Here is a 42,490-nt window from a genome sequence, read left to right as displayed (position 1 = left end):
GTCCAGAGAGGCACCCAGCACAGATGAGCGACAACGGACCGGTGCAGGTCAGGTGCCCCGTGCTGAACGTACGCAGAGTGGACGCCTACTACGCCATCACCGTCGTCGCCCCGGGTATAGCCGAACGGTTCCGCTCCGGGCAGTTCGTCTCGGTGGCGGTCGGAGGCGACCACTCCAGCACCCTGTTGCGCCGACCCTTCGCCATTCACGACGTCAAACCCGACTACGGCGGCACCGTCGAGTTCCTGTTCGCGGTGCGCGGCAGCGGGACCGCGTGGCTGGCCGAACGAAGATCACGCGACCTGCTGGACGTGGTGGGTCCGCTGGGCCGACCGTTCCCCCTGCCCCGGGATCCGGTCAACTGCGTGCTCGTGGGCGGGGGGTCGGGGAGCGCCCCGCTGTTCCCCCTGGCCCAGTCGCTGCGGCGGCGCGGCTGCCGGGTGGACTTCGTCCTGGGCGCCGCCTCGGCGGACCGCGTGTTCAGCGCGATCACGGCCCGACGCATCGCCGAGACCGCCGAGTTCACCACCGACGACGGTTCCTTCGGGACCCGTGGGCGCGTCACCGACGTGCTGGGCCGGGTGATCGAGAGCGCGCGGTCCGACGCGGTGTACGCCTGCGGACCCATGCCGATGCTGCGCGCCGTGACCCAGGTGGGCAGCGCCCACGGCGTCCCCGTGCAGGTGGCGGTCGAGGAGACCATGGCCTGCGGCATCGGGATCTGCATGACCTGTGTCATCCCGGTGGTGGGGGAGGACGGCATCACCAGGATGGTGCGCTCCTGCGTGGACGGGCCCGTCTTCCGGGGCGAGCAGGTGCGCTTCGACGACGCCGGCAGCATCCCGTTCGACGCGTTGGGCGCACCCGGTTGGAAGGGGTCGGGTGCCTCCCGTGTGGTGGAGCCGACCCGCGACATCGCCTGACCGCACCACCACACCGATGAGTCACCCCAGGCCCCGGGCGCTCGGCGCCCGGGCGACCACGAGCGAGCGAAAACACGTGAACGCAGACCTCAGGACCAGGCTGGGCTCCCTGAAACTCCCCAACCCGGTGGTCACCGCCGCCGGGTGCGCGGGGTCGGGACGCGAACTGGCGCAGTTCTTCGACGTGGCGGAGATCGGCGCCGTCACCACCAAGTCGGTCATGTTGGAGCCCCGTGCCGGACGCCCGGCACCGCGCATGGCGGAGACCCCGAGCGGGATGCTCAGCACCACGGGCCTCCAGGGGCCGGGGGTGGACGTGTTCCTCCAACGGGACCTGCCGTGGCTGTTGTCCCGGGGCGGTCGGGCGATCGTGTCGATCGCCGGATCCGGGGTGGGCGAGTTCGGCGAGCTGGCCCGCCGGGTCTCGGAGGCCGAGGGCGTGGACGCCATCGAGGTCAACCTGTCCTGTCCCGACCCCGCCGACCCGACCGGACGGCACTTCGCGGACGACCCGGTCCAGGCCGCCGCCGTCGTGCAGACGGTGCGTTCGCACGCGCGCTCGGACCTGCCGGTGCTGGCCAAGCTCGCCGCCGACGTACCGGACGTGGTGAAGCTGGCCGAGGCGTGCGTCGGCGCCAGAGCCGACGGGCTCACCATGATCAACACCCTGCGGGGGATGAGCGTGGACACCCGCACGCTGCGCCCCGCCGTGGCCGGGGGGATGGGCGGGCTCTCCGGTCCGGCGATCCGCCCGTTGGCGGTCGGATGCGTCTACCGGGTCCACGAGGCGCTGCCCCACGTGCCGATCGTGGGCGTGGGCGGCGTGCGCACCGGCACCGACGTCCTGGAGTTCATGGCGGCCGGGGCGAGCGCCGTGGCGGTGGGGACGGTGAACTTCTCCGACCCCTCCGCGTGCACCCGGATCCTCCGTGAGTTCACCGAGGCTCTGTACGCACGGGGCGTGTCCAAGGCCGCGAAGGTCGTCGGAGCGGCGCACCGCTCTGGGCTGTGACGGACGGGTCACCGGACCACAAGGCTCTGACCGGCCTGAATCGCGTTGAGATGGCTCTGTGTGGCCGAACGGGTGCTCCGGGCATATCGGGCACGGCCGCGGGGTCGGCGTCCGCCTGTGGCCGTTTGGGCGGCCGTTACGGGGAAGTGACGTGGATCGGGCGCATGAAGCGCTCGATCCTGGGAATCGCACACCTAGCGGTGTGCACATGACAGTGGATGTGCATTCGTAAGCACGTTCGTGAGAACGGCGGCGAGTGCCGGACCCCGCGCTCCGGCCGGGTCACACGATTGGAGAGACCGACATGACCGCGCCTTCCGCGCCCATCGCCGTCGCCATCGATGCGGGCGACATCGAGACGGCGGCCACCTGGGCCTCCGCCGTGGCCCCGCACGTGAGCACGGTGAAGGTAGGTCTGGAGCTGTACCTGCGCTACGGGCCCGACGTGATCAGCGCGGTGCGCGGCGCCAACCGCGTGGGGGTCTTCCTCGACCTCAAGCTGCACGACATCCCGGCCACCGTCGCGGGCGCCGCCCGCAGCGTGGCCGGTCTGCGCCCCTCGATCCTGACCGTGCACGCCGGTGGGGGAGCGGACATGGTCCGGGCCGCGGTCGAGGCGGCCCCGGAGACCCGGATCGCGGCGGTGACGGTGCTCACCTCGATGAACGAGGCGGACCTGGAGCAGGTGGGGCTGCTCGGTCCGGCGCGGGACGCGGTGCGGCGTCTGTCGGTGCTCGCGGTGGGCGCGGGGGCGCGGGCGCTGGTGTGCTCCCCGCACGAGGTCGCGTCGATCCGCGCGGAGGTCGGGCCGGACGTCACCCTCATCACCCCGGGGGTACGGCCGATCGGCGCGGACAAGGGCGACCAGTCCCGGGTCGCGACCCCGGAGGAGGCGATCGAGGCGGGGGCGGACCTGCTCGTCATCGGTCGGCCGATCACCCGTGCGCCGGACCCCGGTGCCGCGGCGGCCTCCATCGCTGCGGCGGTGCGACGGGCCGGGGCCCGTGTCTGAAATCCGGCCGTCGGGTCCGGGGCCCGTGTGCTGCGCCGATTCGGGGTGGTTCGTGTCATTGGTCCCGGAACCTTCGCGTACGTCCCATCACTCACAGTTGTGGATCACGGACGGTCACCAAATAGGCGTGTCCAAAACCCGTCAGTCATGGCAAAGGGTGACCCGGGTCACCCCTCCGTGACCTGCGCTGGTCGCGCGCTTCACCTGCTCGGCAACCGGGACCAAAGTCCTGATTTTCGTCTCTGACCGCAATGGGATGATTACGCTGAGTAGTTCCTTCAACGAAATAGCCCTTGAAAGGGCACTTTACGTTGCCTAACAGGGGTCAGACCTACTAACTTGCGCAGGCGTCCGCCCTCTACAAACGAGTAGAAATCCGAGGTGACCCGGCGTGGCCCTTCCTCCCCTCACACCCGAGCAGCGCAGCGCGGCTCTCGAGAAGGCCGCCAAGGCCAGAAAAGAGCGCGCGGAGGTCAAGAACAAGCTCAAGAACGGCGGCATCTCGCTGTCCGAGGTGCTGTCCAACGGCCTCAAGGACGACGTCATCGGCAAGATGAAGGTTTCGGCTCTGCTCGAATCCCTTCCCGGTGTCGGCAAGGTCCGTGCGAAGCAGATCATGGAGCGGCTCAACATCGCCGAGTCGCGCCGTGTTCGGGGTCTGGGCACCAACCAGCGTGCCGCCCTGGAGAGCGAGTTCGGCGACCTCACCAAGTAGCGCTCGGTAACCCGGCGCAGCAGCCGAACACCGGGCGTCGCGTCCCCCCACAGACGCGCGACGAGCCCCCGCACCCGGTGGGGTCTCATCGGTGAGAAGCACGATCCGCGGCCGTGGTCGGCGGACGGAGCGTTGGCCCCAGGTCACGCCCCGTCCGCCGCACCGCGGCCCGGTGGTATAAAGGGAGCTTCCCGCGGCCGTACGCGGCGCGCCCGTCGGCGGCCGTGCGAGCCGCCCGCGCGGTGCCGCGCCGGACCGCGCCCGGCGGACTGCCGGACCCACCGCGCGGCGAACACGCCGAATGGAAGCCTGATCTCACATGCCTGCGCAGAACGCGGACCCCGCCCGCCCCGTCGCGAAACGGTTGACCGTCCTGTCCGGCCCCTCGGGTGTGGGCAAGAGCACGGTCGTCGCGCACCTGCGAGAGGCCGACCCCCAGGTGTGGTTGTCGGTGTCGGTGACCACGCGCCGACCCCGCCCCGGTGAGTGCGACGGCGTTCAGTACCACTTCGTCTCCGACGAGGAGTTCGACCGCCTCATCGCCGAGAACGAACTGCTGGAGTGGGCCCAGTTCGCCGGCAATCGCTACGGCACCCCGCGCGGCCCCGTCGTGGAACGCCTCGACGCCGGCACCCCCGTCCTGTTGGAGATCGAACTCCAGGGCGCGCGCCAGGTCCGCGATTCCATGTCCGACGCCCTGCACGTCTTCCTCGCCCCGCCCTCGTGGGAGGAACTGGTGCGCCGGCTCACCGGCCGCGGCACCGAGAGCGAGGAGGTCATCCAGCGCAGGCTGGAGGTGGCCAAGGTCGAGCTGGCGGCCGAGAAGGAATTCGACACGACCCTGGTCAACACGTCCGTACAGGGCGTGTGCGATGAGCTGCTAGCGTTGATGACCGCGCCCAAGGTGTGATAGCGGCCGCGCCGACGACCGGCGGCGGCGCCCCACCCGGGCCCCGAGAATCGTCCCATCCAACCAACGTCACGGCTTGTCGACGAGCCGGAGACCGTCCCTGGGGGTAACAAAGTGGCTGGTACCGAGCCCGTCGCCGAAGGCATCACCAACCCGCCGATCGATGACCTGCTGGAGCTGGTCGACAGCAAGTACAGCCTGGTCACCATGGCCTCGAAGCGGGCCCGTCAGATCAACGCCTACTACGCCCAGCTGGGCGAGGGCCTGCTGGAGTACGTGGGCCCGCTGGTGGAGACCCAGGTCCAGGAGAAGTCCCTGTCCATCGCCCTGCGCGAGGTCAAGTCCGGCCTGCTCACCGCCGAGCCGTACGAGGGCAGCTGAGCCCACGCCCCACCGAGGGCACCGAGCGCGCCCGTCGCACCCCCGTCCGGGGCGTGCGGCGGGCGCGTCCTGGTAGAACACTGGTGTGAGTGACACACAATCCCTTCCCCAGGTGGTCCTCGGCGTCGGTGGCGGCATCGCCGCCTACAAGGCGTGTGAGCTGCTGCGCCGTCTGACCGAGTCCGGCCACCGCGTCCGTGTCGTGCCCACCGCCGAGGCCCTGCGCTTCGTCGGCGAACCGACCTGGGCCGCCCTGTCCGGGCAGCCCGTCGACACCGGGGTGTGGGACCGGGTCCATGAGGTCCCCCACGTGCGGATCGGCCAGTCGGCGGACCTGGTGTTCGTCGCCCCGGCCACCGCGAACATCCTGGCCAAGGCCGCGGCCGGACTCGCCGACGACCTGCTGACCAACACCCTGCTCACCGCCCGTTGTCCGGTCGTGTTCGCCCCGGCCATGCACACCGAGATGTGGGAGCACCCCGCCACCCAGGCCAACGTGGCCACGCTGCGTGCGCGCGGCGCGATCGTCCTGGACCCGGCGGTGGGGCGCCTGACCGGTGCCGACACCGGCCGCGGTCGGCTCCCCGAACCGACGGAGCTGTTCGAGGCGGCCCGCCTGGTGCTGCGACGCGGCGTCGGCGGGACCGACCTGGCCGGACGGCGCGTGGTCATCTCAGCAGGGGGCACCCGCGAGGCCATCGACCCGGTCCGATTCATCGGCAACCACTCCTCTGGACGGCAGGGGTACGCCCTGGCTCGCACCGCCGCCGCACGCGGCGCCGACGTGACACTGGTCGCCGCCAACGTGTCCCTGCCCGATCCGGCCGGGGTGGACCTGGTACGGGTCTCCTCCGCGGTGGAACTGGCCGAGGCGATGGAGGCCGAACGTCGGGGCGCCGACGCCGTCGTGATGACCGCGGCCGTCGCCGACTTCCGACCGGTCACCAGCGCCGCCTCCAAGATCAAGAAGTCCGGGTCCGCCCCGGCCCCCATCGAACTGGTCGAGAACCCCGACATCCTCGCCGGACTCGTCACCACCCGAGAGCGGGAGGGCGAGGCCCAGACCATCGTGGGGTTCGCGGCCGAGACCGACGACGTGATCCCCAACGGTCGCGCCAAGCTGGCCCGCAAGGGGTGCGATCTGCTCGTGGTGAACCAGGTCGGCGGCGGGCGCGCGTTCGGTACCGACGACAACCAGGCGACCGTGCTCGCCGCCGACGGCGCCGTCGTGGACATTCCCACAGGTCCGAAGGAGGATCTGGCCGATCGGGTCTGGGATCTGGTGGCGGAACGCCTGCCCGCACGCGTCCGTTGAAGGCACTGTCACCGCCCACGCGGAGACCGCGGCGTGTTCACCGGGGCCGTCGCGGACAAATCCCTTCGTCTCCAGGCTGGCGTCCTACCGCCTGGTACGGCACACTGCGAACGGGCCCGTACGCGATCAACCAGGTCGTCCGTCCGGTGCCCGTTCCCACCAGTCCCGATACAGTGGACCGATAACCAACCGCGTCGGTCGGTATTGACCGCCCTCGGCAGGAAGCCGGGGACGGGCGAGACCGCGCCGACCATGTCAGCCAGCAGCCGCTGCAAGGAGTCACGACACGTGTCCCGCCGCCTTTTCACCTCCGAGTCGGTCACCGAAGGCCATCCCGACAAGATGGCCGACCAGATCAGTGACGCGATCCTCGACGCCATGCTCACCACCGACCCCCGCAGCCGGGTCGCGGTCGAGACGCTGATCACCACCGGTCAGGTCCACATCGCGGGCGAGGTCACCACCCAGACCTACGTCGACATCCCCGCCATCGTGCGCGAGAAGATCCTGGAGATCGGATACGACTCCTCCGCCAAGGGGTTCGACGGTGACTCCTGTGGGGTCAACGTCTCCATCGACGCGCAGTCCCCCGACATCGCCCAGGGCGTCGACACCGCCTACGAGGCCCGTGTCGACCGCGAGGAGGACGTCCTCAACCGCCAGGGCGCGGGCGACCAGGGCCTGATGTTCGGTTACGCCAACCGCGAGACCCCCGAGCTCATGCCGCTGCCGATCAAGCTGGCGCACGCGCTCGCCGAGCGGCTCGCGCAGGTGCGTCGGGACGGCACCGTGCCCTACCTGCGTCCCGACGGCAAGACCCAGGTCACCGTGGAGTACGAGGGCCAGACCCCGGTCCGACTGGACACGGTCGTCGTCTCCAGTCAGCACTCCGCCGACATCAACCTCGACGAGATGCTCACCCCGGACATCCGTGAGCACGTCATCGAGCCGGTCGTGGCCGCCTACGGCCTGGAGTCCGACGACTACCGTCTCCTGGTCAACCCGACCGGTCGCTTCGAGATCGGCGGCCCGATGGGCGACGCCGGTCTGACCGGCCGCAAGATCATCGTGGACACCTACGGTGGCTACGCCCGCCACGGTGGCGGTGCCTTCTCCGGCAAGGACCCGTCGAAGGTGGACCGCTCGGCCGCCTACGCCACCCGCTGGGTCGCCAAGAACATCATCGCCGCCGAGCTGGCCGAGCGCGCCGAGGTCCAGGTGGCCTACGCGATCGGCAAGGCCCACCCGGTCGGTGTGTTCATCGAGACCTTCGGGACCGAGAAGGTCGCCCCGGAGCTCATCGAGAAGGCCGTCAAGGAGGTCTTCGACCTGCGTCCCGCCGCCATCGTGCGCGACCTGGACCTGCTGCGTCCGATCTACTCCACGACCGCCGCCTACGGGCACTTCGGTCGTGAGCTGGAGCAGTTCACCTGGGAGCGCACCGACCGCGCCGCCGCGCTGCGGTCGTTCGTCGGCGCCTAGGAGAACATCCCCGAGGGGGCGCGCGGCCGGGCCCCGGCCGCGCGCCCCCTCCGTGTGTTCATCGGACATTTCTCCCGCATGGCTCCCACGCTGAATGACTACTCAGTGTTATGAAATATGTACTTTGAGTCATAGTCGTGTCGCGTCGCGAGGGAGAACACCATGGCCCTGCCATCGGCGGTGTCGGCGGTCGGTCTGGCCGCGCTGATCGCCCTGCCCGGGCAGCCGGCCCCGGAGGACGAGGGCCCGGTGCCCGGTGCCGGCAGTCTGCACGTCACCGTCGAGGAGCGGTCCGAGGAACGTCTCGGGGTCGGTGACCGGGTGGAGTACACCATCAGGGTGCGCAACGCGGGGTACGAGGCCGTGCCCGGAGCCGAGGTCGTGCAGTTCCTGCCGGAGTCCATGCGCTACGTCTCCGGGGCCCCGGAGGGCGTCGAGACCGGACTGGCCGTCTGGGAGCGCCCCCTGGAACCGGGGGAGCGGGAGGTCCTGACCGTGACGGCCGAGGTCGCGGCGCTGCCCGAGCGGGGTGTGCAGCCCGTCTCCACGGTCTGCCTGCGCCCCTCCGCCGACGCGGAGCTCGCCTCGTGCAGCGCCAGTGTCCACCTGGTGCACCGACAGGTGCCCGTGGCCTGGGTGGTGGCGGGCGTGGTGCTGTCGTTGTCCGTGGCACTCGGTGTCGGCGGCTACCTGCGTCACCGCCGCAAGCGCGGTCCCGGGCCGGAGCCGGAGCCGACGATGCCCGAGGACCACGGGCCGGAGACGGTGCCCGAGGACCACGGGCCGGAGACGGTGCCCGAGGACCCCACGGTCCCGGGACGGGCGCCCGTCTACCACCTGGACGCGCGCCGCTGAGGCGCACGGGCGCAGGCGTGCCCCCGGCCCCGGCCGTGCTCCGGTGTCGGGGGCGCGCCGTTCACCTCGACGGCCCACCCCGGCCCGGGGCCGAGCGTGTCCGATGACGATCACCGCACCCGAGGGGCCACCGCCCGGACGTGGGCGCCGGGTCCGCGCGTTCGCCCGGGGAACCCGAAGCGGCGCGCGACCGGCCGACCCTGACGGGCGACCTCGCCCACGAGGCCGACCGCGCAGCCCCACGGCGGTCCGGCCAGGTCCGGCTCGACCCGACGCCCGCACGCGAACGGGCCGCACCCCCGTTTCCGAGGATGCGGCCCGCGGCCGTCACTGCGCCGAGCGGCCTCAGCTCATCTCGTCGAGAGCCTTCTCCGCCTCGGCCAGCCAGGAGCGGCGCGCCTCGAGAGCGGCCTCGTGCTCCTTGATCCGGCGGGCGTCGCCCGCGGCCCGGGCCTTCTCCAGCTTGGCCTCCAGACCCTGGATCGCCGTCGACAGCTGGTCGACGGTGTCCTTGGCGCGAGCACGGGCCTCGGGGTTGGTGCGCTCCCACTCGGCGTCCTCGGCCCGGCGCACACCGTCCTCGATCTGCCGGAAGGCGCCCTCCAGCTTGTCGCGCGTGTCACGCGGCAGCTCGCCGGCCTCCTCCCAGGCCTCCTGGAAGTCGCGCAGACGGGCACGGGCGCGGCGCGGGTCGGTGATCCCGGAGATCTCCGACCGGGCCTCGGCCAGGATCTTCTCCTTGGCGTCGGCGTTGACCCGCAGCTCGGCGTCGCGTTCGGCGAAGGCCGCGTTACGCGCGTCGAAGAACGTGTCCTGGGCGGCCTTGAACCGGCCCCACAGCTTGTCCTCACTGGCCCGGTCGGCGCGGCCGCCGGCCTTCCACCGCTGCATCAGGTCGCGGTAGGCGCGGGCGGTGGGGCCCCACTCGGTGGAGCCGGACAGCGCCTCGGCCTCGGCGACGATCCGCTCCTTCTCGCCGCGCACTCCCTCGCGCTGCTGGTCCAGGTTGGCGAAGTAGGCCTTGCGCCGCTTGGAGAAGGAGTTGCGCGCCGCCGACATGCGCTTCCACAGCGCCTGCTCGGTGGGGCGGTCGGCCCGGGGGGCCTTCTTCCACTCCTCGATCAGCTGGAGCATCCGCTCGCCGCCGGACTTCCAGTGGGTCGTCTCGACGGCGACGCGCTCGGCCTCGGCGACGATCCGTTCCTTGACCTCGCGGGCCTGGCCGCGGGCCTGCTCCTGGGCCTGCTTCTGCTCGACCTTGCGCTCCTCGGCGCGGCCGGCCAGAGCGTCCAGTCGCCCCATGAGGGACTCCAGGTCACCGACGGCGTTGGCGTCCTTGACCGACTCACGGAGCTTGTCGATGCTGCTCATCGCGGCCGACGCCGACAGGTCGGTGCTGCGCAGCCGCTTCTCCAGCAGCTCCACCTGGGTCACGAGCGCGTCGTACTTGTTCCGGTAGAAGGTCAGGGCCTCCTCCGGCGCACCCGCCTGCCACGATCCGACGACCCGCTCGCCATCACCTGTGCGCACATAGACCGTGCCGTCGTCGTCTACGCGGCCCCAAGGGTCCGTGGTCACCGTGTCCTCCTGCTGTCGTGAACCCGGCCGGGGTGGGGTCGGGTTCGGGTCGTCGCGGCGGCGTCCGGCCTCTGCGTGAGGGGAAACCACCGTGCCCTGCACGATATCCCCACGTTCCGGCGGACAACGACGCGCCGTGTTCAACGTCTGCGCAGAACTTCGGGTCTGCTTTTCGTCTCCGCGTCGTCGGTCCGATCCGGATGCCTCGGGAAGGAGACGCAGGTCGAGGGCCTCGACGTACACGGTGACGGTCACCAATATGGCATTATCACGCGGTTCAGCAAAGAGTCCGAGCGCGCGCGGTGATCGAATGGTGATCAAACGCCTTCTCCTATGTGCTTTTCGGTTCGCCGCCCCTCCTCCCTCTCGGTAGGCTCTGTTCGACGGCACCGTGGCGCCCCGCGCTCCGGCAGCTCCGCACCGACCACGACCGCCCAGGAACAGGACGACCACCGCCGTGCTCATCGCCGCACTACCCTCCGGGCCCCTCGCCGCGAACTGCTACGTGCTCGCTCCGGCCCCGGGCGGCGACTGCGTCATCGTCGACCCCGGTCAGGAGGCCTCGGCCCAGGTCGCCAAGGTCCTGGCCGAACACGACCTGACCCCGGCCGCGATCCTGCTCACACACGGGCACTTCGACCACGTGTGGTCCGCACCCGAACTCGCCGAGGCCCATGAGGTGCCGGTGTACCTGCACCCGGCCGACCACGGTCTGCTCACCGAACCCGCCGCCGGCGTGGACGCCGGTTTCGCGGCGCAGCTGCAGATGTTGTTGGGCCCGGGCCCCTACCCGGTGCCCCCGGACCTGCGCGAGGTCGCCGGCGATCAGACCCTGGCCCTGGCCGGCGTCGAGTTCGCGGTCGAGCACACTCCCGGCCACACCCCCGGGTCGGTCGTGTACACGGTGACCGCCGAGGACGGGGACCCGGTCATGTTCGCCGGCGACCTCGTCTTCGCCGGATCCATCGGCCGCACCGACTTCCCCGGCGGTGACGCCGCCGAGATGAACCGCAGCCTCGCCTCCGCGGTCCTGGGACGCCCCGACGCCACGCGGATCCTGCCCGGCCACGGGCCCGGCACCACCGTGGAGCGCGAGCGTGCCACCAACCCGTACCTGCGCGACATCGCCGGTTGACCCCGAGTCCGCACCGGCCCACCCCGCGGGAACGACATGACCTTCGAGCAGGACCGCAGCGTCGACCGCCGTAGTGCGGGCCCTCGCCCGTACGACGGACGAGATATCCGCACCGGATCCCCGCGCGAAGCGGGTTCCGGTGGTCTCCACACCCCACCGACCGACCCCGTGGCACGGGGACCGCGTCGGGCGGTGTGCACAGGATCGGCCCGTACCCCTGCGCAGGTCGGGCACACTTGACATGAACGAAGACGCTGAAGGAGAAGTTCGTTGATCCGCACGCATGAGGCAGGTGCGCTGCGCGCCGAGAACGCCGGCGCGACCGTCGTCCTGGCCGGCTGGGTGGCCCGCCGCCGCGACCACGGTGGCGTGGTCTTCCTCGACCTGCGCGAGGCCTCCGGGGTGGTGCAGGTCGTCGTCCGTGAGGACGACCTCGCCCACGACCTCCGCGCCGAGTACTGCATCAAGGTCACCGGCTCGGTCCGTGTCCGTCCCGAGGGGAACGAGAACCCCGAGATCCCCACCGGTTCGGTCGAGGTCGTCGCCGACGAGATCGAGGTGCTCAGCGAGGCGGCCCCGCTGCCGTTCCAGCTGGACAGCGCCGCCGACGTCGCCGAGGAGACCCGGCTGCGCTACCGCTACCTCGACATCCGTCGCGACGAGATGGCCGAGAACCTGCGGGTGCGCTCCAAGGCGACCTACATCGCCCACGAGACCATGCGCGACCTGGGTTTCACGTACGTCGAGACGCCGTACATGACCCGGTCCACCCCCGAGGGCGCCCGTGACTTCCTGGTCCCGGTCCGTCTGCAGCCGGGCCACTGGTACGCGCTGCCGCAGTCCCCGCAGCTGTTCAAGCAGCTGCTCATGGTCGCCGGTATGGAGCGCTACTACCAGCTCACCCGCTGCTTCCGTGACGAGGACCTGCGCGCCGACCGCCAGCCCGAGTTCACCCAGATCGACCTGGAGATGAGCTTCGTCGACGAGGAGGACCTCTTCGCCGTCGGTGAGAAGCTCTTCACCCGTCTGCTGCGCGAGGTCCGCGACGTCACGCTGCCCGAGCGGTTCCCGCGCATGACGTACGCCGAGGCGATGGACCGCTTCGGCTCGGACAAGCCGGACCTGCGCTTCGGCAACGAGCTGGTCGAGATGACCGGGTACTTCGCCGACACCACGTTCCGGGTCTTCAAGGCCCCCTACGTGGGCGCCGTGGTCATGCCGGGCGGTGCCGGGCAGACCCGCAAGGAACTCGACGCCTGGCAGGAGTGGGCGCGCTCGCGCGGCGCGAAGGGTCTGGCCTACGTGCTGGTCCAGGAGGACGGCACCCTGGGTGGTCCGGTCGCCAAGAACCTGTCCGACGCCGAGCGTGAGGGCCTGGTCGCCGAGGTCGGCGCCGCCCCCGGTGACGCGATCTTCTTCGGGGCGGGCAAGCGCTCCGACAGCCAGGAACTGCTGGGCGCGGCCCGCCTGGAGATCGGCCGTCGCTGCGACCTGATCGACACCTCCCGCTGGGAGATCCTGTGGATCACGGACATGCCCCTGTTCGAGGAGGCGGACGAGGAGGGCTCCTGGAAGCCGGTCCACCACCCCTTCACCGCTCCGGCGGCCGAGGACGAGGGCGACTTCCAGGACCACCCCGGCACCACGAACTCGCGCGCCTTCGACCTCGTGCTCAACGGGTACGAGCTGGTGTCGGGTTCGATCCGTATCCACCGCGCCGAGATGCAGCAGCGCGTGTTCGACACGATCGGTCTGACCAAGGAGGAGGCCGAGTCCAAGTTCGGCTTCCTGCTGGAGGCGTTCAAGTTCGGCCCGCCTCCGCACGGCGGTCTGGCCGTGGGCTGGGACCGGATCATCATGCTGCTGGCCGGTCAGCCCACGATCCGCGAGGTCATCGCCTTCCCCAAGACCGCGTCGGGCGGTGACCCGCTGACCGGGGCACCCACGCCGATCACCGAGGCCCAGAGGGCCGAGGCCGGTGTGGACGTGGACCCGGAGGCCGAGAAGGCGGAGAAGGCCGGATAGGCGTCACGGATCCTCTGAGCGGGGCGGCGCGCGGGTCCACCCGCGCGCCGCCCCGTCGTCGTGGGGGAGAGGGCGGGATCGTGGCCCGTCAGCGCTTGCCCGCGCCGCACTGTTGGCAGCAGATGTCTTCGTCTTCGGGGTTGCGGTGGCTACAGAGCGGACAGGTCCAGTTGAGGGTGGTGGGTCCGGGAGCGGGGTGGCCGGTGACAGTGTCCATGAGCGTCCTCGGGGGTCGGCGAGTTCTCCGCTGCAGTTTCGGTGCCCGCAAAGTCACCCCTTTGAACTTTCCACATTCGGTCACCGGGCGGAAAGCGGCGATGAACCCACCAAAGCACCCGTGGGTTGTGGCGGGGTCGCTCGACCGCGGATGCGGTCGGGCCCGTCATCCCCTACCGTTGGGGGCGAATCACCCTCCCGCGCCGCGCATGGCACACGTCCTGGAACGACATCGGTGCACCGGCGGAACCGGCCCGTAGCGGGCCCGGAGGGGAGGGAGCGCGTTCGAGCGCCACCGGATCACGCGAGCGTAACGATTCACGCTCCGGAGTCGTCCGGGAGGGAACCCGAGGACGGCGCCGGCCGTGCGGACACCGCCGTAACGGCGTGAGCGTCGAGGGGTTCGACGAGGTGGCGCGGTCGAAGGCGACCGGGAATCATCTGCCCGCTCCGGTCCTTACCCGGACCGGGTCTGCTTTCGGACACTACAATGAGCCGAATCGGAACGTTCCAGGGGTGACCGTGCCTGTGCACGGGTGTGACGTCCGAGACGACATGAGGATGAGTCATACGTGAACGGAAAACGTGCTTCAGGCGATGGCTCCGAGGCCGCGCTCGCGGGGGCTTTCCGCCATGCGCCCGAGCCCTTGGCCCTCACCGGGGCGGACGGTGCGATTCGGCACGCCAACCTCGCGTTCACCGAGCTGTTCGGTCGCACCGCCGCCGAACTCGCCGGCACGTTCTGGTTCGACCTCCTGGAGGGGGACGAGGTCGACCAGGGGGCGCGTCTGCACCGTGACGCCCTCGACGGCGACGTCCGCCGCGCCCGCCTGCACCTGGCCGTCACCGACCGGGCCTCCCGGTTGGCCGAGGTCGAGGCGCGTCCGGTCCGTCCCGAGACCGACCACGACACCGTCGTGCTCCTGGTCCACACCCTCTCCACCGAGGAGGCGGACCTGCGGGTCGTCGGTGACCTGCGCACCGACAACTCCGACTCCGTGCTGTGGAGCCTGGACCTGAGCAACGGTCGCATCCGTGAGCTGTTCGGCCCCACACCCCTCGGCGCGCTCCTGGCCGGCAACGACTGCGCCCTGGAGAACATCCTGGAGCGCATCCACCCCGACGACACCGCCCGCGTACGCGACGCCATGTCGGCATCCCTGGCCGGGCGCGACTACGAACAACGCTTCCGTGTCTTCGACCGCCTCGGCGACGAACGCTCCCTCCACGTGCGCGCCCGGTTCGTCCCCGGCACCCCCGACCGCCTCGTCGGGATCGTCGACGACGTCACCGAGCACGTCCAGTTGGTCCGTCGGCTGGCCGATCGCCGCCGCACCGAGGCCGAGCACGGTCGTCTGGTCACCGAGCTCTCCTCCAAGCTCGTGTCCGCCACGACCGTCGACAAGGTCATGGACCTGCTCAGTGAGGAGTTCCTGCCGATCTTCGGCGGCTTCCACGCGAGCGCCCTCTACGTCGAGGAGGGGGTGCTGCGCGCCTCGCCCAACGCCCCCGACCGGGGCAGCAACATCAGCCGGATCGACGGGCGCCGCGCCGACGACACCGACTACCCGATGGGCGCGGTCATCCAGGACCGCCAGCCCCGGTTCTTCGAGAGCCGGGCCGAGATCGTCAGCCGCTTCCCCGCCGCCGCGGAGATGTTGCGTTCGATCCGCGGCCAGGCCTGGGCCACCGTGCCGATCTTCGGTGACGGCAAGGTCTCCCTGGGCGTGTGGCAGATGGTCTGGGACCGGCCCCACCACGCCAGTCGTGACGAGCGCGCGCTCATGCTCACCTTCGCCGGGCTCGCGGGGCAGGCCCTGCAGCGGATCAAGGCGCAGCAGGCCGAACTGGAACTGGCCGACGCCGTCCAGCGCCGCATGCTGCCCCGCCAGGTCGCCAGCTTCCCGGACATGGACATCGCCACCAAGTACCTGCCCTCGCGGGCGGAGTGGCGGATCTGCGGTGACTTCTACGACGTCATCGAACTGCCCGACAACAAGGTCGGGCTCCTGGTCGGCGACGTGCAGGGCCACGGTGTGGAGGCGGCCGCCGCCATGGGCCAGATCCGTGTGGCCTTCCGTGCCTACGCCTCCAACCAGTCCGACCCCGGTGTCGTCCTGGGGGAGACCAACCGGTTGCTCACCGAGACGGGCGAGATCGTGTTCGCCACCTGTGGCTACCTGGTGGTCGACCGGGAGAACGGCGTCATGCAGGCCGCCTGGGCCGGACAGCCCCCGGCGGTACTCGCCTCCCAGGGCGCCTACGAGCTCTGGTCGCCCGAGACCGGGCCTCCCCTGGGGGTGCTGCCCGACACCGAGTACACCGTCACCACCCGGGTCCTGGCCCCCGGCAGCACACTGCTGCTGTGCTCGGACGGGCTCGTGGAGAGCTCGGACGTGCCCATGCAGGACGGTCTGGCCCAGGTGGGCGCGGCGCTGGCCGAGCACGGGGAGAACCCCAAGGCCGCCGCGCAGGTCCTCGCGGAGATGGCGCCCGCAGGGCGCGGCGACGACATCGCCCTGCTCATCACCCGGATGATCCCGCGCGCCACGCCACCGCCCGAGCAGGCCGAGAGCCCGGAGAACCTGTCGGTCCCCTCCCACTGATCCCGGACCGTCCCCGGCCTCGCCTACCCTGGACGGGTGTCCGAAACACTGTTCGACGATGCCGGGGCCGAGGCGGCCAAGGGACAGGAACCGCTGGCCGTGCGCATGCGGCCGCGCACCCTCGACGAGGTCGTGGGCCAACGTCACCTCCTGGGGGAGGGCAGTCCGCTGCGCCGCCTGGTCGAGGACGACGCGCCCATGTCCGTGTTCCTGTGGGGCCCGCCCGGTACCGGCAAGACCACCCTGGCGACCGTGGTCAGCCGGGTCACCAAGCGCAGGTTCGTGGAGCTGTCGGCGGTCAACGCCGGGGTCAAGGACGTGCGCGCCGTCGTCGATGAGGCCAAGCGCCGCATGGGCATGAACGGCACCCGCACGCTGCTCTTCGTGGACGAGGTCCACCGGTTCAACAAGACCCAGCAGGACGCCCTGTTGCCGGCGGTGGAGAACCGTTGGGTCAGCTTCATCGGCGCCACCACCGAGAATCCCTTCTTCTCCGTGGTCAGCCCCCTGTTGTCGCGGTCCCTGCTGCTGTCCCTGGAATCCCTCGACGACGGCGACATCACGGCTCTGGTGGACCGTGCCCTGACCGAGGAACGCGGACTGGACGGCCGCTACACCCTCAGCGAGCAGGGGGCCGAGCACCTCGTCCGGTTGGCCGGGGGAGACGGGCGCCGGTCCCTCACCTACCTGGAGGCGGCGGCCCTGGTGGCGGGGCCTCCCGCCGCCGCGCCGGTGGAGATCACCGCCGACCACGTCGAGCGCGCCGTCGACCGCCACGCGGTCCGCTACGACCGCTCCGGCGACCAGCACTACGACGTCATCAGCGCCTTCATCAAGAGCATGCGCGGTTCGGACGCCGACGCCGCCCTGCACTACCTGGCCCGCATGGTGGAGGCGGGGGAGGACCCCCGCTTCATCGCCCGCAGACTCATCGTGCACGCCAGCGAGGACGTGGGCATGGCCGACCCCACCGCGCTGCAGACCGCGGTCGCCGCCGCGCAGGCCGTCGAGTTCATCGGCATGCCCGAGGCGCGCATCAACCTGGCGCAGGCGGTCATCCACATCAGTCTGGCCCCCAAGTCCAACGCCGTCATCACCGCGATCGACGAGGCCATGGCGGACGTGCGCGCGGGTCGCGCCGGTCCGGTCCCCGCCCACCTGCGCGACGCCCACTACAAGGGCGCCGCCGACCTGGGACACGGGAAGGGCTACCGCTACGCGCACGACTATCCCGGCGGGGTCGCCCCGCAACGCCACGCCCCGGACGGGCTCACCGAACGCGAGTACTACCGTCCCACCCGACACGGGACCGAACGGCGGCTGACGGAGGTCCTGGACAGGATCAAGGGCGTGCTGCGGGGCGGGGGCCGCTGAGGCCGGTCCCGCCGCCACCGCGCGGCGGGACCCTGACGGGCCGACCGACTCAGTCGGCGAACAGCTCCGTGACCTGGACGACCTCCCGGGGGCCGTCGCCCTCGTGGTCCTCGGCGAAGGTGATCTCCACGATCACCACGGGCCCCCAGGTCAGATAGTCCTGGAAGTCGTTACCGGTCAGTTCCCAGGTCCCGCGCCCCTCCTCGTCGAGGAAGACATGGTCGTCGGCGGCACAGAACTTGGCGCACAGCACCTCGGCGTCGGGACGGACGACCACCTCCGAGGGGTCACCGTCCTCCTCCCACTCCGCGGCCCAGGTCTCATGGTCGGGCACCCCCTGACCGCGGGGGACCTCCCCCTCACGGGTGACCGGTGTGTACACCCAGGAACGTGCGTCCTGTCCGGGCTCGGGCTCGTCCTGCTCGGCGGGGTCGAAGCGGGCCACCAGTGTGGGCGGCTGCTCCACCTCCTCGTCGACACCGACCTCCTCGGCCGGTGTCGCGTCGTTGTCGTCGGCCACCGGGCCGGCATCGGCGCCGCCGCCGAGCAGCCGACCGACGCCCCAGATCCCTCCGCCGATCAACACCGCGCCCACCACGGCGGCCCCGACCACCAACAGCGTCCGCGTGCGTCGCCGTTCTGGCCCGCCGCCCTCCAACCGGATCACCTCGGGGACCCGGGCCGGTGGTTCGACCGCGTGCCACTCCCGCTCCAGGATCCGGCTGATCTCCTCACGGTCGCCCGGCGCCGGTGGGGTGTCGTCCTCACCGTTCTCCCGCTGCCACACCGCGATGACCGCGCCGATCACCTCGCGCAGGCTGGGCCTGCGTTCGGGGTTCGGGTCCAGGGCGCGCCCCACCACGGGGCGCAGTCCCTTGGTCAGCCCGTCCAGGTCGAAGGAGCCCGCGGCCACGCGCTGCGCGATCTCCTCGGGCTCGCCCGGGCCGAAGGGCAGGCGTCCGGTCCCGGCGAAGGCCACCACCGCCGCCCAGGCGAACACGTCCGCGGACGTGGTGGGCGCTCCGCCCCGGTACCGCTCCGGGCTCATCCAGGTCGCCCCGGAACCGCGCAGCCGCTCGGAGTCCGCGGCGATGGCGCACTCCATGATGTGCGGGCCGTGCGACTCCAGGATGATCTCGCTGGGGCGCAGGGAGCCGTGGGACACCCCGCGCGCGTGCAGGGAGGACAGGCCCTCGGCCAACCCGATCGCCAGGGCGACCAGCTTGCCGATCCCGAGGCCGCCCCTCTTGGTGACGAAGTGGGACAGCCGTTCCCCGGCCAGGTAGGGCATGGACATCCACGGGGGTTCGGCGTCGGTGTCGAACGCCAGCGGGACCACCACCCGTTTGGGGTCGGCCGCCGCCATGTTCCGCAACCGCTGGTCGAGACCCGCGTAGGCGCCGGGTGCGTCGAGTTCGGGGGCCTTGAGACCCTTCACCGCGACCAGACGGTCGCCGGTGTTGTCGGAGGAGGTGTCCACGGCGGCGTAGACGGTGCCGGTGGACCCCTGACCGAGGCGTCCCAGGACGAGATAGGGACCGATCCGCGACGGGTCGTCCGGGTACAGGGGGGCGAGGTCCGGTGGAACCAGTACAGAGATCTCTCGAGGAGAGCGAGGGCTCATGGGTGTCCTGTCGGTGCTTCCGGTGGAAGGCGGGTGGCATGGTGTCCCGACATCGTAGTGAACATCCTGCTGTGTAGGGATTGTCGCGGATCGCGACGGTTCCCGTCGATCCCCGTGACCCTCCGCGGCCCCGAGGTGACGGTGTCCGGCCCGACCTCGTACGCTCCGTTCACAGGCACACCGTGGCGTGTCCGCGCGGTCGACCGATGGACACGATAGGGTCGGCCGAAACCGGCACGTCCCCGGCCCCGGCCGGGCCCCACGATGTCCCGTGACCGGGAGCCCGACCCGGCGCAGTCGTCGGTTCCCCACCCCCGTGTGGTCCGCGCGCGCCTCGCGGCGCGTGCGCACACCCTCGAAGCAATCCTGCTATCTGCCTACGGAGCCTCAATGCTGACCGGAGGAGAGGTCGCCGCGCTCGTCGCCGCGGTGGTCTGGGCGGTGCTGGCCACGTTCCTGTGCGTGGCGCTCGTCAAACTGATCAAGCTCATCAACGAGACCACCAAGGTCGTCTCCGAACTGGGCGAACGTACCCCGCCGCTGCTGGACGACGTGGCCTCCACCGTCGAGCGCACCCACACCTCGCTGGACCGGGTCGAGGAGATCACGGCCAACGTGCAGGCGTCCTCCGAGGACGTCTCCACGATGACCGCGCTCACCCGCTCGGTGTTCACCGGACCGCTCGTGAAGATCGCCTCGTTCTCCTACGCGATGCGCCGGGTGCTGGGGCGTCGCAAGGCCCTGGCGGTGATGCGCGGACACCGCCGGAAGGAGACCCCGTGATCGGCCGACTGTTCTACCTCGCCGCCGGAGCCGCCGTGGGCGGTTACGTGGTACATCGTGTCCACCGTGCCCGTCAGGCCTGGACCCCGGGAGGCATCGCCGACCGGGTCGAGTACCGGGTCGGCGCGTACAAGGGCGCCCTGCGCGAACTCAACGAGGACCTGGCCGAGGCCGTACGGGAGGAGGAGGCCGAACTCCTCCGGCACTACGCGCCCACGTACAGGACCCCCGCCGTGCGCGGTGAGGACGGCCCCGACGCGGTCGGCAGATGACCCTCGGTGGCCGGCGGCGGGAGGGATCACCGCCGGATGACCCGAACCCTCACCTGAAGTGACGCGCGCTGGGTAGGGGTCCTCCAGAGGGTTCGGGCACATCCGAGAAGGAGACGGAGGTCCGCCATGTACCCGCCGCAACGACCCAACGACCCTTACGCGCAAGGCCCCGCCCCGACCGGCACCGGCCCGGCGGCACCGTCGCCGAGGATGCCCGGGAGCGCCGTCACCGTGCGGGTCCTGATGTTCATCGGGGGAGCGTGCGGGCTGCTGCTCGGCCTGCTCTTCTGGGCGATCGCCGGCCTGACCACCGCGGGAGGCCGGGTCGGTCAGGAGGTCCTGATGGGCATGCAGAACGCCGGCATGCCGTTGTCGGCGGCCGAGGCCGGGCTGCTCCTCGGTGTCGCGGGCGCCATCCCGCTCGTCTACGGCGTGGTGTCCGTCGTTCTCGCCTCCCTGCTGGGCCGGCGCAGCGTCGGCGTCATGTGGGCGACCGTGATCTTCCAGGCGCTGGCCGCCCTGGTGCTCATCATCGCCCTGGTGAACGGCGGGTTCGGCTCGGTCATCCCGCTGTTCTTCGCCGTCGGCATGATCGTCCTGATGGTCCTGCCCATCACGCGCGCCTTCTACGAGGACAGGCCCACCGAACCCGGGTACCCCGCGCCGCCCGGATACGCCACGGGTCACTGAGCCCGCCCACGCGTCGCGGGGCCCGGACCGACGGACCGATCCCCGCGACGCTCGCGCGCCCCGGGCCTCGACGTTCGTGTTCCCGCCGTGCGCCTCAGTAGGGTGCGAGGAGACGGCTCCCACCCACGACACTGCGAGGCACGCACGTGTATCCCCCCTCCGGGTCGGACTACCCTTCGCCCCCCCAAGGGTCGGGCCAGGGGTATCCGGCACCCTCCGGCCGGTTTCCTCCGCCGCCACCACCGCCACCACCTCCGCCCATGAGGTCGGGGCCACCGATGACGGCCTACCAGCGCCCCGACGTCCTGCCGGGGCCGGCGCACACGGTCCGCACCCTCATGTCCATCGGCGGTCCCATCGGTATCGTCATCGGCCTGCTCCTGGGCACCATGATGCTGCTCATCATCGGGGGTCTCACCGCCCTGGAGACGCTCTCCGAGGCCACCGACGGGCAGGTGGCCCCGTTGATGGGGGGCGTCGGCGCCGTGGGGCTGGCCTTCGCGCTCATCCCGCTCGTCTACGGCATCGCCTCGACCACGCTCGCCCGCCTCATGAGGCGTCGCTCCCGGCGCGTCTTCTGGGGTGTGGTCGTGTTCAACGTCGTCGCCCTGGCGTTCCTCCTCCTGATGCTCCTCGGCGGCGACGGCCTGTCCGTGGTGCCGTTGGTCGTCCACTCCGTGATGCTCGGCCTCATGTTCGCGCCACGGGTGCGGGCCTTCTACGGTGTCTGACCGGTACCGACGACCGTCTGCGTGGGGCCCGTCGCGACGGGTCCCACGTCGCCTTCCTCCCCGTTCCCGGGGGGTTCGGCGGTCCTGCGCCGGTGTCCGACGGCGATAGCCTGGAAGAACAACCGGACCGCCACCGTTGTCCCGTGTCATGGGTGCGCGGCGGCCACGACAAACCATGCGCGCCGGTGTGGGGTTCCCCTCTACGATGGGCCCTGATCGACCATGCGTGACCACGGTCCCACCCAGGGACAACTTCGCCGCGTCCGCAGCGGCGGAGCCGAACAGCAGGAGGGCATCAATGGAGACGGCAGAGATCGCGCGCCGCTTCCTCAGTTTCTTCGAGAAGAACGGACACACCGTGGTGCCCTCGGCAAGCCTGATCGCCGAGGACCCCACGCTGCTGCTGGTGCCCGCAGGCATGGTCCCCTTCAAGCCCTACTTCCTGGGTCAGCGCACCCCCCGGTGGGACACCGCGACCAGCGTCCAGAAGTGCATCCGCACCATCGACATCGAGGAGGTCGGCAAGACCTCCCGGCACGCCACCTTCTTCCAGATGCTGGGCAACTTCTCCTTCGGTGACTACTTCAAGGAGAAGGCGATCCCGCTGGCGTGGGAGCTCGTCACCACCCCCGTCGACCAGGGCGGTTTCGGGATCGACCCGGAGCGGCTCTGGGTCACCGTCTACCTCGACGACGACGAGGCCGCGGAGATCTGGCGCGACAAGGTCGGCGTGCGCCCCGAGCGCATCCAGCGCATGGGCATGGAGGAGAACTACTGGGACATGGGCGTGCCCGGTCCCTGCGGTCCCTGCTCGGAGATCTTCTACGACCGCGGCCCCGAGTACGGCGTCGAGGGCGGACCCGAGGCGGACGAGAACCGCTACATCGAGATCTGGAACCTCGTCTTCATGCAGTACGAGCGGGGTGAGGGCAGCGGCAAGGACTACCCGATCCTCGGCGAACTGCCCTCGAAGAACATCGACACCGGAATGGGCCTGGAGCGTCTGGCCGCGGTCCTGCAGGGCGTCGACAACATCTACGAGACCGACATCATGGGGCGGGTGCTCCACCGCGCCGCCGAGCTCACGGGTACCGCCTACGGCGTCGACCACGAGCACGACGTCATGCTGCGGGTGATCGCCGACCACGTGCGCAGTGCCGTCATGCTCGTCGGCGACGGGGTCAAGCCCGGCAACGAGAAGGCCGGCTACGTCCTGCGCCGCATCCTGCGCCGCTCCATCCGCAACCTGCGTCTGCTCTCGGGCACCGACACCTTCTTCCTGCACGAGCTGACCGCGGTCAGCATCGACGCGATGCAGGACATCTACCCCGAACTGCGGGACAAGGCCGAGGTCATCCACGGTGTGATCGACACCGAGGAGAAGAACTTCGCGGACACCCTGCGCGCGGGCACCGCGCTGTTCGGTCGTGCCGCCGAACGCACCCGCGCCGCGGGCGGCGACGTCTTCTCCGGTTCGGACGCCTTCCAGCTGCACGACACCTACGGCTTCCCCATCGACCTCACGTTGGAGATGGCCGCGGAGCAGGGTCTGTCCGTCGACGAGGGCGCCTTCCGCGAGCTCATGCAGCGCCAGAAGGACACGGCCAAGGCCGACGCCAAGGCCAAGAAGCTCGGCAACGCCGACATCTCCCTGTACGCGCAGCTGCACGAGACGGCGGGGGACACCGACTTCCTCGGCTACACCGACGCCGACAGCGAGTCGCACGTGCGCGGCATCGTCGTGGACGGGGCGGGCGTGCCCGCGGCCAAGGCCGGCGACAAGGTCGAGATCGTCCTGGACCGCACCCCGTTCTACGCCGAGAGCGGTGGTCAGCTCGCCGACAAGGGCACACTGAACGTGGACGGGCGCGGTGTGGTGGACGTCGAGGACGTCCAGAAGCCCCTGCCCGGCCTGTTCGTGCACCGAGGGACCGTGCGCTCGGGCGAGATCGTCCTGGACGACACCGTGCACGCGGCCATCGACACCGGCCGCCGGCACGCCATCGAGCGCTCGCACTCGGCCACCCACCTCATCCACTCGGCGCTGCGCAACGCGCTCGGCCCCACGGCGGGTCAGGCGGGTTCGGAGAACAGCCCGGGTCGTCTGCGGTTCGACTTCACCGCCGACAACGCGCTGGGCGGCGACCGCCTGGCCGAGGTCGAGGAGGAGGTCAACACCGTCCTGGCGGGCGACATCGCGGTGCGGACCGAGGAGAAGAGCCTGGACGAGGCGCTGAAGATGGGCGCCCTGGCCATGTTCGGCGAGAAGTACGGCGACCGCGTCCGCGTCGTGGAGATGAGCGACTACTCCGTCGAGCTGTGCGGTGGCACCCACGTGGGTTCCACCTCCCGACTGGGCATCGTCAAGCTGCTGGGGGAGTCCTCCATCGGTTCGGGCGTGCGCCGGGTCGAGGCGGCGGTGGGCGTGGACGCCTTCAAGCGCCTGTCCAAGGAGTCGGCGCTGGTCGGTCAACTCTCCGAGCAGCTCAAGACGCCGCGCGAGGAACTGCCCGAGCGCATCGACTCCATGGTCTCCCGGCTGCGCGCCGCGGAGAAGGAGATCGAGAAGCTGCGCGCCGCCCAGGTGCTGCAGGCGGCGGGCGAGATCGCCGGGCGTGCGCGTCGGCACGGCTCGACGCTGGTCGTGGCCACCGAGGCGCCCCTGGGGGCGAGCGGTGACGACCTGCGCAAGCTGGTCCTGGACGTGCGCGGTCGACTCGGTGAGGACGAGCCCGTGGTTGTCGCGATGACCGCGGTCCCCAAGGACCGCCCCGTCGTGGTGATCGCCGCGAACAAGGCGGCGCAGAAGGCCGGCGTCAAGGCCGGGGAACTGGTGGGCGTGGCCGCTCGCGCCCTCGGCGGCGGTGGCGGTGGCAAGCCCGACATCGCCCAGGGCGGCGGCAGCGACCCCGACAAGGTCGACGAGGCCCTCCGGGCCGTGGAGGCCCGCGTGGCCGGCGTCTGAGGCACGTGTGGACGCCCCGTGCGGCCCCGGAAGGGGACCCGTGCGGGGCGTTCGCCACTCCGAGCCCGCGCGGTCGACGACCCCCGCGCAGAACGGGCCGTAGAGTAACTCCGTGTGACCATACGGTTGTTCTCACGCCTCACACCCGTCGACCGTGCCGAACCCGACATCGCGCCCGTCCCCGACACGCGTCGGCGTCGGGGTGGCCTACACTCGGACGGTACGTGTTCGCCTCGAACGCCGCCGTGGCACGCAGCGTGGCCCCTCGCCCGCTCGGAGAGCCCTGAGCGCACGGTCTTCGAGGCCGAGGCTGCGCACCGTCATCGAATCGGGCATACTGTGGCCCGTCACAGCCGATTCCCCCGGCTGTCTGCGCGGCCTTCCCGCGATCCCGCTGATGAACAGGACCACCGTGTTGAGGATCTCCCAACAGCGGTGCTGTGCCGTCGACCGCACAGCCCCTCCCCGCAACGCCCCCACCCCGGGGGAGGCGTCCTCGTGAGGCATGGTGTGCGTCTGGCGGTCGACCCGGGCAACGCCCGCATCGGTGTCGCGGCGAGCGACCCGAGCGGCATGCTCGCGAGCCCGGTCGAAACGGTGCCGCGCGGTCGGGGCGACAGCCAACGCATCGCCCTTCTCGTGGTGGAGAAGGAGGCCCGCGAGGTCATCGTGGGCTACCCTGCATCACTGTCCGGCAAGGAGGGACCGGCCGCCCGGTCCGCACGCGAGTTCGCGCACTCCTTGGCCCGACTCCTCGACCCCGTCCCCGTCAGGCTCGTGGACGAACGACTCACCACGGTGACCGCCCAGGGTCAGCTGCTCGCCGGCGCCTCCTTCGGGAAGAAGGGCGCTCAGGGCGGGCGCGCCCGCCGCTCGGTCATCGACCAGGCGGCGGCCACCGTGCTCCTGCAGAGTGCCTTGGACCAGGAACGGTCGACAGGCCATCCCCCGGGCGAGATCGTCCGTGCCAGCCAGGGAGATTCATGACCGACAGGGATGACTACCCCGACAGTCCCTACCGTGGTCGTGCCGACCGTCAGAGCGGCTACGATTACGACCCGCTGAGCGATCCCCTGCCCGCGCAGCCCCCCTCGCGCGGTCGCCGGGCACGCCCCGAGCCCGGGCGCGACCCCCGCGGCGGCCCCACGGGCACCGGTGAGTTCGGCCACACCGTCCCGCCCACGGGCGAGTTCAACGCCTCCCGCCAGGCCCCTCCGGACGAGCGCGGCCGCACGGAGGGTCACGATCCGGCGGGCCCGCCGTCGGGCCGACGCCGCAGGGCCGCTCCGCCCGAGGACCGATCCGACGAGCGCTCCCCGCGCCGTTCCGGCGCGGCCGACGCTCTGCGCGGCGGTCGCGCGGCGCGTGGTGGGGGCAGGTCCGGACCCGAGGCCACGGACACGGGCGGCCACCAGCGGCCCGGTGCCGACTCCACACAAGAGGCCCTCGCCGCGCTGGCCGGTCTGGGCGGCACCCCCGCCGCCACCGGGCGCCCGCGGCCGGAGGAGGAGCCCGCGGAACGGCCCCGTGAGGCACGGCGCCCGCGCGCCGAGGAGACCCGAGAGGCCCGCTCCCCCTTCTGGGGCGACGAGGACGACGGCCCCACCCCGGCCTTCCTCGCCGACGAACCCGACGAGCAGCCCAAGGGACGTCGGGCCCGGCGTCGACGGGCCCAGGAAGAGGAGGGGCACGCCCGCGACACCGGCGCCTTCGAGGCCGTGCCCGAGGACGAGCCGCCCGGCCGCCGCGGTCGGCGCCGCGCCAGGCGTGGCGCCGAGGAGGAGACCTTCGACACCGGGTCCCTCGAAACCGGGTCGCTCCGGCCCGCGCAGGACAGTGGCGCGTTCGCCGCGTCCGAGAACCGGAGGGGCCGTCGTCGACGCGCCGCAGAGTCCGACGACGAGGGTTTTCTCGCCCCGGAGGGGACCGAGGCCGACCCCCGCGACGCTCGCCCGTTCCCGACCTCCGAGGACGGGTACGGCCAGGGGGGCATCGCGGCCACCGGCGCGCTCCCCATCGAGGCGGAGCCCGAGGACACGGACTCCTTTCTCGGGTCGGACGAGGACGAGGACGCACCGGCCGGCCGTCGTGGCCGCCGCCGTGCGCGCCGCTCCCGAAGGGCCGCGCCCGAACCCGAGCCCGTCGAGGACGAGGTCGACGAGGAGCCCGAGGAGGACGACGAATACCAGGAGGACAGCCTCGAGGACATCGCGGCCTCCTACGGCAACGGTCGCGCCACCCGCAAGCGGCTCAAGGCGGCCAAGAAGGCGCAGGCCAAGCGGAAGAACTCCCGCAAGGGCGGGGGCCGCTCGCGGCGTGATCGGGGCAAGGGACCGGTCATCCTGCTCGTGCTGCTGCTCATGTTGGTCATCGGGGGCGGTGGTTTCGCGGTCCTGCGGACCTACGTGTTCCCGGCCGACCACGAGGGCAGCGGCTCAGGCGAGGTCGTCGTCACCGTCGAGGAGGGCCAGAGCGGCACCGCCGTCGCCCAGGCCCTGGTCGACGAGGGCGTCGTCGCCAGTACGCGATCCTTCACCAACGCCCTCGCCGAGCACGGCGACGACATCACCCCCGGCACCTACTCCCTGGCCGAGGGCATGAGCGGTGAGGCCGCGGTGGCCGCCCTGTTCGACCCGGACAACCGCCTCGGCGGACGGGTCACCATCCGCGAGGGTCTGCGCGCGAGCGAGATCCTGCAGGCGTTGTCCGAGGAGACGGGTGTGCCCGTCGAGGACCTGCAGGAGGCGTACGCGCAGACCGACGAACTCGGTCTGCCCGACTACGCCACCGCGGGCCCCGAGGGCTACCTCTACCCGGCCACCTACCGGTTCGAGCCCGACACCGACGCTCTGGCCGTGCTCCGCACGATGGTCACCCAGTACCGGCAGGTCAGCGAGACGCTGGAACTGGAGGAGCGGTCCGAGGAACTGGGGTACGACGCCAACGAGATGATGGCGATCGCCTCCATCGTCCAGGCCGAGAGCGGCGGCGTGGACGACATGGCCAAGATCGCCCGGGTGGTGCACAACCGTCTGGACATCGACATGCCGCTGCAGATGGACAGCACCTGTTTCTACGCCATCGGTGAGTACGGCATCGCGCTGAACCAGGAGCAGTTGAACGCCTGTGAGGCGGACACCAGCGGCTTCGACACCTACTTCCGCACCGGCCTCATCCCCGGCCCGTTCGTGGCGCCCGGCGAGGACGCCATCGAGGCGGCCCTGGAACCGGAGGAGGGGGAGTGGCTGTACTTCGTGGCCACCGACCCCGAGGCGGGTGTCACCGAGTTCGCGGAGACCCACGAGGAGTTCCAGGTGCTCAAGGACCGTTTCGAGGAGACCTGGAACGGTGGCGAGAACTGATGCGCGCCGCGGTCCTGGGCTCCCCGGTGGCCCACTCCCTCTCGCCGGCCCTGCACACGGCCGCCTACGCCGGGATGGGGTTGGTCGACTGGTCCTACGGTCGGCAGGAGTGCGACGAGCAGGGGCTGGCGCCCTTCCTCGACGGGCTCGACACCGACTGGGCCGGGTTGTCCCTGACCATGCCGCTCAAGCGGCGCGCCATGGAGTTGGCCACCCGGGTCGGTGACCTCTCCCTCCAGGTGGGCGGCGCCAACACCCTGGTCCGGGAGGCCCGGGGGTGGGCGGCGCACAACACCGACGTCGAGGGCATCGCCGTCGCGCTGACCGAGGCCGGGATCACCGCGCCCCGCGGCGCGGTCGTCCTGGGGGCGGGGGCCACCGCGGCCTCCGCCCTGGCGGCCCTCCGGGAGTTGGGCGTCCCCGGGCCGGTGACGGTGCTGGCCCGCAGCACTACGCGCGCGGGCGAGGTGTCCGCCGCCGCCGAACGCCTGGGTGTGCGGATCTCCGTGGCCCCGCTCGCGGAGGTGGAGCGGCACCTGGACACCGACCTGGTGGTGTCCACCCTGCCCTCCGGCGCGGCGGACACCCACGCTGCGGCGATGGCCGTATCCCGTGCCGACCTGTTCGACGTCGTCTACGCGCCCTGGCCCACCAAGGCGGCCGAGGCCGTCGCCGATCGTGGCGGTCGCGTGGTCGGTGGCCTGCCCATGCTGTTGCACCAGGCGGTGGCCCAGGTCCGCCTGATGACGGGGGTCGACGAGGTCCCGGTGTCGGCCATGCGCGCCGCCGGCGAGGCCGAGCTGCGGCGCCGCTCGACCACCGGGGCCTGAGCCCCGCCCGTGCGCAGTCGGCTCCGCACGGCCCCCTCCGGATGGACACCGAGGAACCGTGGCGCGCACACGTCCCGTCGGCCTCGTACTACTGCTACACTCGGATTAAATCGACTTTGTTCCGCGACGCTCCGGCGTGGCGGAACCGCAAGCGGAGATGATCCTCCCACCCGCCGGGCGACGCTCGTGTGGGTCTTCGGTCGGATGGCGAGCACGGACTCGCACCCCAAGCTGTCTTCTCGGCCGGGGTGCGTCGCGTTCCCGTCGTCAACGTCCGGTCGGATCGCCCCGCTTGCACACGCTGGCGGGGTTTTTGCTTTGTGCGGACCCCGGAGCGGGCGGGTGGCCTGAAAGCGCGGGCGACCCGGTCGAACAGGTCGACCGCCCCCGGGTGGCCGACCGGTCCCAGGTAATCCGAGAAAGCTAGGGAGGGGTCTCATCAGCGCCGAGCCCCGCATCAATGACCGTATCCGGGTGCCCGAGGTCCGACTCGTCGGACCCAACGGTGAGCAGGTCGGAATCGTCTCCGTGCAGGACGCCCTGCGTCTGGCCCAGGAGTCCGACCTCGACCTGGTCGAGGTCGCACCGACCGCGCGCCCGCCGGTCGCCAAGCTGATGGACTACGGCAAGTTCAAGTACGAGTCCGCGGTCAAGGCCCGTGAGTCGCGCAAGAACCAGTCGAACACGATCATCAAGGAGATCAAGCTCCGCCCGAAGATCGACCCGCACGACTACGAGACCAAGAAGGGTCACGTCGTCCGGTTCCTCAAGGGTGGGGACAAGGTCAAGGTGACGATCATGTTCCGTGGTCGTGAGCAGTCCCGCCCCGAACTCGGGCGCAGGCTGCTGGCGCGTCTGGCCCAGGACGTCCAGGACCTGGGCATGGTCGAGTCCCAGCCCAAGCAGGACGGCCGCAACATGGTCATGGTCATCGGCCCGCACAAGCGGCGGTCCGAGCACAAGGCCGAGGCCCGTGCGGCGGCCGGGGACAAGGCCCGCCGCGAGCGTAGCGACCAGGCGTAGGGCACCAGGGGAAGTCCCCACCGCCCGGCCGTCTCCAGGACGACGGGTGGTGGGGTGGGCTGTGCGCGAACGGCCCGTGATGCACAGGCGTGCGACCCGAAACCCCGCCTAGCGCGGAACAACCGCGACACCCGCCCCCGGGCGGGTGCCGCGCCGACGGAGTTAGGAGACGACGGCGACATGCCGAAGAACAAGTCCCACAGTGGAGCCAAGGACCGCTTCAAGGTCACCGGTTCCGGCAAGATCATGCGCCGCCGTGCCAACAAGAACCACATCCTTGAGCACAAGACCTCCAAGCGCAAGCGCAAGCTGAGCAACGAGGCCGAGCTCTCCCCGGCCGACACCAAGAGCATCAAGAAGCTCCTGGGCCGCTAGGACCGGCAGTAACCTCCCGCCCTCCTCGACAGTGCCCCTGCGTCCGACCCGGTCGGTGCGCTCGGAGTGCTCGGGGGGCGACCACCTGAAGCGAACACGGCCGCCGGGCCCGTCCTGGCCGGACCGGTCGGCGCGCCGTGCGCGCCGGAAGAACCAATGAGGGAGTCACTGTGGCACGCGTGAAGCGGGCTCTCAACGCCAAGAAGAAGCGCAAGGTCGTTCTCGACCGGGCCAGTGGTTACCGCGGGCAGCGCTCGCGTCTGTACCGCAAGGCCAAGGAGCAGATGCTCCACTCGATGACCTACTCCTACCGGGACCGCAAGGACCGCAAGGGGCAGTTCCGTCGTCTGTGGATCCAGCGCATCAACGCCGCCTCCCGCGCTCACGGTCTGACCTACAACCGTCTCATCCAGGGTCTGAAGCTGGCCGAGATCGAGGTCGACCGTCGCATGCTGGCCGAGCTGGCCGTCAACGACGAGGCCGCCTTCGCCGCGCTGGTGGAGAGGGCCAAGCAGGCCCTGCCCACCTCCGCCGCGGCCTAGGCTCCGGCACGACGAGACGGGTAGCGATGGCGAGCCACGAGTTCACGAGTGTCCGGTCACCCAGGATCAAGGGGGTTCGGCGGCTCGCCAAGCGCACCTTCCGCCAGCGTGAGCGGCGCTTCCTCGCGGAGGGCCCTCAGGCTGTGCGGGAGGCTCTGGCCGCCGTGAACGGCGGCGGGCGGTCCCCCTACGACGGGGCCGCCCACGGTGTTGTCGAGGTCTACGCCACGGCGGAGGCCATGCAGCGCCACATCGACCTGTTGGACGCCGCCCACACCGCGGGCGTGCCCACCCACCGGGTCAGCCTGGACGTGATGTCCGAACTGGCGCAGACCATCACCCCCCAGGGGGTCATCGCGGTCTGTGAGTTCGTCGACGTCCCCTTGGAGAAGGTCACCGACGCGCGTCTGGCCGTCGTCCTCTCCCACGTCCGCGACCCCGGCAACGCCGGGACGGTCCTGCGCACCGCCGACGCGGCCGGCGCGGACGTCGTGGTCTTCACCGACGCCTCCGTGGACCCCTACAACGGCAAGTGCGTGCGCGCCTCCGCCGGAAGCCTGTTCCACCTGCCCGTCGTGGTGGGGGTCCCGGTCGCCCGGGCGATCGACTTCCTGCACGAGGCCGGCGCGAAGGTCTGGGCGGCCGACGGCGGGGGCGACAGGGACCTGCACCAGGTCGCCGACGACGGTGCCCTCGACGGCCCGGTCGGTTGGGTCTTCGGCAACGAGGCCTGGGGACTGCCGGAGGAGACCGTGCGGTTGACCGATGGCGCGGTCAGCGTCCCGATCTACGGCGGGGCCGAAAGCCTGAATCTGGCCACGGCCGCAGCGGTGTGCCTCTACACCACGGCGCGGCAACAACGACGCGCCTGAGCGGCCCCACGGCCCCCTCCTCGCCACCGCCCCCGATCACTCTCCGTGTGGAGAACGCCCGTGTGGTCGGATCTGCGGCGCTCTGGTGTACACGCTCGGTAACAGGTCGTACCAACCTTCCCGAATGCACGTGCACGGGGCCCGAGTGCCGATAGGGTCGGATCGGCACCACGGTGGTTCATGCGCATTGCGCGTGGCCACTCTCACGCGACCCGTGTCACGGGTAGAAGGGTGCGCCCGCCCCGCGCACACGGCAGGCTTGGCCACACGGTGTGAGCGGCCGGACCGTGATCGCGTCCGGTGGGGGCGCCCTTCCGGAGCGAGCGGACGGACCTCGGTGTCCGTACGCTCGGTTCCCCACCCGAGATCGCGTCGGGGTGCGCGAGGCGTACCAGGTGGGAGTGCAGGGTAGACCTGCGGTGGTGTCCGGGGAGAGTCGTGAACGACGGACACCAGCGATCAGTGATCCGCGGCCCAGAACCCTGTGCCACGGAGCGTCGGAGGGGAGCGGGGAGAGGCGTGGGCAGCGGCCGGCAGGTGGATCGACCGGCGGAGGACTCCGACGGTGCGGCGGCGCATTCGACGGACGCCACCGTCACCGCCGACCTCGACATCGCCGCGACCGGAGACATGCCACTGCACGTCGACGACCTGCCCGACGGTGTCGTCGTCGCCGACGCACGCGGTCGCGTGGTGTTGTTCAACACCCAGGCCGCGCAACTCGTCGGCGTTCCCGCCGCGACGGCGCTCGACAGCGACTACCGCACCGCACTTCCCCTGCGCGGCCTCGACGGCCACGACTGGTGGGAGGCCAGCGACCCCTACGGCGGCGATCGCGACCGCACCCGCCAGGTCGAACGCGTCCTGTGTCTGCCCGACGAACGCGAGATCCTCGTCGCCGCCCGCTACGTGCGCGCCCGTCCGGGGGGAGACGTCGTCCGTCTCGTCGTCACCCTGCGGGACGCCTCCGCCCGCGCCGAGCGCTCCCGCGCCGACCTGGTCTCCGAGGTCGCCCACGAACTCCGATCGCCGCTCACCAGCGTCAAGGGCTTCACCTCCACCCTGCTCACCAAGTGGGAACGGCTCACCGACAAGCAGAAGCTGTTCATGTTGGAGACGGTCAACGCCGACGCGGACCGGGTCACCCGTCTGATCCACGACCTTCTGGACGTCTCCCGGATCGAGTCCGGTCGGCTGGAGGTGCGCCGCCAGGTCGTCGACCTGACCGAGGCCGTCCGTCGGGTGGTCGCCGGCCGCGTCGCCGCGGGGGAGGCCGAGGAGCGCTTCCGGGTGGAGACCCACGGGGAACTGCCCCAGATGTGGCTCGACCCCGACAAACTCGAACAGATCCTCTCCAACCTCGTGGAAAACGGGGTGCGGCACGGCGCTGGTACTGTCAGTGTCGTGATCGAGCCGTGTGAGGGAGGAACATCGGTGTCGGTGCGCGACGAAGGCCAGGGCATAGCGCCCGAGACCATTCCGCGCGTCTTCCGCCAGTTCTGGCGTAGCAAGCGCCGTGGCGGAACGGGACTCGGACTGTTCATCGTCAAGGGTCTCGTCGAGGCCCACGGCGGCACGATCACCGTCGGCCGCGCCCCCAACGGCGGCGCAGAGTTCCGATTTACCATGCCCGCCGGGACACCCGAGTTCGTCTGAGTACTCAGACCCTCCGGCCCCGGTGGGCGCACACGGCCACGCCCCGGTTCCCGGCGACGGATCCTCGGCGGCGCGGCCCGTCAATCCCGGGCTTGCCGTGACACCCGGGCCGGCTTCGCGCCCGGCTCGCGGTAACCCCGTGCTTCTTCCTGTCGGCTTCGTCCGCCCCGCGCGGACCGTGACCACCGCCCGCACCCGCGTCCGCCGGTGCGGTGACGGCGAGGCAACCACATGTCTGCACCGAACAATTCCTTCGACCCGGTCGAGGTGACCTCCCTGCACCCCGACGAGGTCGCCCGCATGCGCGAGGAGGCGTTGGCCGCCATTGAGGCCGCCGCCGACCTCGCCGAACTCAAGGAGGTCCGGCTCGCCCACGCCGGCGACCGTTCCCCGCTGGCCCTGGCCAACCGTGAGATCGGCGCTCTGCCGCCGGCCGCCAAGGCCGACGCCGGCAAGCGTGTGGGCGGCGCCCGCCGCGACGTCGGCCAGGCCCTCAAGGCCCGGCAGGGCGTCCTGGAGGTCGAGCGCGACGAACGCGTCCTCGTCGAGGAGCGCGTCGACGTCACCCTGCCCTGGGACCGTACGCCCACCGGTGCCCGGCACCCGCTGATCACCATCGCCGAACGCATGGCCGACGTGTTCGTCGGCATGGGGTTCGAGATCGCGGAGGGGCCCGAGGTCGAAGCGGAGTGGTTCAACTTCGACGCGCTCAACTTCCTGCCCGACCACCCCGCCCGCACCATGCAGGACACCTTCTTCGTGGAGGGGCCCGAGGGCGGCGAGTCCGGTCTGGTCATGCGCACCCACACCTCACCGGTCCAGGTGCGGTCCCTGCTCACCCGTGAGCTGCCGGTGTACGTCGTCGTTCCCGGAAAGACCTTCCGCACCGACGAGCTCGACGCCACCCACAGCCCGGTCTTCCACCAGCTTGAAGGCCTGGTCGTGGACAAGGGCATCACGATGGCGCACCTGCGCGGCGCCATCGACACCTTCGTCGAGTCCTTCTTCGGCGAGGCCCTGCGGACCCGGTTCCGCGCCTCCTACTTCCCCTTCACCGAGCCCTCCGCCGAGGTCGACATGGAGTGCTTCGTGTGCCGCGGCGCGTCCGTGGGCGACCCGGAGGCACCCTGCCGCACCTGCTCCAGCGAAGGCTGGATCGAGATCGGCGGCTGCGGTGTGGTCAACCCGCGTGTGCTGACCGCCGCCGGGGTCGACCCCGAGGTCTACAGCGGATGGGCCTTCGGCCTGGGAGTGGAACGAACACTGATGTTCGCGCACGGTGTGCGCGACATGCGCGACATGGTCGAGGGTGACGTGCGCTTCACCTCGGCCTTCGGGAGTGAGATCTGATGCGTGTCCCCATGACCTGGCTGCGCGAGTACGTCGAGCTGCCCGCCGACGTCACCGCCCGTGACCTGGCCTCCCGTCTGACCCTGGCGGGGCTGGAGGTCGAGACCGTCGACGAGCTCGGCACCGACCTGACCGGCCCCATCGTCTTCGGGCGCGTCCAGGAGATCGAGGAGCTCACCGGCTTCAAGAAGCCCATCCGCTACTGCCGGGTGGACGTCGGATCGGCCAACGGCTCCGGTGAGCCGCAGGAGATCGTCTGCGGTGCCCGCAACTTCTCCGAGGGCGACCTGGTCGTCGTCTCCCTGCCCGGGGCCGAGCTGCCCGGTGGGTTCAAGATCGGTGCCCGCAAGACCTACGGCCGGATGTCCGCGGGCATGATCTGCTCCGCCACCGAGCTCGGCCTGTGGGAGGACCACACCGGCATCGTCGTCCTGCCCGAGGGGTTCGGCGCGGTGGGCGACGACGCCATCGGGGCGCTGGGCCTGCGCGAGGACGTCCTCGACATCGCCGTCACCCCCGACCGCGGCTACGCGCTGTCCATGCGCGGCGTGGCCCGCGACGTCGCCGCTCTGTACGGCGTGGCCCTCCACGACCCCGCCGAGGTGCGCGTGGCCGAGGCCACCGGTGAGGGCCACCCCGGGGCCATCGCCGACCCGGCCCTGGCCGACCGCCTCGTCCTGCGCGGTGCCACCGGGTTCGACCCCGAGGCGCCCACCCCCCTGTGGATGAAGCGCCGTCTGCACCAGGGCGGGGTGCGGCCCGTGTCCCTGGCCGTGGACGTCACCAACTACGTGATGCTCGAACTCGGCCAGCCGTTGCACGCCTGGGACCGTGATCGGATCACCGGGACCGTCACCGTGCGCGCCGCCGAGGCGGGCGAGAAGCTGGAGACCCTGGACCACGTCCAGCGCTCCCTGGACACCGACGACATCGTCATCGCCGACGAGGCCGGTGCGCAGGCGGTCGCCGGTGTGATGGGCGGTCTGGAGACGGAGATCGGAGCGTCCTCCGGCACGGTCCTGGTCGAGGCCGCGCACTTCGACCCACGGCACATCGCCCGCGCCTCGCGCCGTCACCAGCTGTCCTCGGAGGCCTCCCGTCGCTTCGAGCGCGGGATCGACTCCCGGGTGCAGCTCGTCGCCGCCACCCGTGCCGTGGAACTGCTCGCCGAACTCGGCGGGGCCACGGTGGAGACCGCCTACACCCACGTCCACCACCCGTCCGAGCCCACCACCATCACGGTGCGCGCCGGGCACGCGGGGGCCGTCGCCGGGGTCGACTACCCGGAGGGCACCACGCAGACGTGGCTGCGCGCCATCGGCTGCGCCGTCGAGGCCGACGGTGACGTGCTCACGGTCACCCCGCCGTCCTGGCGCCCGGACCTGACCGACCCCAACGACCTCGCCGAGGAGGTCATCCGTTTCGAGGGCTACGAGAACATCCCCTCGATCGTGTTCAAGGGGTTCGGCCGCGGCCTCACGTCGAGCCAGCGTCTGCGTCGAGCCGTGGGCCGCACCCTGGCCGCCACCGGTCACCACGAGGTGCTCTCGTACCCGTTCGTGGGCGAGCGCGACCTCGACGGACTCCAGCTGGCGGCCGACGACCCGCGTCGCGCGAGCGTGCGTCTGGCCAACCCGCTCAACGACGAGGAGCCGCTGCTGCGCACCACGCTGCTGCCCGGTCTGCTGAGGACCCTGGCGCGGAACGTGGGCCGCGGATTCCCCGACGTCGCCCTGTTCGAGATGGGTCTGGTGTACCTGCCCGGGACCGGGACGGAGCGCGCTCCGCTGCCGCCGGTGGACCGTGCCCCGACCACCGAGGAACTCGCCCGGATCGAGGCCGCCCTGCCCGACCAGCCGCGCCGCGTCGGCGTGGTGCTCTCCGGCGCGATCGAACGCGCCGGCTGGTGGGGACCCGAGCGTCGGGCCACCTGGGCCGACGCCGTCCAGGCCGCCCGGGACATCGCGCGTGTGGCCGGCGTGGAGCTGGAGATCGAGGCTGCCGTGCACGCCCCCTGGCACCCGGGCCGCTGCGCCGCGCTGTACGTGCGGGCCCAGGGCGAGCGTGTGCTCGTCGGACACGCCGGCGAACTGCACCCGCGCACCCTCAAGGCGTTCTCGCTGCCCGAGCGTGCGGCCGCCATGGAGGTCGACCTCGACCTGATGGAGGGCGCCCGCAGCAAGGTCGTCGCGCCCGAGGTGTCCACCTACCCGGTGGCGACCCAGGACGTGGCCCTGGTCGTGGACGCCTCCGTCCCGGTCGGCGACATCAGCGCCGCCCTGGCCGAGGGCGCGGGCGAGCTCCTGGAGAGCGTGCGTCTGTTCGACGTCTACACCGGTGAGCAGGTGGGGGAGGGGCGCAAGTCCGTCGCCTTCGCCCTGCGGTTCCGGGCGGACGATCGCACCCTGACCGCCGAGGAGGCCGGCGCGGCGCGCGACGCCGCCGTCGCCCTGGCCGGTGAGCGCACCGGCGCGGCCCTGCGCGGCTGAACCGTGTAACACGCCGTTCACACACGGGCGGGACGGGTTCCTCTGGAGGGGGAGACCCGTCCCGCCCTCGTGTGTTAGGACTGTGCCGTGGTCTCCTCGTCGGAGATCCCCGAGCGGCTCTCCGCCCCTGCCCGCCAACGAAACGCTCGGCGCGCAACCCCGGATTCCAAGATTTTTTAGGGGCTGTTTTTCCAGCGTAGTAAGGGTTTTGGGGTGCAGGGCCGAGGGTAGCCGGAATGAAGTTTGGGTTTCGGGGCATGAAGCTCCGTTTTGGCTCTTGCTGTGGGGCGGGTCGAGAACTTAGCCTGCAAGCACCTGACACAACCTGGGTGCCCGGGTATGGGGTCGGATCCGTCTTCCGCTGCGCGGTCTCGCGCATGTACACGGCTCGGAGGTCGCCATATGACCGAAACGGTTGTCTCGTCCGCGCTCGCTCCCAAGCAACACCGGGAGTCCAGCCGTCTCTGGCACACCTTCTGCGATATGAACACCGTGGCCAAGGGCCCGGAGTTCGTGGTGGCCCGCGCCGAGGGCGTGTGGCTGTGGGACCGGTCCGGTGACCGTTACCTCGACGGCACCGCCAGCCTCTGGTACTGCAACGTCGGACACGGTCGTAACGAGATCGCGGACGCGGTCCACCGGCAGATGAACACCCTGGACGCCTACACCGTCTACGGCGACTTCGCCAACGAACCGGCCCTGGAGCTGAGCGAGCGCCTCGCGGCGCACGCCCCGATCGAGGACCCGCGCACCATCCTCACCAGTGGTGGTGGGGAGTCCATCGACACCGCCGCCAAGCTGGCCCGCAGTTACTGGGCGGCCCTGGGTCAGCCCGAGCGCCAGCACCTGATCAGCCGCACCGGCGGTTACCACGGTCTCAACGGTTTCGGGACCAGCATCATCGGGATGGACCGGTTCCGCAGCGGGTACGGCCGGCTGATCGAGGACACCTCCGTGGTCCCGCACGACTCCGCGGCGGCCCTGGAGGCGGAGATCCTCCGTGTGGGCCCGCACCGTGTCGCCGCCTACTTCGCCGAGCCGGTCATCGGCGCGGGCGGCGTCTTCCTTCCGCCCGAGGGCTACTTCACCGAGGTCGCCCGGATCTGTCAGAAGTACGGTGTCCTGTTCGTCGTGGACAGCGTCATCTGTGGCTTCGCCCGTCTGGGCAACTGGTTCGGGATCGAGCGCTTCGGCGTGAGCCCGGACATGATCGTCTTCGCCAAGGGCGTCTCCAGCGGGTACCTGCCGCTGGGCGGGGTCATGGTCAACGGCAGGGTGGCCGACCCCTTCTGGAACCAGGAGGGGCACCCCTTCCTGCACGGCACCACCTACGCGGGGCACCCGACGGCCTGCGCCGCCGCCCTGGCCAACCTGGACATCCTGGAGCGGGAGGACCTGTTCACGGTCTCCCGTGAGGTGGAACGGCACCTGGACTCGGCCCTGCAGGGACTGGCCGGCCACCCGCTGGTGGCGGAGGTACGGTCCGGGGTCGGTGTCATGGGCGCCGTGGAGCTCACCGAGGAGGCGCTCACCGAGCGGGGGATCACCACGGCGGAGGTCTTCCAGGAAGCCCGCACCCGCGGTGTGGTCGTGCGCCCGGTGCCCAAGGCCCTGCTGGTCTCGCCGCCCCTGACCATCACCTGGGAGCAGATCGACCACCTGGTCTCCACGCTCGCGGGGGCGCTCGACGCCGTGATGGCCCGACACTGACCCCGGGCCCCCGGGCCCCGCACACGGATCCGACCCACACCCGTCGGCGCGAGCAGCGCGCCGGCGGGTGGTTTATTTTTCTAGGAAACTACTGTCGTCAATTGCTATCGTAGAGTAATATTTTCTCGGAAGATATTTCTTCAGGGTGCGATATCGCCACGGGCGCCCTGTGACACGACGGGGGGCAGTGGATGACCACGCAGCGGACCGACGACGCCGAAAGGGTCCGAGGTGAGGGCGGGGCCGATGACGACGACCTCATCACGGCCTGGGGGCTGGTGTCGGAGGCGATGAACTCCATCGGCCCCAAGCTCCTGTGCGGTATCACCCCGGACGGCAAGGACATGGCCGGACCCTGGTTCGAGGTCCTCATCCGTCTCCAGCGCACCCCCGGCCATCGGCTGCCGATGAGTCGCCTTGCACGTGAGGTCAGTCTCAGTACCGGTGGCTTCACCAAGCTCGCCGACCGCCTGGAGAAGGAGGGCTACCTGGAGCGGCACAACTGCGCCGAGGACCGCCGGGTCGTCTACGCCACCCTCACCGAGAGCGGGCTCGCCTTCATCAACGCGGCACGGGTCAGGCACGTCGAACGCCTGCGCGAGCACGTGCTCACCCCGTTGGGCGGTGACGGCGTTCGACAACTCGCCTCCATCGCGCGTACCCTCCGTGACAGTTCCAGCTGAGGGTTCTCGGAACTCTGTGTAGTCGAATCGGCATTCCATGGGCCGCGAATCCTCGCGAATGTGTAGAAAACATCCCACTCACCATCGTTCCCATGTAGGTTGGCCAAAGTTCGGGGACCCAACGCGAGGTGGGTCGGGAGCACCGAGTTTCCGGGGGGAATGATGAGGCTGTTCACCACTGCTGCCCAGTTGAGGCCGATTCCCCGGTCCGCGCGCTTCGCCAACGGTGGGGTCTCCCACTGGTTCCGCGACACCGGGGTGCCCGAGCGTCGGGCGGCACTCGCCGGGGACGCCGACTACGACGTCTGCGTGGTCGGAGCCGGGTACACGGGTCTGTGGACCGCCTACTACCTGAAGAAGGACCGCCCCGACCTGCGCGTCTGCGTGATCGAACGTGAGTTCGCCGGTTTCGGCGCCTCGGGTCGTAACGGAGGGTGGTTGTCGGCCGAGTTCGCCGGCTCCCGGGAAGGTTACGCACAGTCACACGGCAAGGCCGCCATGGTCGCGCTGCAGCGCAGCCTGATGTCCACCGTCGACGAGGTGCTCACCGTCGCCGAGTCCGAGGGGATCGACGCCGACCTCGTCAAGGGCGGCATGTACCTGGTCGCCGACAACGAGGCCCAGCGTGAACGGCTCCGGGACTACATCGAGTACCTCCAGGACTGGGGCTACTGGCCCGACGACCTCCACATGGTCGACTCCCTGGAGGACCCCCGCATCGCCGTGCACGGCGCCGTCGCCGCCGGCTACTCGCCGCACGCCGCCCGCGTGCACCCGGCCAAGCTGGTCACCGGTCTGGCCCGGGTCGTCGAGGGACTGGGCGTCGACCTGTTCGAGGGCACCACGGTGGAGGAGATCCGGCCGCGTCAGGGCGCCGAGCGCCCCGCGGTGGTCACCGACCACGGCACCGTGCGCGCCGATCACGTCGTCCGGGCCACGGAGGGGTTCACCTCCACCCTGCGTGGTCAGGGCCGTCGCTGGCGCCCCATGCGCTCCGCGATGATCGTCACCGAGCCGATCCCGGACGACCTCTGGGAGAAGATCGGGTGGGACGGCGGCGAGCTCCTGGGCGACACCGCCCACTCCTCCGTCTACTCCCAGCGCACCGCGGACGGACGTATCGCGGTGGGCGGTCGCGGGGCGCCCCGACGTCCGGGTTCCTCGCCCTCCGACGAGGGCGCCACCGAGCCCCAGGCGATCGTCGAGCTGTGGCGCGCCCTGACCCGGATGTTCCCCGACGTCGTCGACGTGCCGGTCGAACACGCGTGGTCGGGCGTCCTCGGCGTGCCGCGGGACTGGTCCCCGACCGTGCACCTGGACACCGAGTCCGGCCTGGCCTGGGCGGGGGGCTACGCGCACAGCGGGGTCTCCACCAGCAATCTGGCCGGGCGCACACTGCGCGACCTGATCCTCGGTCGCAGCACCGACCTGACCCGCCTGCCCTGGGTCGGCCACGAGGTCAGCGACTGGGAGCCCGAGCCGCTGCGCTGGGTCGGAACCCGGCTCGTCCGCGGTCTCTACCGCACGGCCGACCGCCGTGAGTCCCGCCCCCGGGGCAAGGGTCACACCTCCCGTCTGGCCGGTCTGGCCACCCGCATGCCCGGTCGCTGATCGGGTCACCCCTTCCCTGGCCCCGTCGGGACGACCGTGCCCCGTCGCTCTCGTCGCGGGGCCGTCCCGGCGCTCCCTGCGGGCTTCACCGGCGTTGTCACGCATGTCACGTGGGTCACGGTGGCCGCCCTCTCGCCTGGTTGCATAAACTTGCAAGGGCATGCATGATGGTTCAGTTCAATCGCGAGGAGGGGGTCTCACCATGGGATACACAGCGGCGATCGCCGGGGCCAGTGGCTACGCCGGAGGTGAGCTGCTGCGTCTGCTCCTGGGACACCCCGAGATCGAGATCGGTGCTCTCACCGCCGGAAGCAACGCCGGAACCCCCCTCATCCGACACCAACCGCACCTGCTCCCGTTGGCCGACCGGGTCCTGGCCCCCACCACCGTCGAGGAGCTGCGCGGTCACGACGTCGTCTACCTCGCCCTGCCGCACGGACAGTCCGCCGACATCGCCCGACAACTCGGCGACGACGTCCTCGTGGTCGACTGCGGCGCCGACTTCCGGCTCGACGACGCCACCGCCTGGGAACGCTTCTACGGCACCCCGCACGCCGGCACCTGGCCCTACGGTCTGCCCGAACTCCCCGGTCGGCGCGAACAGCTCAAGGACGCACGCCGCGTCGCCGTCCCCGGCTGCCACGTCACCGTCGCCACCCTCGGCCTCTTTCCCGGTCTGGAGCGGGGACTCGTCGAACCCGACCTGACCGTGGTCGCGGTCACCGGTACCTCCGGCGCGGGCAAGGCCCCCAAGCCCAACCTGGTCGGCAGCGAGGTCATGGGCGCCCTCAGCCCCTACGGCGTCGGCGGCGCCCACCGGCACAACCCCGAGATCATCCAGAACCTCACCGCCGTCACCGGCGGACCGGTCCGTCTGTCCTTCACCCCCGTCCTGGCACCCCTGCCCCGCGGCATCCTCGCCACCTGCACCGCCCCCCTCAAGCCCGGTGTCACCGCCGAACAGGTCCGCGCGGCCTACGAGACCACCTACGCCGACGAGCCCTTCGTGCACCTGCTCCCCGAGGGCACCTGGCCCAACACGGCCATGACCCTGGCGGCCAACACCACCCTCGTCCAGGTCACCGTGGACGCCGACGCCGGTCGCATGGTCGCCGTCGCAGCCCTGGACAACCTCACCAAGGGCACCGCGGGCGGCGCGGTCCAGAGCACCAACCTCGCTCTCGGCCTTCCCGAGGACACCGGCCTGCCGCTCGCCGCGGTCGCCCCCTGAGGAAGGACCCGTCATGAGTGTCACCGCACCCCAGGGCTTCCGCGCCGCGGGCGTCCACGCGGGCATCGGCCCCGACGGCCGCCGTGACGTCGCCGTCGTCGTCAACGACGGACCCTCCCGCGCCGCCGCGGCGCGGAAGCCCTGGGGTGCGG

35 protein-coding genes and 1 pseudogene are annotated in these 42,490 nt (G+C 71.0%); 33 read left to right on the top strand and 3 right to left on the bottom strand.

Going from position 1 to position 42,490, the window contains the following annotated elements; all coding sequences use genetic code 11:
- Positions 1 to 23 precede the first annotated feature (23 nt).
- The 9 genes from DSY14_RS09395 to DSY14_RS09355 all read left to right on the top strand — a co-directional run bounded on the left by DSY14_RS09395 (position 24) and on the right by DSY14_RS09355 (position 8,605).
- Positions 24 to 923, top strand: coding sequence for a dihydroorotate dehydrogenase electron transfer subunit (locus DSY14_RS09395; protein ID WP_211716109.1), 900 nt, complete (start codon positions 24 to 26; stop codon positions 921 to 923).
- Positions 924 to 999: 76 nt separating this feature from the next.
- On the top strand, positions 1,000 to 1,935 hold the full coding sequence (locus DSY14_RS09390; RefSeq protein WP_211716105.1) for a dihydroorotate dehydrogenase: 936 nt from the start codon (positions 1,000 to 1,002) through the stop codon (positions 1,933 to 1,935).
- A gap of 304 nt (positions 1,936 to 2,239) precedes the next feature.
- Positions 2,240 to 2,947 carry an orotidine-5'-phosphate decarboxylase gene (gene pyrF / locus DSY14_RS09385; protein ID WP_211716104.1) on the top strand — a complete coding sequence of 236 codons (708 nt, stop codon included), beginning with the start codon at positions 2,240 to 2,242 and terminating at the stop codon, positions 2,945 to 2,947.
- Positions 2,948 to 3,338: 391 nt separating this feature from the next.
- On the top strand, positions 3,339 to 3,662 hold the full coding sequence (mihF, locus tag DSY14_RS09380) for an integration host factor, actinobacterial type (protein WP_017546565.1): 324 nt from the start codon (positions 3,339 to 3,341) through the stop codon (positions 3,660 to 3,662).
- A 319-nt stretch (positions 3,663 to 3,981) separates the two neighbouring features.
- The gene (gene gmk / locus DSY14_RS09375) at positions 3,982 to 4,572 is read left to right on the top strand and encodes a guanylate kinase (protein WP_211716103.1); all 591 of its coding nucleotides are present in this window, start codon (positions 3,982 to 3,984) and stop codon (positions 4,570 to 4,572) included.
- Positions 4,573 to 4,686: 114 nt separating this feature from the next.
- Complete coding sequence (rpoZ, locus tag DSY14_RS09370; protein ID WP_211716102.1) at positions 4,687 to 4,953, top strand: DNA-directed RNA polymerase subunit omega; 267 nt, start codon at positions 4,687 to 4,689, stop codon at positions 4,951 to 4,953.
- Positions 4,954 to 5,065: 112 nt separating this feature from the next.
- Positions 5,066 to 6,268 carry a bifunctional phosphopantothenoylcysteine decarboxylase/phosphopantothenate--cysteine ligase CoaBC gene (gene coaBC, locus DSY14_RS09365; protein ID WP_211716108.1) on the top strand — a complete coding sequence of 401 codons (1,203 nt, stop codon included), beginning with the start codon at positions 5,066 to 5,068 and terminating at the stop codon, positions 6,266 to 6,268.
- Between the two features lie 288 nt (positions 6,269 to 6,556).
- Positions 6,557 to 7,750 carry a methionine adenosyltransferase gene (gene metK / locus DSY14_RS09360; protein WP_211716101.1) on the top strand — a complete coding sequence of 398 codons (1,194 nt, stop codon included), beginning with the start codon at positions 6,557 to 6,559 and terminating at the stop codon, positions 7,748 to 7,750.
- A gap of 162 nt (positions 7,751 to 7,912) precedes the next feature.
- Complete coding sequence (locus DSY14_RS09355; protein ID WP_211716100.1) at positions 7,913 to 8,605, top strand: DUF6479 family protein; 693 nt, start codon at positions 7,913 to 7,915, stop codon at positions 8,603 to 8,605.
- A gap of 345 nt (positions 8,606 to 8,950) precedes the next feature.
- Here the strand turns inward: DSY14_RS09355 and DSY14_RS09350 are convergent, their stop codons facing one another.
- Entirely contained in the window at positions 8,951 to 10,183 is a 1,233-nt protein-coding gene (locus DSY14_RS09350; RefSeq protein WP_211716099.1) for a DUF349 domain-containing protein, read from the bottom strand.
- Positions 10,184 to 10,640: 457 nt separating this feature from the next.
- Here DSY14_RS09350 and DSY14_RS09345 point away from each other — a divergent pair, with 457 nt between their 5' ends.
- Together DSY14_RS09345 and aspS are read left to right on the top strand one after the other, a co-directional pair.
- On the top strand, positions 10,641 to 11,318 hold the full coding sequence (locus DSY14_RS09345) for an MBL fold metallo-hydrolase (RefSeq protein ID WP_211716098.1): 678 nt from the start codon (positions 10,641 to 10,643) through the stop codon (positions 11,316 to 11,318).
- Between the two features lie 270 nt (positions 11,319 to 11,588).
- Positions 11,589 to 13,343, top strand: a complete 1,755-nt coding sequence (gene aspS / locus DSY14_RS09340) for an aspartate--tRNA ligase (protein WP_211716097.1) — start codon at positions 11,589 to 11,591, stop codon at positions 13,341 to 13,343.
- 88 nt (positions 13,344 to 13,431) lie between these two features.
- On the opposite strand, the gene DSY14_RS29185 is transcribed toward aspS, so the two are convergent.
- Positions 13,432 to 13,560 carry a hypothetical protein gene (locus DSY14_RS29185; RefSeq protein WP_283091604.1) on the bottom strand — a complete coding sequence of 43 codons (129 nt, stop codon included), beginning with the start codon at positions 13,558 to 13,560 and terminating at the stop codon, positions 13,432 to 13,434.
- 571 nt (positions 13,561 to 14,131) lie between these two features.
- Between DSY14_RS29185 and DSY14_RS09335 the strand changes: the two genes are divergently transcribed.
- Positions 14,132 to 16,165, top strand: coding sequence for a SpoIIE family protein phosphatase (locus DSY14_RS09335; RefSeq protein WP_211716096.1), 2,034 nt, complete (start codon positions 14,132 to 14,134; stop codon positions 16,163 to 16,165).
- A gap of 36 nt (positions 16,166 to 16,201) precedes the next feature.
- Positions 16,202 to 17,539: a replication-associated recombination protein A gene (locus DSY14_RS09330; RefSeq protein WP_211716095.1), complete on the top strand. Its 1,338-nt coding sequence runs from the start codon at positions 16,202 to 16,204 to the stop codon at positions 17,537 to 17,539.
- A 49-nt stretch (positions 17,540 to 17,588) separates the two neighbouring features.
- Here the strand turns inward: DSY14_RS09330 and DSY14_RS09325 are convergent, their stop codons facing one another.
- Entirely contained in the window at positions 17,589 to 19,163 is a 1,575-nt protein-coding gene (locus DSY14_RS09325; RefSeq protein ID WP_211716094.1) for a protein kinase, read from the bottom strand.
- Positions 19,164 to 19,553: 390 nt separating this feature from the next.
- Between DSY14_RS09325 and DSY14_RS09320 the strand changes: the two genes are divergently transcribed.
- From DSY14_RS09320 to DSY14_RS29590, 20 genes and pseudogenes are all read left to right on the top strand, one after another.
- A complete protein-coding gene (locus DSY14_RS09320; RefSeq protein ID WP_211716093.1) occupies positions 19,554 to 19,946 on the top strand; it encodes a DUF948 domain-containing protein in 393 nt (130 codons plus the stop codon).
- Positions 19,943 to 20,218 carry a hypothetical protein gene (locus DSY14_RS09315; RefSeq protein WP_211716092.1) on the top strand — a complete coding sequence of 92 codons (276 nt, stop codon included), beginning with the start codon at positions 19,943 to 19,945 and terminating at the stop codon, positions 20,216 to 20,218. Before DSY14_RS09320 ends, DSY14_RS09315 begins: the two co-directional genes overlap by 4 nt.
- Positions 20,219 to 20,428: 210 nt before the next feature.
- A complete protein-coding gene (locus DSY14_RS09310; protein WP_249187577.1) occupies positions 20,429 to 20,908 on the top strand; it encodes a hypothetical protein in 480 nt (159 codons plus the stop codon).
- A gap of 278 nt (positions 20,909 to 21,186) precedes the next feature.
- Complete coding sequence (locus DSY14_RS09305; protein ID WP_211716090.1) at positions 21,187 to 21,639, top strand: hypothetical protein; 453 nt, start codon at positions 21,187 to 21,189, stop codon at positions 21,637 to 21,639.
- Positions 21,640 to 21,937: 298 nt separating this feature from the next.
- Positions 21,938 to 24,604 carry an alanine--tRNA ligase gene (gene alaS / locus DSY14_RS09300; RefSeq protein ID WP_211716089.1) on the top strand — a complete coding sequence of 889 codons (2,667 nt, stop codon included), beginning with the start codon at positions 21,938 to 21,940 and terminating at the stop codon, positions 24,602 to 24,604.
- Between the two features lie 498 nt (positions 24,605 to 25,102).
- Positions 25,103 to 25,591 carry a Holliday junction resolvase RuvX gene (gene ruvX, locus DSY14_RS09295; RefSeq protein ID WP_211716088.1) on the top strand — a complete coding sequence of 163 codons (489 nt, stop codon included), beginning with the start codon at positions 25,103 to 25,105 and terminating at the stop codon, positions 25,589 to 25,591.
- Positions 25,588 to 27,966, top strand: a complete 2,379-nt coding sequence (gene mltG, locus DSY14_RS09290; protein ID WP_211716087.1) for an endolytic transglycosylase MltG — start codon at positions 25,588 to 25,590, stop codon at positions 27,964 to 27,966. Before ruvX ends, mltG begins: the two co-directional genes overlap by 4 nt.
- Positions 27,966 to 28,796, top strand: coding sequence for a shikimate dehydrogenase (locus DSY14_RS09285; protein ID WP_211716086.1), 831 nt, complete (start codon positions 27,966 to 27,968; stop codon positions 28,794 to 28,796). Before mltG ends, DSY14_RS09285 begins: the two co-directional genes overlap by 1 nt.
- Before the next feature lie 438 nt (positions 28,797 to 29,234).
- Positions 29,235 to 29,819, top strand: a complete 585-nt coding sequence (gene infC, locus DSY14_RS09280) for a translation initiation factor IF-3 (RefSeq protein ID WP_211716107.1) — start codon at positions 29,235 to 29,237, stop codon at positions 29,817 to 29,819.
- 180 nt (positions 29,820 to 29,999) lie between these two features.
- The gene (gene rpmI, locus DSY14_RS09275; RefSeq protein WP_067607638.1) at positions 30,000 to 30,194 is read left to right on the top strand and encodes a 50S ribosomal protein L35; all 195 of its coding nucleotides are present in this window, start codon (positions 30,000 to 30,002) and stop codon (positions 30,192 to 30,194) included.
- Positions 30,195 to 30,364: 170 nt separating this feature from the next.
- Positions 30,365 to 30,736: a 50S ribosomal protein L20 gene (gene rplT / locus DSY14_RS09270; RefSeq protein ID WP_211716085.1), complete on the top strand. Its 372-nt coding sequence runs from the start codon at positions 30,365 to 30,367 to the stop codon at positions 30,734 to 30,736.
- Positions 30,737 to 30,762: 26 nt separating this feature from the next.
- Positions 30,763 to 31,608 (top strand): RNA methyltransferase, encoded by an 846-nt coding sequence (locus tag DSY14_RS09265; RefSeq protein WP_211716084.1) that lies wholly within the window; start codon positions 30,763 to 30,765, stop codon positions 31,606 to 31,608.
- A gap of 519 nt (positions 31,609 to 32,127) precedes the next feature.
- Positions 32,128 to 33,264, top strand: coding sequence for a HAMP domain-containing sensor histidine kinase (locus tag DSY14_RS09260; RefSeq protein WP_211716083.1), 1,137 nt, complete (start codon positions 32,128 to 32,130; stop codon positions 33,262 to 33,264).
- Positions 33,265 to 33,495: 231 nt separating this feature from the next.
- Entirely contained in the window at positions 33,496 to 34,614 is a 1,119-nt protein-coding gene (gene pheS, locus DSY14_RS09255; protein WP_211716082.1) for a phenylalanine--tRNA ligase subunit alpha, read from the top strand.
- Complete coding sequence (gene pheT / locus DSY14_RS09250) at positions 34,614 to 37,103, top strand: phenylalanine--tRNA ligase subunit beta (protein ID WP_211716081.1); 2,490 nt, start codon at positions 34,614 to 34,616, stop codon at positions 37,101 to 37,103. The genes pheS and pheT overlap by 1 nt, the downstream gene beginning before the upstream one ends.
- A 483-nt stretch (positions 37,104 to 37,586) precedes the next feature.
- Positions 37,587 to 38,813: an aspartate aminotransferase family protein gene (locus DSY14_RS09245; protein WP_211716106.1), complete on the top strand. Its 1,227-nt coding sequence runs from the start codon at positions 37,587 to 37,589 to the stop codon at positions 38,811 to 38,813.
- Positions 38,814 to 39,004: 191 nt separating this feature from the next.
- Positions 39,005 to 39,496, top strand: a complete 492-nt coding sequence (locus DSY14_RS09240; protein ID WP_211716080.1) for a MarR family winged helix-turn-helix transcriptional regulator — start codon at positions 39,005 to 39,007, stop codon at positions 39,494 to 39,496.
- A 159-nt stretch (positions 39,497 to 39,655) separates the two neighbouring features.
- Positions 39,656 to 41,107, top strand: a complete 1,452-nt coding sequence (locus DSY14_RS09235; RefSeq protein WP_211716079.1) for an FAD-binding oxidoreductase — start codon at positions 39,656 to 39,658, stop codon at positions 41,105 to 41,107.
- A gap of 202 nt (positions 41,108 to 41,309) precedes the next feature.
- Positions 41,310 to 42,338, top strand: a complete 1,029-nt coding sequence (gene argC, locus DSY14_RS09230) for an N-acetyl-gamma-glutamyl-phosphate reductase (protein ID WP_211716078.1) — start codon at positions 41,310 to 41,312, stop codon at positions 42,336 to 42,338.
- A 13-nt stretch (positions 42,339 to 42,351) separates the two neighbouring features.
- Positions 42,352 to 42,490 (top strand): annotated as a pseudogene (locus tag DSY14_RS29590) (amino acid acetyltransferase); the annotation flags it as partial.

The organism is Nocardiopsis sp. MG754419, assembly GCF_018207095.1.
GTDB lineage: Bacteria > Actinomycetota > Actinomycetes > Streptosporangiales > Streptosporangiaceae > Nocardiopsis.
This window is presented reverse-complemented; position numbering and strand designations above follow the sequence as displayed.

What these genes read in the sequence shown, in the direction of transcription:
- DSY14_RS09395 (WP_211716109.1), top strand. Translation starts at nt 24, where the DNA reads ATGAGCGACAACGGACCGGTGCAGGTCAGGTGCCCCGTGCTGAACGTA.
- pyrF (WP_211716104.1), top strand. Translation starts at nt 2,240, where the DNA reads ATGACCGCGCCTTCCGCGCCCATCGCCGTCGCCATCGATGCGGGCGAC.
- gmk (WP_211716103.1), top strand. Translation starts at nt 3,982, where the DNA reads ATGCCTGCGCAGAACGCGGACCCCGCCCGCCCCGTCGCGAAACGGTTG.
- DSY14_RS09355 (WP_211716100.1), top strand. Translation starts at nt 7,913, where the DNA reads ATGGCCCTGCCATCGGCGGTGTCGGCGGTCGGTCTGGCCGCGCTGATC.
- DSY14_RS29185 (WP_283091604.1), bottom strand. Translation starts at nt 13,560, where the DNA reads ATGGACACTGTCACCGGCCACCCCGCTCCCGGACCCACCACCCTCAAC.
- DSY14_RS09325 (WP_211716094.1), bottom strand. Translation starts at nt 19,163, where the DNA reads ATGAGCCCTCGCTCTCCTCGAGAGATCTCTGTACTGGTTCCACCGGAC.
- DSY14_RS09320 (WP_211716093.1), top strand. Translation starts at nt 19,554, where the DNA reads ATGCTGACCGGAGGAGAGGTCGCCGCGCTCGTCGCCGCGGTGGTCTGG.
- DSY14_RS09310 (WP_249187577.1), top strand. Translation starts at nt 20,429, where the DNA reads ATGCCCGGGAGCGCCGTCACCGTGCGGGTCCTGATGTTCATCGGGGGA.
- DSY14_RS09305 (WP_211716090.1), top strand. Translation starts at nt 21,187, where the DNA reads ATGACGGCCTACCAGCGCCCCGACGTCCTGCCGGGGCCGGCGCACACG.
- alaS (WP_211716089.1), top strand. Translation starts at nt 21,938, where the DNA reads ATGGAGACGGCAGAGATCGCGCGCCGCTTCCTCAGTTTCTTCGAGAAG.
- mltG (WP_211716087.1), top strand. Translation starts at nt 25,588, where the DNA reads ATGACCGACAGGGATGACTACCCCGACAGTCCCTACCGTGGTCGTGCC.
- DSY14_RS09285 (WP_211716086.1), top strand. Translation starts at nt 27,966, where the DNA reads ATGCGCGCCGCGGTCCTGGGCTCCCCGGTGGCCCACTCCCTCTCGCCG.
- rpmI (WP_067607638.1), top strand. Translation starts at nt 30,000, where the DNA reads ATGCCGAAGAACAAGTCCCACAGTGGAGCCAAGGACCGCTTCAAGGTC.
- DSY14_RS09265 (WP_211716084.1), top strand. Translation starts at nt 30,763, where the DNA reads ATGGCGAGCCACGAGTTCACGAGTGTCCGGTCACCCAGGATCAAGGGG.
- pheS (WP_211716082.1), top strand. Translation starts at nt 33,496, where the DNA reads ATGTCTGCACCGAACAATTCCTTCGACCCGGTCGAGGTGACCTCCCTG.
- pheT (WP_211716081.1), top strand. Translation starts at nt 34,614, where the DNA reads ATGCGTGTCCCCATGACCTGGCTGCGCGAGTACGTCGAGCTGCCCGCC.
- DSY14_RS09245 (WP_211716106.1), top strand. Translation starts at nt 37,587, where the DNA reads ATGAACACCGTGGCCAAGGGCCCGGAGTTCGTGGTGGCCCGCGCCGAG.
- DSY14_RS09240 (WP_211716080.1), top strand. Translation starts at nt 39,005, where the DNA reads ATGACCACGCAGCGGACCGACGACGCCGAAAGGGTCCGAGGTGAGGGC.
- DSY14_RS09235 (WP_211716079.1), top strand. Translation starts at nt 39,656, where the DNA reads ATGATGAGGCTGTTCACCACTGCTGCCCAGTTGAGGCCGATTCCCCGG.
- argC (WP_211716078.1), top strand. Translation starts at nt 41,310, where the DNA reads ATGGGATACACAGCGGCGATCGCCGGGGCCAGTGGCTACGCCGGAGGT.